This is a genomic window from Candidatus Symbiopectobacterium sp. NZEC135 (assembly GCF_025962695.1).
Genome location: NZ_JAGFPF010000009.1, coordinates 1 through 57671, shown reverse-complemented (window position 1 = coordinate 57671; position 57671 = coordinate 1). Strand labels below are relative to the sequence as shown.

The 57671-nt window shown below is 52.8% G+C and carries 49 protein-coding genes, 3 pseudogenes and 1 other annotated feature (1 of these 53 running past the window's edge); of the genes and pseudogenes, 22 read left to right on the top strand and 30 right to left on the bottom strand.

Annotation, left to right across the window (positions count from 1 at the left end; translation table 11 throughout):
* On the top strand, positions 1-881 hold the 3' portion of the coding sequence (gene rssB, locus J5224_RS07515) for a two-component system response regulator RssB (RefSeq protein ID WP_264624769.1). 136 nt of this gene lie to the left of the window's left edge; only the last 881 of its 1017 coding nucleotides appear in the window; its start codon lies off the left edge, out of view; its stop codon occupies positions 879-881.
* Between the two features lie 237 nt (positions 882-1118).
* Positions 1119-2033: a UTP--glucose-1-phosphate uridylyltransferase GalU gene (galU, locus tag J5224_RS07510; RefSeq protein WP_264624833.1), complete on the top strand. Its 915-nt coding sequence runs from the start codon at positions 1119-1121 to the stop codon at positions 2031-2033.
* Between the two features lie 115 nt (positions 2034-2148).
* Here the strand turns inward: galU and hns are convergent, their stop codons facing one another.
* On the bottom strand, positions 2149-2556 hold the full coding sequence (gene hns, locus J5224_RS07505) for a histone-like nucleoid-structuring protein H-NS (protein WP_222160708.1): 408 nt from the start codon (positions 2554-2556) through the stop codon (positions 2149-2151).
* A 613-nt stretch (positions 2557-3169) separates the two neighbouring features.
* On the opposite strand from hns, the gene J5224_RS07500 reads away from it, so the two are divergent.
* Complete coding sequence (locus J5224_RS07500) at positions 3170-3778, top strand: thymidine kinase (protein ID WP_264624768.1); 609 nt, start codon at positions 3170-3172, stop codon at positions 3776-3778.
* A 104-nt stretch (positions 3779-3882) separates the two neighbouring features.
* Here J5224_RS07500 and adhE read toward each other — a convergent pair whose 3' ends face one another.
* Positions 3883-6549 carry a bifunctional acetaldehyde-CoA/alcohol dehydrogenase gene (gene adhE / locus J5224_RS07495; RefSeq protein WP_264624767.1) on the bottom strand — a complete coding sequence of 889 codons (2667 nt, stop codon included), beginning with the start codon at positions 6547-6549 and terminating at the stop codon, positions 3883-3885.
* A gap of 710 nt (positions 6550-7259) precedes the next feature.
* On the opposite strand from adhE, the pseudogene oppA reads away from it, so the two are divergent.
* From oppA to oppF, 5 genes and pseudogenes are all read left to right on the top strand, one after another.
* Positions 7260-8855: pseudogene (gene oppA, locus J5224_RS07490) on the top strand (oligopeptide ABC transporter substrate-binding protein OppA).
* Positions 8856-8955: 100 nt separating this feature from the next.
* The gene (oppB, locus tag J5224_RS07485) at positions 8956-9876 is read left to right on the top strand and encodes an oligopeptide ABC transporter permease OppB (protein ID WP_264624766.1); all 921 of its coding nucleotides are present in this window, start codon (positions 8956-8958) and stop codon (positions 9874-9876) included.
* An 11-nt stretch (positions 9877-9887) separates the two neighbouring features.
* Positions 9888-10793 carry an oligopeptide ABC transporter permease OppC gene (gene oppC / locus J5224_RS07480; RefSeq protein ID WP_264624765.1) on the top strand — a complete coding sequence of 302 codons (906 nt, stop codon included), beginning with the start codon at positions 9888-9890 and terminating at the stop codon, positions 10791-10793.
* Between the two features lie 9 nt (positions 10794-10802).
* Entirely contained in the window at positions 10803-11816 is a 1014-nt protein-coding gene (oppD, locus tag J5224_RS07475; RefSeq protein WP_264624764.1) for an oligopeptide ABC transporter ATP-binding protein OppD, read from the top strand.
* A complete protein-coding gene (gene oppF / locus J5224_RS07470; protein ID WP_264624763.1) occupies positions 11813-12820 on the top strand; it encodes a murein tripeptide/oligopeptide ABC transporter ATP binding protein OppF in 1008 nt (335 codons plus the stop codon). Before oppD ends, oppF begins: the two co-directional genes overlap by 4 nt.
* A gap of 44 nt (positions 12821-12864) precedes the next feature.
* Here oppF and J5224_RS07465 read toward each other — a convergent pair whose 3' ends face one another.
* Both J5224_RS07465 and cls read right to left on the bottom strand, forming a co-directional pair.
* On the bottom strand, positions 12865-13188 hold the full coding sequence (locus J5224_RS07465; RefSeq protein WP_264624762.1) for an HI1450 family dsDNA-mimic protein: 324 nt from the start codon (positions 13186-13188) through the stop codon (positions 12865-12867).
* 94 nt (positions 13189-13282) lie between these two features.
* Positions 13283-14743: a cardiolipin synthase gene (gene cls / locus J5224_RS07460; RefSeq protein WP_264624761.1), complete on the bottom strand. Its 1461-nt coding sequence runs from the start codon at positions 14741-14743 to the stop codon at positions 13283-13285.
* A 204-nt stretch (positions 14744-14947) separates the two neighbouring features.
* Between cls and J5224_RS07455 the strand changes: the two genes are divergently transcribed.
* Positions 14948-15124 (top strand): YciY family protein, encoded by a 177-nt coding sequence (locus J5224_RS07455; protein WP_196907077.1) that lies wholly within the window; start codon positions 14948-14950, stop codon positions 15122-15124.
* 76 nt (positions 15125-15200) lie between these two features.
* On the opposite strand, the gene J5224_RS07450 is transcribed toward J5224_RS07455, so the two are convergent.
* Together J5224_RS07450 and J5224_RS07445 are read right to left on the bottom strand one after the other, a co-directional pair.
* Positions 15201-16856 (bottom strand): methyl-accepting chemotaxis protein, encoded by a 1656-nt coding sequence (locus tag J5224_RS07450; RefSeq protein ID WP_264624760.1) that lies wholly within the window; start codon positions 16854-16856, stop codon positions 15201-15203.
* A gap of 217 nt (positions 16857-17073) precedes the next feature.
* Entirely contained in the window at positions 17074-17370 is a 297-nt protein-coding gene (locus J5224_RS07445; protein WP_264624759.1) for a YciI family protein, read from the bottom strand.
* Positions 17371-17508: 138 nt separating this feature from the next.
* Between J5224_RS07445 and tonB the strand changes: the two genes are divergently transcribed.
* On the top strand, positions 17509-18273 hold the full coding sequence (gene tonB / locus J5224_RS07440) for a TonB system transport protein TonB (RefSeq protein ID WP_264624758.1): 765 nt from the start codon (positions 17509-17511) through the stop codon (positions 18271-18273).
* 79 nt (positions 18274-18352) lie between these two features.
* Here tonB and yciA read toward each other — a convergent pair whose 3' ends face one another.
* From yciA to J5224_RS07420, 4 genes are all read right to left on the bottom strand, one after another.
* Positions 18353-18793: an acyl-CoA thioester hydrolase YciA gene (gene yciA / locus J5224_RS07435; protein WP_264624757.1), complete on the bottom strand. Its 441-nt coding sequence runs from the start codon at positions 18791-18793 to the stop codon at positions 18353-18355.
* A 27-nt stretch (positions 18794-18820) separates the two neighbouring features.
* On the bottom strand, positions 18821-19375 hold the full coding sequence (locus J5224_RS07430) for a septation protein A (protein ID WP_264624756.1): 555 nt from the start codon (positions 19373-19375) through the stop codon (positions 18821-18823).
* Positions 19376-19557: 182 nt separating this feature from the next.
* A complete protein-coding gene (locus J5224_RS07425; RefSeq protein ID WP_264624755.1) occupies positions 19558-20310 on the bottom strand; it encodes a YciC family protein in 753 nt (250 codons plus the stop codon).
* 136 nt (positions 20311-20446) lie between these two features.
* The gene (locus J5224_RS07420; RefSeq protein WP_264624754.1) at positions 20447-20809 is read right to left on the bottom strand and encodes a YkgJ family cysteine cluster protein; all 363 of its coding nucleotides are present in this window, start codon (positions 20807-20809) and stop codon (positions 20447-20449) included.
* Positions 20810-21092: 283 nt separating this feature from the next.
* Here J5224_RS07420 and ompW point away from each other — a divergent pair, with 283 nt between their 5' ends.
* Positions 21093-21725, top strand: coding sequence for an outer membrane protein OmpW (gene ompW, locus J5224_RS07415; protein WP_264624753.1), 633 nt, complete (start codon positions 21093-21095; stop codon positions 21723-21725).
* A 187-nt stretch (positions 21726-21912) separates the two neighbouring features.
* On the opposite strand, the gene J5224_RS07410 is transcribed toward ompW, so the two are convergent.
* The 6 genes and pseudogenes from J5224_RS07410 to J5224_RS07385 all read right to left on the bottom strand — a co-directional run bounded on the left by J5224_RS07410 (position 21913) and on the right by J5224_RS07385 (position 29845).
* Positions 21913-22629 carry an oligogalacturonate-specific porin KdgM family protein gene (locus J5224_RS07410; protein WP_264624752.1) on the bottom strand — a complete coding sequence of 239 codons (717 nt, stop codon included), beginning with the start codon at positions 22627-22629 and terminating at the stop codon, positions 21913-21915.
* Positions 22630-23128: 499 nt separating this feature from the next.
* A complete protein-coding gene (trpA, locus tag J5224_RS07405; RefSeq protein ID WP_264624751.1) occupies positions 23129-23935 on the bottom strand; it encodes a tryptophan synthase subunit alpha in 807 nt (268 codons plus the stop codon).
* Positions 23935-25128 (bottom strand): tryptophan synthase subunit beta, encoded by a 1194-nt coding sequence (gene trpB, locus J5224_RS07400; RefSeq protein WP_264624832.1) that lies wholly within the window; start codon positions 25126-25128, stop codon positions 23935-23937. Before trpB ends, trpA begins: the two co-directional genes overlap by 1 nt.
* Positions 25129-25193: 65 nt before the next feature.
* Entirely contained in the window at positions 25194-26555 is a 1362-nt protein-coding gene (gene trpCF, locus J5224_RS07395; RefSeq protein WP_264624831.1) for a bifunctional indole-3-glycerol-phosphate synthase TrpC/phosphoribosylanthranilate isomerase TrpF, read from the bottom strand.
* 22 nt (positions 26556-26577) lie between these two features.
* Positions 26578-28259: pseudogene (gene trpD / locus J5224_RS07390) on the bottom strand (anthranilate phosphoribosyltransferase).
* Complete coding sequence (locus J5224_RS07385) at positions 28259-29845, bottom strand: anthranilate synthase component 1 (protein WP_264624750.1); 1587 nt, start codon at positions 29843-29845, stop codon at positions 28259-28261. Before J5224_RS07385 ends, trpD begins: the two are co-directional and overlap by 1 nt.
* 66 nt (positions 29846-29911) lie before the next feature.
* Positions 29912-30015 (bottom strand) — a sequence feature (Trp leader region).
* 249 nt (positions 30016-30264) lie between these two features.
* Between J5224_RS07385 and rnm the strand changes: the two genes are divergently transcribed.
* Positions 30265-31188: an RNase RNM gene (rnm, locus tag J5224_RS07380; RefSeq protein ID WP_264624749.1), complete on the top strand. Its 924-nt coding sequence runs from the start codon at positions 30265-30267 to the stop codon at positions 31186-31188.
* Between the two features lie 22 nt (positions 31189-31210).
* Entirely contained in the window at positions 31211-31831 is a 621-nt protein-coding gene (locus J5224_RS07375) for an L-threonylcarbamoyladenylate synthase (RefSeq protein WP_222160687.1), read from the top strand.
* Between the two features lie 25 nt (positions 31832-31856).
* Here the strand turns inward: J5224_RS07375 and J5224_RS07370 are convergent, their stop codons facing one another.
* Positions 31857-32702: a GNAT family N-acetyltransferase gene (locus tag J5224_RS07370; protein WP_264624748.1), complete on the bottom strand. Its 846-nt coding sequence runs from the start codon at positions 32700-32702 to the stop codon at positions 31857-31859.
* 279 nt (positions 32703-32981) lie between these two features.
* Between J5224_RS07370 and rluB the strand changes: the two genes are divergently transcribed.
* Positions 32982-33854 carry a 23S rRNA pseudouridine(2605) synthase RluB gene (gene rluB / locus J5224_RS07365; protein WP_264624747.1) on the top strand — a complete coding sequence of 291 codons (873 nt, stop codon included), beginning with the start codon at positions 32982-32984 and terminating at the stop codon, positions 33852-33854.
* Positions 33855-33927: 73 nt separating this feature from the next.
* Here the strand turns inward: rluB and cobO are convergent, their stop codons facing one another.
* Complete coding sequence (cobO, locus tag J5224_RS07360; RefSeq protein ID WP_264624746.1) at positions 33928-34518, bottom strand: cob(I)yrinic acid a,c-diamide adenosyltransferase; 591 nt, start codon at positions 34516-34518, stop codon at positions 33928-33930.
* A gap of 13 nt (positions 34519-34531) precedes the next feature.
* Positions 34532-35293 (bottom strand): YciK family oxidoreductase, encoded by a 762-nt coding sequence (locus tag J5224_RS07355; protein ID WP_264624745.1) that lies wholly within the window; start codon positions 35291-35293, stop codon positions 34532-34534.
* Between the two features lie 315 nt (positions 35294-35608).
* Here J5224_RS07355 and sohB point away from each other — a divergent pair, with 315 nt between their 5' ends.
* A complete protein-coding gene (gene sohB, locus J5224_RS07350; RefSeq protein WP_264624744.1) occupies positions 35609-36655 on the top strand; it encodes a protease SohB in 1047 nt (348 codons plus the stop codon).
* A gap of 41 nt (positions 36656-36696) precedes the next feature.
* Here sohB and J5224_RS07345 read toward each other — a convergent pair whose 3' ends face one another.
* Positions 36697-36981 carry a YciN family protein gene (locus tag J5224_RS07345; protein WP_264624743.1) on the bottom strand — a complete coding sequence of 95 codons (285 nt, stop codon included), beginning with the start codon at positions 36979-36981 and terminating at the stop codon, positions 36697-36699.
* Between the two features lie 513 nt (positions 36982-37494).
* Between J5224_RS07345 and topA the strand changes: the two genes are divergently transcribed.
* From topA to J5224_RS07330, 3 genes are all read left to right on the top strand, one after another.
* Positions 37495-40086, top strand: a complete 2592-nt coding sequence (topA, locus tag J5224_RS07340) for a type I DNA topoisomerase (protein ID WP_264624742.1) — start codon at positions 37495-37497, stop codon at positions 40084-40086.
* A gap of 321 nt (positions 40087-40407) precedes the next feature.
* Positions 40408-41382 (top strand): HTH-type transcriptional regulator CysB, encoded by a 975-nt coding sequence (gene cysB / locus J5224_RS07335; protein ID WP_195313416.1) that lies wholly within the window; start codon positions 40408-40410, stop codon positions 41380-41382.
* A gap of 30 nt (positions 41383-41412) precedes the next feature.
* Entirely contained in the window at positions 41413-42420 is a 1008-nt protein-coding gene (locus J5224_RS07330; RefSeq protein WP_264624741.1) for an alpha/beta hydrolase family protein, read from the top strand.
* Positions 42421-42435: 15 nt separating this feature from the next.
* On the opposite strand, the gene nth is transcribed toward J5224_RS07330, so the two are convergent.
* The 10 genes and pseudogenes from nth to J5224_RS07280 form a co-directional block, all read right to left on the bottom strand.
* Entirely contained in the window at positions 42436-43071 is a 636-nt protein-coding gene (nth, locus tag J5224_RS07325) for an endonuclease III (RefSeq protein ID WP_264624740.1), read from the bottom strand.
* A gap of 16 nt (positions 43072-43087) precedes the next feature.
* Entirely contained in the window at positions 43088-43792 is a 705-nt protein-coding gene (locus J5224_RS07320; RefSeq protein ID WP_264624739.1) for an electron transport complex subunit E, read from the bottom strand.
* Position 43793: 1 nt separating this feature from the next.
* Positions 43794-44420 (bottom strand): electron transport complex subunit RsxG, encoded by a 627-nt coding sequence (rsxG, locus tag J5224_RS07315; RefSeq protein WP_264624738.1) that lies wholly within the window; start codon positions 44418-44420, stop codon positions 43794-43796.
* Positions 44421-44429: 9 nt separating this feature from the next.
* Entirely contained in the window at positions 44430-45485 is a 1056-nt protein-coding gene (gene rsxD / locus J5224_RS07310; RefSeq protein WP_264624737.1) for an electron transport complex subunit RsxD, read from the bottom strand.
* The gene (gene rsxC, locus J5224_RS07305) at positions 45486-47666 is read right to left on the bottom strand and encodes an electron transport complex subunit RsxC (protein WP_264624736.1); all 2181 of its coding nucleotides are present in this window, start codon (positions 47664-47666) and stop codon (positions 45486-45488) included.
* Complete coding sequence (gene rsxB, locus J5224_RS07300; RefSeq protein WP_264624735.1) at positions 47659-48237, bottom strand: electron transport complex subunit RsxB; 579 nt, start codon at positions 48235-48237, stop codon at positions 47659-47661. Before rsxB ends, rsxC begins: the two co-directional genes overlap by 8 nt.
* A complete protein-coding gene (gene rsxA / locus J5224_RS07295; RefSeq protein WP_264624734.1) occupies positions 48237-48818 on the bottom strand; it encodes an electron transport complex subunit RsxA in 582 nt (193 codons plus the stop codon). Before rsxA ends, rsxB begins: the two co-directional genes overlap by 1 nt.
* 199 nt (positions 48819-49017) lie before the next feature.
* Positions 49018-49233, bottom strand: coding sequence for a transcription modulator YdgT (gene ydgT / locus J5224_RS07290; protein WP_264624733.1), 216 nt, complete (start codon positions 49231-49233; stop codon positions 49018-49020).
* Positions 49234-49362: 129 nt separating this feature from the next.
* Positions 49363-50950: pseudogene (locus J5224_RS07285) on the bottom strand (L-arabinose isomerase).
* A 48-nt stretch (positions 50951-50998) separates the two neighbouring features.
* Entirely contained in the window at positions 50999-52684 is a 1686-nt protein-coding gene (locus tag J5224_RS07280) for a ribulokinase (protein ID WP_264624732.1), read from the bottom strand.
* Positions 52685-53127: 443 nt separating this feature from the next.
* On the opposite strand from J5224_RS07280, the gene J5224_RS07275 reads away from it, so the two are divergent.
* From J5224_RS07275 to araC, 4 genes are all read left to right on the top strand, one after another.
* Positions 53128-54111, top strand: coding sequence for an arabinose ABC transporter substrate-binding protein (locus tag J5224_RS07275; RefSeq protein WP_264624731.1), 984 nt, complete (start codon positions 53128-53130; stop codon positions 54109-54111).
* Between the two features lie 121 nt (positions 54112-54232).
* Complete coding sequence (gene araG, locus J5224_RS07270; RefSeq protein ID WP_264624830.1) at positions 54233-55756, top strand: L-arabinose ABC transporter ATP-binding protein AraG; 1524 nt, start codon at positions 54233-54235, stop codon at positions 55754-55756.
* Positions 55757-55776: 20 nt separating this feature from the next.
* Positions 55777-56763 (top strand): L-arabinose ABC transporter permease AraH, encoded by a 987-nt coding sequence (gene araH, locus J5224_RS07265; RefSeq protein ID WP_413544651.1) that lies wholly within the window; start codon positions 55777-55779, stop codon positions 56761-56763.
* Positions 56764-56883: 120 nt separating this feature from the next.
* A partial coding sequence (gene araC / locus J5224_RS07260; protein WP_264624730.1) for an arabinose operon transcriptional regulator AraC occupies positions 56884-57671 on the top strand: 788 nt, incomplete at its 3' end.

The window sequence follows — 57671 nt, the reverse complement described above, 5'->3', positions numbered from 1 at the left end:
TAATGCAAGGCTATCACCCTGATTTGATCGTGTGCGATTTGGAAATGCCGCAGATGGGAGGCATTGAGTTCGTTGAAACGCTCAGGTTGCAAGATAATCGCACGCCTATTCTGGTGGTGTCTGCCACCAGTCAGATGGGGGATGTTGCCAAAGTGCTGCGCTTGGGCGTTCAGGACGTGATGCTCAAACCTATCCGTGATTATGCGCGCTTGCGCGAAGCCGTGATGACCTGTATGTATCCCGATATGTTTACTTCTCAACTGAGTGAAGTTGAGCAGTTGATGGAGGATATGGATTCACTCAACCAATCGCCCGATGCGGTCAATAAACTGCTGGCGCAACTACAGCCGCCGGTGCAACAAAAAATGGCGGGTTGCAGCGTGCGTTACCGCCAATTGACGTCATTGGAGCAACCAGGTTTGGTGCTGGATATTGCCGCATTGTCTGATGATGATTTGGCGTTCTATTGCCTTGATGTGACGCAAGCCGTGAACAATAACGGTACGCTGGCAGCCCTGCTGCTGCGTACGCTGTTTAACGGGCTGTTACAAGAGCATCTGGCTAATCAGCAACATCGTCTACCAGAATTGCCCGTCTTGTTGCGACAGGTCAACCAACTGCTACGTCAGGCCAATCTTAATGGACGCTTCCCGCTGTTAGTGGGCTACTATCACCGAGGACTGCAACGACTTATCCTTATTTCAGCGGGTTTGCATGCCATGCTGAACGCAGGCGAGGAGCAGTTGGTGTTAAACAATGGTATTCCGCTCGGCACCCTCGATGGCGCCTATCTTAACCAATTAAACTATGAGTGCGCCGCTTTTGAATGTCAGGTATGGGGGCGCGGCGGACGCTTACGACTGATGTTATCCGCAGATTGAACGCTTACGCAGTGTGATGAGGCCTACGGAATAGTCTGATAGGCGTTCATCATGCAATTTGTTGCATACTCTTCGCTTTCGAAATTAATTTTTATTTCCTACTATATAAAGCGTTGTTTTATTTTTATCATAGCCATCGCGTTTACCGGGTGTCGTCTCTGGCCGAGCAGGCTGGTGTATCCCGAATTAAACCCGGCAAAAAAAGTTCATTATTTGAACGGTATATCAGAGGTTGTTATGTCAACGGTGAATAAAAAAGTTAAAAAAGCGGTCATCCCCGTCGCAGGGCTAGGGACTCGGATGCTGCCGGCAACAAAAGCGATTCCAAAAGAAATGTTGCCGCTGGTTGATAAGCCGCTCATTCAATACGTCGTCAATGAGTGTATCGCCGCAGGCTTGAACGAAATTATTTTAGTTACACACTCATCCAAGAATTCCATTGAAAACCACTTCGATACCAGTTTTGAGCTGGAAGCGATGCTGGAGAAGCGCGTTAAGCGTCAATTGTTGGAAGAAGTTCAGTCTATTTGCCCGAAACATGTCACCATCATGCAAGTGCGTCAGGGGCTGGCAAAAGGATTGGGGCACGCCGTGATGTGCGCACATCCTTTAGTGGGAGATGAACCCGTCGCCGTTATTTTGCCCGACGTTATCATTGATGAATTTGAATCCAATTTGAAGAAAGACAACCTGAGTGAAATGCTGGCGCGTTTTTCTGAAACGGGTCACAGCCAAATTATGGTTGAACCGGTTGAAGACGTCAGTAGCTATGGCGTTGTTGATTGTAAAGGGCAGGCATTACAGCCTGGCGACAGTGCACCGATGGTGGGTGTAGTAGAAAAGCCCAAGGCGTCAGAGGCTCCTTCCAATTTGGCTATTGTCGGTCGCTATGTGCTGTCGGCTGATATTTGGTCTCTGCTGGAAAAAACACCGCCAGGAGCGGGTAATGAAATCCAGTTAACCGATGCCATTGCCATGTTGATGGAAAAAGAAACTGTGGAAGCTTACCACCTTAAAGGGGTAAGTCATGACTGCGGAAACAAATTGGGTTACATGCGTGCATTTGTAGAATACGGCCTGCGTCACAATACGCTGGGCAATGATTTTGCCACATGGCTTAATGAAACCGTTAATGAAAATGATGTGAAGTAATCTAATTCGATGGCGCTTTGCTTTGTGGTTCGCGGGGCGTCACGAAAATTGGATATAAAAAAACCCCGGTTAACGGGGTTTTTTCTTAAATAAGTACAACGATTCCGATTGGGAATTACAGCAGGAAGTCGTCGAGAGATTTACCTTGCTCTTCAATGGCTTTCTTAATCACGGCAGGCGTACGGCCTTGGCCAGTCCAGGTTCTTGCTTCGCCGTTTTCATCGGTATATTGATATTTCGCCGGGCGCGCAGCACGTTTGCTTTTGCCCGGAGTTTTGGCAGCGCCCAAAGACTGCAACAGTTCGTTCGGGTCGATGCCATCAGCAATCAACATATCGCGATATTGCTGTAATTTACGGGTACGTTCTTCGATTTCTGCTTGCGCCTGATTATCTTCGTCACGACGCTCATTGACAACGACTTCCAGTTTTTCCAGCATTTCTTCCAAAGTATCCAGGCTGCATTCTCTCGCCTGGGCGCGCAGAGTACGGATGTTGTTTAGAACCTTTAGTGCTTCGCTCATTGTGATAATCTCAAATAATATTATTGGTGGCGTATGTAGGGTGATAATAGATGGCTATTTTATTTTCTGCAATAGTCAAATTTGTAAGATTGTTAAAAAATGGCGTTTTTAAAACCGATATCACGTTGCCGCGCAGGTAAATAAAACCGCGTTGTTAACAAATGAAATACGTGTTACTTGAGTATTACTCCGCACACTGCGTTAAAACGATCAGCGGTGATGCTGCCAGTGCGCTATATAAGCATTTTTTATACCCGGAAACGTTTACCTGTTGTCCGCGTTGATAAACACCAATCAAGTTACCCGTTCCCTTACTCAAAAGAGGGCGATTGTACGTTGTTCTGGCCGATATCATACAATGCTAATTATTTACGCTAAATATCGCTTATGCTGTTAATGTTTTCCCCAGTATAGGAATTCTCGCAATTGTTGATTGCCTTATATATGCCGATTACCGGCGCCATTGTGGCGGTAATGGCGTCGTTATCCCGACGTTTTGTCTCTCTTGACCCTCAGGACAGCACCGGCAAGCAGGCACGCCGGTTATTTCAAAATATGATACAATGCGCCGCCGCGCGTTGCGCGGGTTAAGCGCTCTTTTGGGGTTATAAACATGGCTCAACTTTATTTTTATTACTCGGCAATGAACGCGGGAAAGTCTACCGCATTATTACAGTCCTCTTATAACTATCAGGAACGGGGGATGAGGACGCTGATTCTAACGGCTGAAATAGACCACCGTGATGGTATCGGGCGAGTCAGCTCGCGTATTGGACTTTCCGCCCCAGCGTTGGTGTTTAATTTACAAACTGATTTGTTTACCTTGTTGCTTAATGTGCAACGTGAGCAGCCTGTGCACTGTATATTAATCGATGAGTGTCAGTTTCTAACCCGCGAGCAGGTGAATCAACTATCGGACATTGTCGACGAATTGGATATTCCGGTGCTGTGCTACGGACTACGTACTGATTTTCAGGGCGAATTATTCTCCGGTAGCCAGTATTTGCTCGCCTGGGCGGATAAGCTGATCGAGTTGAAAACGGTCTGTCATTGCGGGCGCAAAGCGAATCGGGTGCTGCGGCTTGACGCGCAGGGCAATCCGCTGCGTGAGGGGGAGCAGGTGGTGATCGGCGGTAATGAGCGCTATGTATCAGTCTGCCGCAAACACTACAAAAACGCACTGGGATTAACCCACGCGTCACTATCGACAGAGAGACAATAGGCGGCATAGCGGGTAACAAATAGCCAGATAAAAAACCCCAGCGATGTACGCTTCGCTGGGGGCAAGAAACCCTCACCTTAACGGCAAGGGCGTGTTATCGCTTCTCAGTTAGCCTTTTTACCTTTTTTCTCGGTTTTGGCCGGGGCCTTCTCTTCTTCAACAACTTCCGTATACGGACGACCGTAGTAAGTGTCCAGCATGATCTGCTTCAGCTCAGCGATCAACGGGTAGCGCGGGTTGGCACCAGTACACTGATCGTCAAAGGCATCTTCAGACAGCTTGTCCACTTTCGCCAGGAAATCGGCTTCCTGCACGCCTGCTTCGCGAATCGAGGTTGGGATGCCCAGTTCAGTTTTAATTTCATCTAACCAAGTCAGCAGCTTCTCAATCTTCGCTGCGGTGCGATCGCCGGGTGCGCTCAGCCCCAGATGATCCGCCACTTCGGCATAACGACGACGCGCTTGTGGGCGATCGTATTGGCTGAATGCGGTTTGCTTGGTCGGGTTGTCGTTCGCGTTATAACGAATGACGTTCGCAATCAACAGAGCATTGGCCAACCCGTGCGGAATATGGAACTCAGAGCCCAGCTTGTGCGCCATGGAGTGGCAAACCCCCAGGAAGGCGTTGGCAAAGGCGATACCGGCGATGGTGGCGGCGTTGTGAACGCGTTCACGCGCTACCGGGTTTTTCGCGCCGTCGCGGTAGCTGGCTGGCAGGTTCTCTTTAAGCAGTTTCAATGCCTGTAGCGCTTGTCCGTCGGAATATTCGTTGGCAAGCACCGATACGTAGGCTTCCAGTGAGTGGGTAACCGCATCCAGGCCGCCAAAGGCGCACAGGGATTTTGGCATGTTCATCACCAGATTCGCATCCACGATCGCCATGTCCGGGGTGAGCGCATAGTCAGCCAGCGGGTATTTTTGCCCTGTGGCATCATCCGTTACTACGGCGAACGGCGTGACTTCAGAACCGGTGCCGGAGGTGGTGGTGACGGCAATCATCTTCGCTTTCACCCCCATTTTCGGGAATTTGTAGATACGCTTGCGGATATCCATAAAGCGCAGGGCCAACTCTTCAAAATGGGTATCCGGGTGCTCATACATGACCCACATGATTTTGGCTGCGTCCATCGGCGAGCCGCCACCCAGTGCGATGATCACATCAGGTTTGAACGCTTGCATCTGTTCCGCGCCTTTACGCACGATGCTCAACGTAGGATCGGCTTCTACTTCAAAGAAAACATCGGTTTCCAGACCGTGTTGTTTCAGCACCGAGGAGATTTGATCCACGTAGCCGTTATTAAACAGGAAACGGTCAGTGACGATAAAGGCGCGTTTGTGGCCATCCTCAGCCACTTCTTCCAGTGCGATGGGTAAGGAACCACGACGGAAATAGATGGATTTAGGAAGTTTGTGCCACAACATATTTTCAGCTCGCTTGGCTACCGTTTTCTTGTTAATCAAGTGTTTGGGTCCGACGTTTTCTGAAATAGAGTTACCGCCCCAAGAGCCGCAGCCCAGGGTCAGTGACGGTGCCAGCTTAAAGTTGTACAGATCGCCGATACCGCCTTGAGAGGCTGGCGTATTGATTAAAATACGCGCGGTTTTCATCATCGCCCCGAAGTGGTTGACGCGCGCTAACTGATTATCCTGATCGGTATACAAACACGAGGTATGGCCGATACCGCCCATGGCGACCAATTTTTCGGCTTTGACGACGGCGTCGTCAAAATCTTTGGCGCGATACATGGCAAGCGTGGGTGACAGTTTCTCGTGGGCAAAGGGTTCTGACTCATCCACGTTAACCACTTCACCAATCAGGACTTTAGTGCCTGCGGGCACGGTAAAACCGGCCATTTCCGCAATTTTGGGCGCGGCCTGACCGACAATCGCCGCATTGAGCGAGCCATTTTTCAAAATAATCGATTGAATAGCTTCGAGTTCTTTACCTTGCAGCAAATAGCCGCCATGGGTTGAAAAACGTTCCCGCACTGCGTCGTAAACGCTGTCTACCACAATCACCGACTGTTCAGAGGCGCAGATAACACCGTTATCGAACGTTTTCGACATCAGAATCGAGGCAACGGCGCGTTTGATATCTGCTGTCTCATCGATCACTACCGGTGTATTGCCAGCACCCACGCCGATGGCCGGTTTGCCGGAACTGTAGGCGGCTTTTACCATGCCCGGACCGCCGGTAGCGAGGATCATATTGATGTCAGGGTGGTGCATTAACTGGTTGGACAATTCTACGGAAGGCTCATCAATCCAGCCAATAATGTCTTTTGGCGCGCCAGCAGCAATGGCGGCCTGAAGCACGATGTCTGCGGCTTTATTAGTGGCATTTTTGGCACGCGGGTGTGGCGAGAAGATAATGCCATTACGGGTTTTCAAACTGATAAGCGCTTTGAAAATGGCGGTGGAGGTTGGGTTAGTGGTCGGGACAATCCCACACAACAATCCGATCGGTTCGGCGATGGTGATAGTACCGAAGGTGTCATCCTCTGACAAAATACCGCAGGTTTTGTCATCCTTATAGGCGTTGTAGATATATTCTGAAGCGAAGTGGTTTTTAATCACTTTATCTTCCACTATACCCATACCCGATTCCGCTACCGCCATTTTAGCCAGCGGAATGCGGGCGTCAGCGGCGGCGAGGGCGGCGGCACGAAAGATGTGATCGACTTGCTCTTGAGTAAAATTGGCGAAGACCTGCTGTGCCTTCTTAACGCGTTCAACCAATGCGTTCAGTTCAGCAACGTTTGTTACGGCCATAATGCTCTCCTGATAATGTTAAACTCTTTCAGGCAATGATCTGACAAACCATTTGTAGCCAAATCATTATTGCAAAACACTAAGTATAGATAACGGCATCGCATTCGTGGCTGAACGCATGGTTAACCTACTCATTGCCTGAAAGGGCTGTGGCCAGCGGTGGCGTAATCTCCTCTCTTCTCCGTGGGTGATGGTGGTTCATTCCACATCTTCTGTTTAACACTGTGAAGGCAGCATACCCATTAGTGGGTGCCTTTTGTGTGATCTTCATCCCGATTCAAAAATGCTGACTCCATTCAGCAAGCAAAATGGTTAATTTAAGTGGTTATTTGTATCGTTATTGTTGCATTTGTTGGTATTTATAACCTGCCATCTGCCGGAAAATATTTGGATTATTCTCTGAATATTTCGATTACCATAAAATTATTCACCTGTTGTTTGCGTGAGAATAGCCCGTCGTGTATTTGCGTCATCACAGAACGGGTAGCCGTAGACCAGAATTACGTTAGAAACGCTTCCAGGATACGTCTTGCATTTCCATCATGGCATTAGCTTTGATGGAACCCATGTTATATCAATACGATAACATAGAGAGGACAGGATATATGGACAACGGATTATCAGGTTACGCTGTTTCACAAAAAGCAAATTCGGCGCAAATACGACGTCAATGGCATACGAGAGCAGCACGGCTTGCCGCCACCGTGGCATTGTTGCTTGGCAGTTGGGGTAGCGGTGCGCTTGTCGCGTATTCGGCACCGCCGCCCGGCACCGCGTTAGCCAAAGATCAGGTGCTGGTGCGCAACAACGGTGCGGAAGTGGCCTCCCTCGATCCGCATAAAATAGAAGGTGTGCCAGAGTCCAACGCCTCACGCGATCTGCTGGAAGGGCTGGTGATTACCGATCCGAATGGAAAAATGGTGCCCGGTGTGGCCGAGCGCTGGGAAAATCAAGGTTTCCGCGTTTGGACCTTCCATTTGCGTAAAGACGCACGCTGGTCAAACGGCGATCCCGTCACCGCGCAGGATTTTGTTTACAGTTGGCAACGACTAGCCGATCCGGCAACGGCCTCGCCTTACGCCAGCTACCTGCAATACGGGCATATTGTTAACATTGACGACATTATTGCCGGAAAGAAAACGCCGGACACGCTGGGCGTCAAAGCCGTCGATGACCATACGCTGGAGGTGACGCTGAGCGAAGCGGTGCCTTATTTTGATAAACTTCCTGTTTATCCTGCCATGTAACCCATCAATCGCACGGTGGTAGAAAAGTTTGGTGAGAAATGGACCCAACCACAGCATTGGGTGGGAAACGGTGCCTATATGTTGAAAAGCTGGGTCGTTAATGAGCGCCTGGTGTTAGTGCGTAATCCGCACTACTGGGATAATGCGCATACTACCATTGAGCAGGTGACGTATTTACCCATATCCTCAGAAGTGACGGACGTAAACCGCTATCGCAGCGGCGAAATTGACATCACCTATACCAATTTACCGATTGAACTGTTTCAAAAAATGAAGCAGGAAATACCCAATGAGGTGAAGGTGACACCGTATTTGTGCTCTTACTATTACGAAATTAATAACCAGCGTGCACCCTTTACCGATGTGCGGGTTCGTCAGGCGCTGCGTTTAGGGCTCGATCAGACAATTTTAACCAACAAGGTCAAAAATCAAGGTGATATGCCTGCCTATGGTTTTGTACCACCGTATATTGATGGTTTAAAGGCCAGCGTGCCTGAGTGGTTTACCTGGCCGCAGGAAAAACGCAATGCTGAAGCAAAACGCTTGTTAACCGAAGCGGGGTATACACCGGAAAAACCGTTGACGTTGACGCTGCTTTATAATACTTCCGACCTGCATAAGAAAATGGCGATTGCGGCCGCCTCGCTCTGGAAGCAAAATATTGGCGTGAACGTAAAATTGGAAAATCAAGAATGGAAGACGTTTCTCAGTACACGCCATCAGGGCAATTATGACCTGGCTCGCGCCGGGTGGTGTGCGGATTATAATGAGCCATCATCATTTTTAAACAGCATGTTATCGGACAGTAGCTCAAATACGTCACATTACAAAAGCGCTGCGTTTGATGCGCTTATAGCGAAATCATTGCAAGTCGCCAATGAAGAAGAACGTGCGACAGTTTATCAACAGGCTGAAACACAATTGGACCGCGATGCGGTGACGATTCCGGTATTTTATTACGCGAATACCCGGTTGGTAAAACCCTATGTCGGTGGTCTGACGGGAAAGGATCCGCTCGACAATATTCATGTGAAAGATCTTTATATTTTACAACATTAACGCCGTCCCTTAATGTGCATCGCTTCTCTCTTGCCGAAAAAATGATCGGTAGAGAGAGGGCGAGCACAGAAACAGGTGCAATGCCTTTATAGGTAGGACCATGCTGAAATTTATTCTGCGCCGCTGTCTGGAAGCGATACCGACGCTGTTTATATTGATTACGATTTCGTTCTTTATGATGCGGTTAGCGCCGGGGAGTCCTTTTACCGGTGAACGTAATTTGCCCCCGGAAGTCATGGCGAATATTGAGGCCAAATACCATCTCAACGATCCGATATTGAAACAATACGGCAGTTATCTGTTTCAATTGGCGCAGGGGGATTTTGGCCCGTCATTTAAATATAAGGACTACTCGGTTAACGATTTGGTGGCTAGCGCGTTTCCCGTTTCCGCCAAGCTTGGTGCGGTCGCCTTTCTGTTTGCTGTGATCCTGGGCGTGACAGCAGGCACCGTAGCGGCGTTGTACCAAAATAGCCGCTGGGACTACACCATTATGGGGTTTGCCATGACCGGTGTGGTGATCCCCAGTTTTGTGGTCGCGCCACTCTTGGTACTGGTGTTCTCGATCACGCTGCGCTGGTTGCCCGCCGGGGGATGGAACGGGGGGGCGGGCAAGTATGTGTTATTGCCGATGGTGGCGCTTTCACTCTCTTACATTGCCAGTATTGCGCGTATTACGCGCGGCGCGATGATCGAAGTGCTGCATGCCAATTTTATCCGCACTGCGCGCGCGAAAGGGTTGCCGATGCGCCACATCATTTTGCGCCATGCACTGAAGCCGGCCTTGTTGCCGGTGCTCTCCTACATGGGGCCGGCGTTTGTTGGCATTATCACCGGTTCAATGGTGATCGAGACCATTTTTGGTTTGCCAGGCATCGGACAACTGTTTGTTAACGGTGCATTGAACCGGGACTATTCTCTGGTGCTTAGCCTGACCATATTGGTGGGCGGTTTGACGATCCTGTTTAACGCCATTATCGATGTGCTCTATGCCGTCATCGATCCCAAAATTCGTTATTGAGTGAGGTGAGGATGTTTAGAAAGCAAAATCATCACACGCTGATGAAGATGGGAGAATCATTGGAGGTCAAGGGGCGCAGCTTATGGCAGGATGCCGGGCGTCGGTTTATGCATCACCGCGCCGCCGTCGCGAGCCTTATGATGCTGGGGATCATTACGCTATTTGTTACGCTGGCGCCGTTGCTGTCTCCTTTCAATTTTGCCGATACCGATTTTGCCATGATGTCGCAGGCACCGGATTTGGCGTCAATGCACTATTTTGGTACCGACTCTAACGGCCGCGATCTGCTGGTGCGCGTTGCCATCGGCGGGCGAATTTCATTACTGGTGGGCATTGCCGCTGCGCTCATTGCCGTGCTGGTGGGCACCTTGTACGGGGCCATTTCTGGCTACGCGGGTGGCAAAGTGGATTCCGTCATGATGCGCTGGCTGGAGATCCTGAACTCTTTTCCGTTTATGTTTTTCGTCATCCTACTGGTGACCTTTTTTGGGCAGCAACTCCTGTTGATCTTCATCGCGATTGGCATGGTGTCATGGCTTGATATGGCGAGGATTGTGCGCGGGCAGACGCTTAGCCTTAAACGTAAAGAGTTTATTGAAGCGGCGGTGGTGTGCGGCGTGTCTACCTCGGGCATTGTGTTGCGCCATATCGTGCCGAATGTGCTGGGCGTCGTCGTGGTGTACGCGTCACTGCTGGTGCCCAGTATGATCTTGTTCGAGTCGTTTTTAAGTTTTCTTGGGCTGGGCGTGCAAGAACCGCTCAGCAGTTGGGGCTCGCTGCTTAATGACGGGGCGAACTCAATGGAAGTGTCGCCTTGGCTGCTGCTGTTCCCGGCTGCGTTTTTGGTTGTCACCCTGTTTTGTTTTAATTTTATCGGCGATGGCTTACGGGATGCCCTGGACCCGAAGGATCGTTGAGGAGCCGCTATGATTGCGAAACACGCAGAACAGCAAGGGAATAACCTGCGCGCGCTGCACCCGTTACTCAGCGTCACGGATCTCAGCGTGCGATTTGCTACCGAGGAAGGGGATGTTACGGCGGTGAACGCACTGACGTTTACTGTCGAACAGGGTGAAACGTTGGGCATTGTGGGCGAGTCAGGCTCGGGAAAATCGCAGACCGCGTTTGCGCTGATGGGGTTGCTGGCAGCAAATGGCCAAGCCAGCGGTTCGGCGCGCTTTATGGGGAATGACATTCTCAATCTGCCAGAAAAAGCGCTGAACAAACTACGGGCGAAAGAGATCGCCATGATTTTTCAGGATCCGATGACCTCGCTTAACCCTTATATGCGCGTCGGGGAACAGTTGATGGAAGTCCTGATGTTTCATCAAGGGTGCAGTCGCAGCGAGGCGTTTGACGGCGCGGTGAAGATGCTGGATGCGGTGCGAATGCCAGAGGCACGTCAGCGTATGAAAATGTATCCCCATGAGTTTTCGGGGGGGATGCGTCAGCGTGTCATGATTGCCATGGCGCTGCTGTGTCAGCCCAAGCTGCTGATCGCCGATGAGCCGACCACGGCGCTGGATGTCACCGTTCAGGCGCAAATGATGCTGCTGCTTGCGGATTTAAAACGGGAATTTAGCACCTCCATCATCATGATTACCCACGATTTAGGCGTGGTGGCTGGCATTTGTGACAAGGTGTTGGTGATGTATGCGGGCCGCACCATGGAGTATGGCAGTGCGCGCGATGTATTTTATCGCCCATCGCACCCTTATTCGGTAGGGTTGCTTAACGCGGTGCCCCGTCTGGATGTCAGTGACGAAACGTTGGCCACGATCCCCGGTAACCCCCCCAATCTGTTGCATTTACCGCAGGGATGCCCATTTCTCCCCCGATGTCCCTACGCGATGGAACGCTGCCAGGACGTGCCCGCATTGACCACGTTTGCTGCGGGGCGGATGCGGGCCTGTTTTCGCGCGGTGGAGGAGGTGCTATGACGACTCAACAGGAAAAACGCGTTATCCTGGACGTGCGCGACCTCTGTGTACACTTCGCTATCAATGCGCGTAAAAAATGGTTTTGGCAACCCGCGCAGTCGCTTAGAGCAGTAGATGGCGTCACGTTTCGCCTCTATGAAGGTGAAACGCTGGGTATTGTCGGTGAATCGGGTTGCGGTAAATCGACCCTGGCGCGTGCCATTATTGGGCTGGTGAAAGCCACCAGTGGGCAGATTTGCTGGTTGGGGCAGGATTTGTGCCACATCCATCAGGAGGGATGGCGTCACGTTCGTAACGATATTCAGATGATTTTTCAAGATCCACTGGCTTCGCTCAACCCGCGTATGACCGTGGGTGAGATCATCGCCGAGCCACTGCGCACTTATCGTAACGACCTGTCCCGGCAAGTGATCAACGATCGCGTCAAAAATATGATGCAGAAGGTGGGGTTACTGCCAAACCAGATTAACCGCTATCCTCATGAGTTTTCTGGTGGCCAGTGTCAGCGTATCGGTATTGCCCGGGCGTTGATTTTACGCCCCAAACTGATTATTTGTGATGAGCCCGTATCGGCGCTTGATGTGTCTATTCAAGCACAGGTGGTAAATTTGCTGCGGCAATTGCAGAAGGAAATGCAACTGTCGTTGATTTTTATCGCGCACGATCTTTCTGTGGTTCGACACATCTCCGATCGCGTACTGGTGATGTATCTCGGCCATGCGGTGGAACTGGCAACCGATGACGCCTTGTTTGGCAATCCATTACACCCTTACACCCAGGCGCTGATGTCGGCGGTGCCGATCCCGGATCCTGATAAAGAGCGCGGCAAACGGATACAGCTGTTGGAGGGGGAGTTGCCTTCACCGATTAACCCGCCTGCTGGCTGCGTATTTTGCACCCGCTGCCCGATAGCCAGTGAAACCTGCGTCAAGACACGCCCGTTGCTGGAAGGCAATTTTACCCACGCGGTTTCGTGCCTGAAAGTCGATCCGCTACAAAGTTGACCATAAAAAAGGCCTGCATATCAGCAGGCCATCAGTCAGACGTGTTACTCACGCCACAAGATATGGCACAGCTTGTTGTCTTTTTCACGGCAAATCAAAATGCGCGCAAACACGTCGTTGATCGGGTCACCATCTTTTTCCGCCAAACCAATCACCACTTCTGCAAAAAAGTCAGGATTTAAATCGACATCAACATGCTCTTGCCAGTCCTCGGCGGGATCAAACAATTCTGCACCGCCACGCTCCTCAAATTGGAGATTGAACAGGATGATATCCGCCGGGTCGAGGTTGTCTGACGCCAATTCAAGAAAGATATCGTAAGCTTGCTCAAGCGTTTCATCTTCCGTAAGACGGTTGTTCAGGTCCATAAGACATTTCCATAGATTCAGTAATGGCACTATTAAAACATGACGGCTCGGCTATTGACAGCGCAACGCACGGCGATTATCGGGAACCTGAGCATTACAAAAACGGGCTGAAAAAGTAAAACAGGCGCTCGACAATACGCTGCCAGTAAGGACGCTGTTGCCATTTGCTTTCATCCATCAGGCGTGAGCGAGCGATGTAATCTTCCTGTACGCAGGCCAGATCGCTGCCGAAGCCGTCATCGTCGATCACCAACGTGATTTCAAAATTGAGCCACAGGCTGCGCATGTCCAGATTGACGGTGCCCACAAGGCTGAGCTGTCCGTCGACCAACACGCTTTTGGTGTGCAGTAATCCATCTTGAAACTGATAGATTTTTACCCCAGCAGCGAACAATTCATTGAAAAACGCACGGCTGGCCCAGCCGACCAACACTGAGTCGTTTTTGTGCGGCAGGATAATGCTGACATCGACGCCGCGCTGTGCCGCGGTGCAGATGGCGTGCAGCAGATCGTCACTGGGCACAAAGTAGGGCGTGGTCATGATCAACTGGTGCCGAGCTGAGTAGACGGCCGTCAGCAGTGCCTGGTGGATCATGTCTTCGGGATAGCCTGGACCGGATGCAATCACCTGCACGGTGTGCCCGCGTTCCTGCTCAAACGGCATCAGGCCGACATCCGGCGGTGGTGGTAACAGGCGTTGACCCGTTTCCATTTCCCAGTCGCAGCAATAGATAATGCCCATGGTGGTGGTGATCGGCCCTTCGATGCGCGCCATCAAATCGACCCACTGGCCGACGCCGGCATCCTGTTTGAAAAAGCGCGGATCGACCATGTTCATGCTGCCGGTATAGGCAATGCGATTATCAATCAGGATCACTTTGCGGTGCTGGCGCAAATCCATGCGGCGCAGAAATGCACGGAACAGGTTTACCTTGAGAGCTTCCACGACCTCAATCCCGGCCTCGCGCATCTGTGAGGGGTAGGTGCTGTGAAAGAAATCGACGCTGCCCGCAGAATCGAGCAAAATTCGGCAAGATACGCCACGTTGAGCCGCTTTCTTCAAGGCGGCGGTGACCTGTTCTACCAGCCCGCCGGGCTGCCAGATGTAAAACACCATCTCGATATCGCTGCGTGCCAAGTCAATATCACGCACCAGCCCCTTGATGGTGTCTTCGAAAGTGGTCAGCAGCTGCAACTGGTTGCCCTTGATGCCGCCTATCCCCTGACGACGTTCACACAGTTGGAACAGTGAACGGGCCACTTCACTGTTCTCCGTGGCGAAGATTTGCCGGTACTCGGTTAACTCACGCAGCCATTTTGCCGTTGATGGCCACATGCGACTGGCACGTTCAGCACGCCGCTTACCCAGATGTAACTCACCAAACGAGAGATAAGCGATGATACCGACCAGCGGCAGAATATAGATGACCAGTAACCAGGCCATTGCAGAAGGAACCGCACGGCGCTTCATCAAGACACGAAGCGTGACGCCAGCAATCAGCAGCCAATAACCCAGAACCAGTAGCCAACTCAACAGCGTGTAAAAAGTGGTCATAGCAGCGTACAGATCCCTTCGGCACACGATTGACATAAAGTGTACGCATAGTTTGTCAAAAGAGGAAATTCCTTTCGTCTGAATAGAATAGGAAGAAATTGCCAGTGCAGACCTAGCAAAAAGAGCACAGTGCTTGGATTGACCTGAGAACGCGCTATACTACCACGCCGCACCCCCCTCCCGTTTTCGATAAAGAGTGTTGTCATGAGACGCAGCAGGAATGAAGTGATCCGGTGGCGCATGTTACGCCAGGTTCAGCGGCGCAGAGGCCGTTGGTTGGAAGCCCAGTCACGCACTTATCGGCATATTCACTATGCCCGTTATCTGCAGCAGAAACATCAGCGTCGTGCTCTGCTGTATGCGGTGGCCTACGAGTGGTAGTCGTTCAAACGGACGTGTAAGCAGTCTGAACGGCCACGCAGTGTGGCCGTTATTGTTTAGCGTTGTCAGTGTGTTGCTAGCGCGCGATACCCAATAGGGCGGATGCTGCGGGTTTCTCCGTATCCAGCGCGCTTGACGTTGGCAGGGTGAAGAGGGTGACGGATGAGCGCAACTGCTCGGTCTGTGCCAGTAATGCGTTAAACGTATCGGCGCTGGCTTCTACCTGACTGACATTCTGTTTAACTGTGTCGTTCAGGGTTTGAATACGCCCGGTTACCGCCTGAATATGCTGGGTTTGCTGCGCGGAAATGTCGGCGATCTCATTGAGAAATGTGCCTGTGCCCTGTGCAGAGTTGATGATGTTTTGCAGGCTGTCACTCAATTTCTTGACCAATTTGGCACCGGTCGCAACGCTGCTGTCTGAGTCGCGAATCAGCACATTAATGTGCTGTGCCGACTGGCTACTCTGCGCTGCCAGGGTGCCGACCTCGCGGGCAACCACCGCAAAACCACGCCCCAGTTCGCCCGCGCGCGCCGCCTCAATGGCGGCATTCAATGAAAGTATGTGCGTTTGAAACGCCACGTTTTCGATCATCCCGATGGCATCCGTCATCTCTTTGGTGCGTCCGGTGATGTCGGACATGGCGGTATGCACGTCATTCATCATCAACTCGCCGTGAGCGGCCATGGTGCTGGTGTTCAGCGCATGCTGACTGGCCTGCTCGGTATGCTGAGTGTGTTGCGCCAGTTGTTCATTCAATTGAAGAATGTTGTCCGTGGTCGCTTTTAGCGCACTAGCTTGCAGGCGGGCCTGCGAAAACAGCGCCTGATTGTCTACCGCAACGCGGTCAACGTGCTGCGTCATGGCATCAATGCCGTAGCGTACCTGGCTAACAAGACGGGTCAACCCAGTTTGCATTTGTGCCATGCTACGGTTTAACACGGCGATCTCGCGGGTACATCCACTGTTCTCATCAAGTTGCTGTGACAGATCGCCGGATGCAATGCGCCCAAGATGGTGAATAATGCGATTGAGGGGGCGAATGATGATCCGGTTCACGGTCACCCACACGCTAAGCGAAACGGCCAGCAGCAGGCCGAGTACGATCATGAAGATGGTGTGGGTACGGTCGAGGGAAACCAGAAATTGTTCCCCGTGCTGCTTTTGACGTGCGGTATTACTCGCCAGATAGTGTCCGTATTTCTGTGTGAAATCATTCTGGTAAGCCTGAATAGGCACCATAAAAAAGATATCGATCTGATTGCTCTGTTTGATACCGTCCGCCAACTCAACCAACCCTTGATACAGTTGTTGGTAGCTCCGCAGTAACGCCTGACTGTCGCTGTCAGTGTCGTCAGGTTTTTCGATCTGTTGATAATAGTCTTGAGCCTGTTTGAGAGAGACTTGTGCCTCTTCCATCAGGCTATTCCAACTGCCTACGGAACCGGTCTCTTTATCTACCATGAGATAGATACCCGCCCGGTTTAACTTATCGCTGGCGTTCATTGCCGCCATACGCGCCTGATCCAAAAGCGCTTGTTGTTCACGTAAACGATTGTTGGCCGTGGTATCACGCTGTACTTGGCTCATGGTGTTGGAAATAATCGCGATCGACATCAGTTGCAGCAATGAAAACAAGCCGATAATCAGCAATAATCCCAAAAGAATGCTGGGTCGGAATCTGCGGAACAACGTCCCTTTTCCTTTCAGAAACGCGAATCGTGGTAGCATAAGTCCTGGCTCTCCATCAACAAGAGTCAGTACCATAGCATTGTTAAATGACTATATTATTTCAGCTTTTTCTCTTAATTACTCAAGTCTTTCAAATTAACTGAAATAAAAACAACGTTGAATTACAGCCTGTAATACAGCAAAAACGCGTTAAACCGGGCGTTTTTGCTGCATCAGAAATGCTGTCTTAAACAAAATAACCGTTGGTAATGCAGGGTTAAAACACCTTTTTGAAGGGTTTTACTACTACGCTGTGGTATACACCTGCGGCCACGTAAGGGTCGGCATCGGCCCAGCGCTGTGCGTCGGTCAGAGAGGGAAATTCGGCAATAACGGCGGAACCGGTAAACCCGGCATCACCGGGGTTTTCACCGTCAACAGCGGGGAGCGGACCGGCCGTAAGCAGCCGACCTTCATCGCGCAAGGTTTGCAACCGTGCTAAATGGGCAGGGCGTGCAGCCATACGCTTTGACAATGAATCAGAAACGTCCTGAGCAAAAATGATGTACAACATCTTGATAATCCTCAAGGGAATAGCGGGAAAACACCATCATACTCTGCCCGTGGTTTTTTTAACAAACTATCGGGTTCTTATTGAATATGATTGCTATTTGCATTTAAACTTGGGCGGCTAAGAGGACAACGAAAAATTATGCCGCAAACAACTTTATTAGGAATCCGCCGCCAATCATGGTCTTTTTTACTTTCTGTTGGCGCTCATGGCGGACTAATCGCCGTATTGTTATACGCATCGTTTAATGACGCACTTGAACTTCCTCAGGCGACGAAACCGATCAGCGTCGTGATGGTCGCGCCTGCAGCGACGGAAGCCGCCCCCGCTCCGCAAGCCGCACAGCCAGAGTCGGAGCCCGAACCACAGGTCGAGGCGGTGAAACAACCTGAGCCAGAGCCGGAACCCATACCGCAGCCTGTCGCGATCCCGTTGCCGGAGCCCAAGCCAGAACCGAAACCTAAGCCAAAACCGAAAACGGAACCGGTGAAGAAAAAGGTCGAGCAACCCAAGAAAACGCAAGAGAAAGCTGACGAGAAACAGCCTCCTTCGCCGTTTACTTCAGAGGATGCCAGCAGAACCCGTGACAATGCGCCCGTGCGCCAAGCCCCGGCACCCGCTGCCTCAGCGCAGTCGTCAGGACCGCGACCGTTGAGCCGTGCGCAACCGCAGTATCCGGCACGTGCGTTTGCGCTGCGCGTGGAAGGTCGGGCAACGCTTCAGTTTGATGTGGATAGCGAAGGGCGAGTTGACAATATTCGCGTGCTCAACGCACAGCCGCGCAATATGTTTGAACGGGATATTCGCCAGGCAATGCGTAAATGGCGCTATGAAGCGGGAAAACCGGGAAAAGATTTGCAAGTCACCATCATCTTTAAAATTGATGGCGGTGCCGTGGTTGAATAACACACCGCAGTATACCAATGAAAAAGAACCGCAGATGCGGTTCTTTTTTTGTCCAAGACCCGATGACAGTAATGGGTGGTCAGGGTTGATCCTGGGCCGGATCGGGGGCGGTAAAGTGGCTTTTTCCGGCCGGTAATTCGCAGGGGTGGCCCACTTCATCCACGGCAACGTAGGTGAAAAGTGCCTGGGTTGCGCGGTAACGCTGCCCGATGGGGGCGGTAGAGACCTTCTTCACCCACACTTCCACATTGATATCCAACGAACTGCGCCCGGTGCGCAGACAGCGTGCATAGCAGCACACCACATCACCGACGGCGACGGGTTTGAGGAAACTCATGCCGTCAACGCGTACCGTGACAACGCGTCCTTCGGCAATCTCTTTCGCCATGATGGCGCCGCCAATGTCCATTTGCGACATCAGCCAGCCACCAAAGATATCGCCATTCGCATTGGTATCAGCGGGCATGGCCAGTGTGCGCAGAACCAGCTCACCGTGAGGTGCAGTTTGAGTAGTGCTCATCGTCGTCTCAGGTTAACGTTTAAAGAATTACTGTTTGCTTTCGTTATTATTCTGCTCAGGCGGCAGATGGCGGTAGATATAAACGCCACAGGCCAGTGTAAACAACAAGGTGAGCCCTGTCAGCCCGAATACTTTGAAGTTCATCCACAGACCTTCTGACAACCAGAACGCCACATAGATATTGAGCAGTCCGCAGGCGATGAAGAACAGCGCCCAGGCGCTATTCAGCTTACGCCAAACCGGTTGCGGCAGCGTAATTTCTTTGCCCAGCATGCTTTGAATCAGTGACTTGTTGAAAAACCACTGACCGATCAGTAACGCACCGGCGAACAACGCATAAATGATCGTCACTTTCCATTTGATGAATTCGGGGTTATGGAAATAGATAGTCAGCCCGCCGAACACCGCCACCAACACCACGGTGACCAGCATGGTTTTTTCCACTTTGCGGAATTTGTACCAACTGTAGAGGAACGCAGCGAGTGTGGCAGCGATCAATGCACCGGTTGCCCAAAAGATATCGTGCAGTTTGTATACGACGAAAAAAATCACTAAAGGTAAGAAATCAAGAAGTTGCTTCATTATATCGACCTATTACAACGCGAGGTGCCAAAGATTAACCACATTCACCCGTAGGCGATCGTCTGCTGCTGGTTGTCATTATCCTTGATTGCGCCATCCGCTTCCTGTTTTATCGTAAGAATTTGCAGAACATTACTTTTCTGTTAGTCAAACCCGCCGCCCGCAGACGGCAGGTTCGCGCATTATTGACGTAGCAACATATACAGACGGAAAAGATAGATCAAAAAGATAGCAGAAATCAGGTTACTTATACCGTTCATCAGAATTGCCATGGTGGTAGGTGATGCCAACGGCAGACGTGCAACCAGCATCAGCAGGGCAATTTTTGCCAATAACCAAAAAAGCACGGCAGGGGCAACCAGCTTCAGATTACCATAGGCGAGCTTTGCACTGAGGCGGATGGAAGCAAAAACGCCTTTACTTTCAACTGCGGCAATCACCGGTGATAAACTCACCGCTATAGCCAGTAACACGCCTGGCACGATTAACAGCAACATGCCCAGTTGTACCAAAATGGTCCCCACCAGGATCAAAAAGAACAGTCGCGGCAGCAGTGGCGCGGAACCACCAATCGCGCGTAGCGCGCTGGTAGGTTGTCCGGCAGAAACCTGTCTTACCAACGTCAGCACGCCGCCAGTCAGCAACGCATTACCAACCAGTGCCGCAAAGGTGCTGGCGGCAGAAACTTTGAGCAGCACCATCTGCTGCTCAGGCGTCATTTGTTGAATCAGGTCGTGTAACCCTAACTGACCGGTGCTGGAGAGATCGCCGCTGACATTACTCAACAGTTGTAACTGTTCCGGTGCCGGTATCAATACCTGATTTAACATGACAGTAATTACCGCCGTGAGTAATGACAGCAATAACAGGCCGATAAGTTGGTTACGCGTAAAATTCATTGTGTCACGGTAGAGGGTACCGGCCGTGATAGACATGAAGGCTCCTTGGCTATTCAACTGTGAAAACGACGCGTCACCGCGCCTAATGATCCACATTGTAACCTGTTACCTCAAAAGGTTGCACCTTGCTGCACGTCTGAAAAGGGTATTCGCTGCAATTTTATTCGGCAGGTTAAAGCGGGGGCAGGCCATAGCGGGCTCTGGCTCGATTACAGGCGTCATTTTCCTCACCGTTTTCACCGGATCGTAAAAACTCACGGCACGGCGAGGGACGCAGTGTATAGATGTTGCAACTGACAGCCTGACCGATCTCACCTTCCAACGCAGTACAACGACAATGCGCCTTACTGTTGGTGCCCTGCATACAGCGAATAAATGGTGTAATGGGTTCTGTCAGGCTTGCTGGCGTCAGTCCGCCTCCGTCATCCGCTTCGGCCCAGTAAAATGAGACGCGAAAAAAACCGCAACAGGCTCCGCATTGCAGGCAACTGTTGAGGTTATCACCGCTATTTGGTTCCTGGTACGACGTCTCCATGGTTTACCTCTTCCACAACGTCATCCTACGGTGCCGGGTAGACACTCACTATAGCGCCACTGATTCATCGCCGTGAAGGTGCAGAATCAACCTGCGCACTAAATGTGCTTTCGGTTGAAAATTGACATAGATCAATTTTAGGTTTTTTAATGAGTTAGCGTATTTTGATGCGTTTAAAATTTCGCTTTTTTAGCACAAAAGTTGTGATCTGGCTTAAAACAAGAATACCTACTTAGAGGTATTCTGCGCTCGACTTTAAACCATATAAAGGGAGTGGGTAATAATGAAAAAAACGTCTTTGGCTCTACTCGTCGCAACGTTGCTGCCTGTCTTCGCTCAGGCGCATCAAGCAGGTGATTTTATTGTGCGTGCAGGAACGGCTACCGTGCGCCCGAATGCGGGTGGTGATACGGTGCTTAACGTCAGCTCTTTCAAGGTCGATAACGATACGCAGTTGGGGCTGACGTTCAGCTACATGGTCACCGACAATATTGGCGTGGAGTTGCTGGCTGCAACCCCGTTTACGCATAATGTGGGGTTGCAAACCGTTGGTAATCTTGCACAGGTCAGCCATCTGCCGCCTTCATTGATGGCGCAATACTATTTCCGTGACGCAAAAGACAAACTACGGCCGTATCTGGGCGTCGGGATTAACTACACCATGTTCTTCGATGAAAAATTCAACGATCACGGCAAGTCGATGGGGTTAAGCGATTTGAGTGCGAAAAATTCATGGGGCGTGGCTGCTCAGGCTGGGTTGGATTATAACCTGGATAACAACTGGCTGATTAATGCCTCCATCTGGTGGATGGATATTGATACCGATGTGCGTTTTAATTCTCCGGCAGGTCCACAATCGATCAGTACCCGCCTCGATCCAGTCACCTTTATGTTTGGTGTTGGCTATCGTTTTTAATATAGACATAACCTGACATTAACAATTCTATCTGCGGCGCTTTCGGGCGCCGTATTTATTCCCAGATAAACTATCACGCACTGAATTATATTTTCTACTGGCACAAAAAAACGGCGGGTATTAATCCGCCGTTTTTCAACACAGGGTAAAACTAACCAATAAGGCTAACGTAATAAACGTTTAGCGATTAGAAGTTGTATTGTACGCCGACACGGAAGCGAGTTTGACGTTCATCAGTGGTCTTGCTGCCTTCAATATTTGCAACTTGAACGTACGGAGTCCAGTTTTTGTCATATTTGTAAGACAATTTCACATCATGAGTCATGTTGTCATTTTCTTTGTCGGCGATATAACCCGCAGAGCCCGCTTTGGTGTTTTTGTTGTACTCAAATTCGTACTCAACGGTGAAGTTAGCAGGCAGTTTGTAACCCAAGGTGCTGGTGATAGTATAACCGCTCATATCAGTGTTAGCAGCGCCGATGTTACCACTGTTACGTTGGTAGAACGGACGATAGCGCAGGCCGTAGTACAGGGAATCAGTGATGTTCGCGGTGCCCTTGATGTAAGGACGATATTTAGAGCTGACAGAGTCAGAAACAAAGTTCAGGCCAGCTTCAAGGCCGAATGTTTTGTCAAACTTGTACAGATAGCTTGCTGTCACTTCGGTGCCGTTGCTTACAGGTTCGCTGAACGGTCTGTTAGGCGTGGTATCTTTACCACTTTGAGCCCATTTACCTTCCATAGACAAACCAAAGCCGTTATCAAAACGGTTAGAGATCAGCAAACGGTCTGCGTGGTTGGCAGATTTGGTGTCTTTCATTTCATGACGGTAGTCGATGGTCACAGCCATGGTGCTCATGCTGACTAACGAAGTTACCAACACCGCGAGTAATTTAGCTTTCATTATATTATCCCATGTCAAGAGAATTATTATTTAAAGAGAAGACGCTACTTTTTTTATAGCAAGTCCATTGTATGTATTCTTTCTTACAGTAATGTGAACAAGATCTTCAAAATCAGATATTAGTTCAGCTATTTCATTTTTGTGATTTCGTTCAATTAATCAAGCGAAATTTTATGTATTTAAATTTGAAATATCGTTTTGAATTTTATATATTTCCGTTTTGAAGTTTATCTTTCAATTTGAAATTAATTTTTACAAATTAACGTAATTTGAAATATATTTTTTATTGAATAATTAAATCTATTAAAAAATAACATTTATTATGACGAATCACTTCAAAAAATAACCATAAACAGGGGCTTGTCAGGGAGAAAAGATATTTTTCCCACTGCCATGCCCGGACATGGTTTCTATAAACGGCGAGATTCACGAGGTAAAACAGTGAAACATGCTGTTCCCGCCAGTGAGATACCTGGCGGGGAGGGGAAAACAGGCAGGATCAGACGCGCGTGGCGGCCTTCATGCGGCTGACAAAATCATGCAGTTTGGCCAGCATCACTTCTGGCTGGTGACGATGCTGCTCGATGATACGCACGATGGCTGAGCCTGAAATAGCACCTGCCGCACCTGACGCGATAGCCTCTTTTACCTGTGACGGTTCGGAAATACCAAAGCCTTGCAGAGCCGGAGCCGCATGATATTCCTTCAGCGTGGCTATCAGATGGTGCAATGGTAGCTCAGCACGCTTCTCAGCGCCCGTCACGCCCGCACGTGACAAAAGATAAGTATAACCACGGCCATGAGAGGCAATCTCTCTGAGCAAGGCGTCATTGGCGTTAGGCGGGCAGATAAAGATAGGGGCAACGTTGTATCGCAACGCGGCAGCGCGGAAGGGCGCAGATTCTTCAATCGGCACGTCGGCAATCAATACGGAATCAACACCTGCTTCAGCACAGCGCTGATAAAAAGCATCGATACCGTTGCTGAAGACCAGATTGGCGTACATCAACAGGCCAATCGGCATGGTGGGGTGCTTCTGGCGGATGGCCGCCAGCATCTCAAAACAGTGGCCGGGCGTCACGCCTGCCTCGAAGGCGCGCAACGTTGCAGCCTGAATCGTAGGGCCGTCCGCCAGCGGATCGGAAAACGGGATACCTAATTCTAACGCATCGGCACCAGCATCAATCAGTGTGTCGATAATTTGCAATGAGAGTGCAGGTGTCGGATCGCCTAAGGTGACGAAGGGAACGAAGGCACCTTCCTGCTTTTCCGCCAACTGCGCAAACCGTTGTTGATAACGCTCCATCAGATCTCCCCCCGACCTTTCAAAATATCGTGCACTGTAAATATGTCTTTATCGCCGCGGCCAGAAAGGTTAACCACCAGCAGTTGCTCTTTTTCAGGCGCCTGACGAATCATCTTCAAGGCATGTGCCAATGCGTGAGACGATTCCAGCGCTGGAATGATCCCTTCATGGCGGGACAACTCCTGAAACGCCTCGAGTGCCTCATCATCGGTAATCGAGACGTAGTCGGCGCGCCCGATGCTGTTCAGGTGGGCGTGCTGAGGGCCCACTGACGGGAAATCCAGCCCGGCAGAAATAGAGTAGGACTCCTCAATTTGTCCGTCGGACGTCTGCATCATGGGCGATTTCATCCCAAAATAGATCCCTACGCGACCATGTTTCAGCGGTGCGCCGTGTTGCCCGCTTTCAATGCCCAATCCCGCTGGTTCAACGCCAATCAAACGCACCGGGGTTTCTTCGATGAAATCGGCAAACATACCAATGGCGTTGGAGCCGCCGCCGACGCAGGCGATAACGGCATCAGGTAGACGCCCTTCGTGCTCCAGTATCTGCGCTTTGGTTTCTTCGCCAATCATGCGCTGAAATTCACGCACAATCGTCGGGAACGGGTGCGGACCGGCTGCGGTACCTAACAGGTAGTGCGCCTTGTCATAGCTGCCGGACCAGTCGCGCAGCGCCTCATTACAGGCATCTTTTAACGTGGAAGAGCCGCTGTGCACCGGGATCACTTCGGCACCCATCAGACGCATACGGAACACGTTGGGTGACTGACGCTCTACGTCTTTAGCCCCCATATAGATGCGACATTTCAGGTTGAGCAGGGCACATGCCAGCGCGGTTGCCACACCATGTTGTCCTGCGCCGGTTTCAGCGATGATCTCGGTTTTTCCCATGCGCTTGGCTAACAACGCCTGACCCAGCACCTGGTTGGTTTTGTGCGCACCGCCGTGCAACAGATCTTCCCGCTTAAGATACAGCGTAGCGCGAGTGCCCTGAGTCAGGTTACGGCAGCGGGTGAGCGCTGTCGGGCGACCGGCATAGTTTTTCAGTAGATCGGTAAAGGCGGCCTGAAATTCAGGATCTTTTTGTGCGTCAACAAAGGCCTGTTCCAATTGTTGCAACGCGGGGATCAGTATCTGCGGCACATACTGCCCGCCGAATTCACCAAAGTAAGGATTAAGTAACGTCATAATGTTCCTGTCTGTCCTGTCAGTGCTCATCGAAAAATTGAAGCGTGTCGCGCCGTGCTGCCCTGCGATTATTGCGGGTAGAGTGGGGCAAAGGCGGCATGTATTTTCACCGCGTCTTTGATCCCGGGTTCGCTTTCGACACCTGAGTTAACGTCCAATCCGGCACAGCCAAGCTGTGCAGCTTTAGCGCTATTAAATACATTCACGCCGCCTGCCAGTAGCACGTTACTCAGATCGGCTTCATGCAATAAATTCCAGTCAAAACGCTCACCGCTGCCGCCTTGTCCATTATCAAACAGGTAGCGATTCACATTGGCAAAATCGCGTTTGGGCAGCCTTTTTTCAACGCTGAGCGCTTTCCAGATTTGGCAAGTGGTGGGCAGCAATGCGCGCAGTTCATCAATGGCGGTCTGGTTTTCGTTGCCGTGCAGTTGCACGGCAAACAACCCTAACTGTCGGGCCGTCTGTGCAATCTGCGCTGCGGGGGCGTTACGGAACACGCCGACGTAGCGCAACGGTGCACCGGACATTACCGTCGGTGCGAATTCCGGTGTCACATAGCGCGGTGAAGAGGGCACAAAAATCAAGCCACCGTACACGGCACCGGCGTTGTACGCTGCCGCGGCGTCCATGGCGCGCGTGAGCCCACACACTTTATTCTCGCCCAGGATAAGACGGCGCACTGCCAATGACAGATTGGGTTCTGACATCAGCGAGCTGCCCACCAGAAAGCCGTTGGCGTAGGCGCTGAGCTCGCGAATTTGTGCCGCGTTATGAATTCCAGACTCACTGATTACCGTAACATTTTTAGGCAAACGCGGCGCCAGCGTGCGCGTGCGATCAAGATCGATAGACAGATCGCGCAGATCGCGATTATTGATACCGACCACGCGGGCCTTGAGCGCGATTGCGCGTTCCAGCTCAGCCTCGTTACTCACCTCTGTCAACACGCCCATTTTCAGGCTGTGTGCCACCTGGGCCAGCTCTCGGTATTCATGATCGTCCAGTACGGAGAGCATCAGCAGAATGGCATCGGCCTGATAATGGCGCGCCAGATAAATCTGGTATTCCGAGATAATGAAATCTTTGCACAGCACCGGTTGTCTGACGACGGCGCTGATACGCGGTAAAAAATCAAAACTGCCCTGAAAATATTTTTCATCGGTCAGCACTGAGATAGCAGAGGCGTAATCGCTGTAGACGCGTGCAATAGCAACCGGATCAAAATCTTCGCGAATCAGCCCCTTGGAAGGCGATGCCTTTTTGCATTCCAGAATAAACGCAGGCTTTTTATGTTTGAGCGCCGCATAAAAATCGCGCTGACTAGGAACAAGATCCGCTTGAAAACCGGATAACGGTTGTGCCTGCTGGCGCGCAACAATCCAACTCACTTTATCCTTTACGATGTTACCCAATACGGTCTTGTTCAGTTCTGACTCTTGCATAGCACCTTTACCCTCTGGCGGCGAGCGCTGTCACGCGCTGATAAGCCTGCCCGCTGTGAATAACATCCAATGCCTGCTGCGCGTTCTGGCGCAAATCTTCTTGTCCAAACAGACGCAACAGTAATGCAACGTTGGCGGCTACGGCATTTTCATGCGCGCGTTCGCCTTTGCCTTGTAACAGACGCGCCAGAATATCACGGTTTTCTTCGGGCAGCCCGCCCTGGAGCGCAGAAAGCGGGGCGCTCTCGAGACCAAAATCGCGGTGGGTCAGTTCGTAGGTTTCCACCTTGCCACCGCGCAGTTCCGCCACCTGAGTAGGCGCGTGCAGCGCGACTTCATCCATACCGCCGCCGTGCACGACGGCTGCGCGTTGATAACCCAGCACGCGCAGCGTTTCGGCAATGGGCGTTACCAGATGCGGACTGTAAACCCCAATCAGCGCCAGCGGCGGACGCGCCGGGTTAATCAGTGGGCCCAGCACGTTAAACAGCGTGCGGGTTTTCAGCAACTGACGCACGGGCATCGCGTGACGAAATCCAGTGTGGTATTGCGGTGCAAATAGAAAGCAAACGCCAAGATCGTCCAGCGCCTGACGTGATTGTTCAGGTGCCATATCCAGTTTAATGCCGAAGGCAGACAGCAGATCGGAAGAGCCAGAACGGCTGGAGACACTGCGGTTACCGTGTTTGGCGACCTTCACGCCACAACTGGCGGCAACAAACGCGCTGGCCGTCGAGATATTGATGCTGTTGGTGCCATCCCCGCCAGTGCCGACGATATCGGCAAACAGGTAATCAGGGCGTGGGAAAGGCTGCGCGTCTGCCAGTAAGGCCGCAGCCGCACCCGCGATCTCTTCCGGGTGTTCACCGCGCACCTTCATGCTGATCAGGGCGGCGGCCAACTGCGCGGGCTCTAACTCGCCGCGCACAATCGCGCTGAACAGCGCCTGACTCTCAGCGCGAGAAATGGCCTGAGCGCCAAACAGTTTCTCCAGAATGGCCTGTTTTTCCAGGGTGACATCGATCGGGACGGCGGCCAGCGTATTCACAGAAGCGTACATAATATATCCTTAAATTCGGTAATGATTGTCGTGGTGGGTCGCGATAAGGCTTATGCCAGCGCCCACGCCAACGTCTGCTCCAGCAGACGGGCACCGTGAGTGGTCAGGATAGATTCGGGGTGAAACTGGAAGCCGCAGACGCGATCGGCGTCGTGACGCACGGCCATCACCATGCCATTAAAATGGGCATTGACCGTGAGTTCATCCGGCACCTGACTGCCAACCAGAGAGTGGTAACGCGCCACCGGCAAAGGGTTAGGCAATCCCTCAAACATCGCCTGACCATCGTGTTCAATGGCCGATGCTTTGCCGTGCAGAATTTCACCGGCTTGCCCCACGTGGCCGCCATAGGCTTCAACGATCGCCTGATGTCCCAGACAGACGCCAATAATCGGCAAACGGCCGCGCAGTTGGGTTAACAGCGCAGGCATGCAGCCGGCCTGTGCCGGGGTGCCGGGGCCAGGCGAGAGCATCAGAACCGGTTTTTCCAGTGTTTTCAGGCGGGCAATAATGGTGTCTACCGGCACCTGATTGCGGTAAATCACCACGTTATGACCGCTGGCGCGCAACTGGTCCACCAGGTTGTAGGTGAAAGAATCAATATTATCGAGCAACAGGATATCGGCCATCAGAAGATCTCCTTGGCATGGTGAGCCGTGGCAATGGCGCGAAGCACCGCGCGCGCTTTGTTTCGGGTTTCGTCCGCTTCCGCCTGCGGCTGCGAATCGAGCACCACACCCGCTCCAGCCTGCACGGTCGCGATACCGTCTTCAACATAGGCAGAACGGATGACGATGCAGGTGTCCAAATCACCGTGCGCGGTGAAGTAGCCCACAGCACCGCCGTAGCTGCCGCGTCGCGTTTTTTCACTGTCGGCAATCAGTTGCATGGCGCGTACCTTTGGCGCGCCGCTCAACGTGCCCATGTTCATACAAGCCCGATAGGCGTGCAGAACATCCAAATCGTTACGCAACGTGCCGACAACGCGGGAAACCAGATGCATCACGAACGAGTAGCGATCCACTTTGGTCAGATCGGCCACGTAGCGGCTGCCAGGTTCACAAATACGGGCCAGGTCGTTACGCGCCAGATCGACCAGCATCAGGTGCTCTGCCAGCTCTTTATGGTCAGTGCGCATTTCCAGCTCGATGCGGCTGTCGAGATCGCGATCCAGTGAGCCATCGGCGCGACGGCCGCGTGGGCGCGTACCGGCAATGGGATAGATTTCGATCTGGCGAGAATCCGCGTCGTATTTCAGCGAGCTTTCCGGTGACGCGCCAAACAAGGTGAAGTCCTGATCTTGCATAAAGAACATATAAGGGCTGGGATTGTTCTCTTTTAGCGTTTGGTACGCGGCCAATGGAGATGGGCACGGCAGAGAGAAACGGCGTGACGGCACTACCTGGAAGATTTCACCAATGCGGATCGCTTCCTGCATTTGACGTACCACGGCACCGTATTCTTCGTCGCTCTGATTACAACTGAGCGTCATATCCGTCAGCGTCTGACGCGGCAACGCGGGTGCTGGCTGCTGCAACTGGTGCCCTAACTGTGTCAGGCGATGCTGCAGGCGCTGGCGTTCGACGGTATCCGGCGTGAACAGGCTGGCCTGTAAATGCGTGACGCGTTGTTGGTGATCCAGAATCAACAAGGTTTCTGCCAGATAAAAGCAGTAATCCGGGCAGCGCTGTTGTTGGCTGAGTGGTGGTAATGTTTCAAACCCGGCAACCAAGTCGTAAGCGAACAAGCCACCGAAGAACATCGCTTCCCGTTCACTCTCAGGGCTGGTTACCAGCGTTTGTAGCAGACGCAGGGCGTCAAAAACGGACAGCGAACGCAGACGTGCATCTTCGTCTTGCAAGGTATCAACCGCCGGGAAGGTTAATTCACGACCGTTGGGACGTACGGCGACATCGATATCTGTCGGTAGCAGTTGGTCAAGCAGAGGCAGCAGCGTTGCACCGTTAGCGGTCAATGCCTGAATGGAGACCTGCTGCCCCAGTGCGGTGATACGCAGTGCGCTATCAATGATCAACAGGCTTTTCAGATCCTGTTTACTGTCAATTTCTGCGGATTCCAACAGCAGCGTGGCCGGTCGGGCACCGCACAGTTGATGGAAAACTGCGCTCGGATTATCGCGATAAGCGGCTTCGACGCGCAGCAGTTCAAGCTGCGGCTTATCGATGGGTGAAGATATCGTTGCTGATGTTTGCATCGTCGCTACTCTGGTTGTCTGCTGCCCGTTTTATGTCGATCTCACGTTATTGCGCAGCAGTAAGTCATAAAAAAACCCGCCAATTAAGCGGGTTTAGAGATTTTGCATGTTGTGATAACAGCTATGCGTTAATACTCCACCCGCCACAGGGAAGAGCGCCACCAACCACCGGTTTTGAAGCTGCCGCGCGGGCTGCTGTTTACCATTGCGAGAAAGTGCGTTGCCATTATCACATTTCCATTTATCTGCTGAACTTGCGTACTAGTTAACTGGTTCATGAGCGCGTTGTCAACGGGTTAACGCATTTTATTTTATCGGTACAGCACCGCCGTGGTGTAGTTCCCCTCCGGCGGTGTTTAATGGCATGATGTTCCGCGCCTCAGATCCCCTGAGCAGCATTAACAACCATAGGTGCCTGTGTGTCCGAACTTTCCGTTGCTCTGTCTCCCAGTCCGCTGTTTGATTTGCACAGCCATACTACCGCTTCGGATGGAGAACTGTCGCCCAGCGATCTGGTGCAACGCGCCGTCGAGATGCGCGTTGGTGTTCTGGCTATCACCGATCACGATACTGTGGCTGGCCTGACTGCCGCGCAGCAGGCAATAGCCGCATTGAATCTGCCGTTACGGCTGGTGCCAGGGGTTGAGATCTCCACCCTGTGGGAAAATCATGAGATTCATATTGTCGGTTTAGGCATTGATCCCGACCACGTCGCGTTGACTCACCTGCTCGAACAGCAGAAGGCGAGACGCTGGCAGCGTGCGCAGGCAATCAGTGAACGGTTGGAGAAGGCGCGTATTCCGGGCGCACTGGAAGGGGCACTGCGTTTTGCCGGAGAGGGTGAAATCACCCGTGGCCATTTTGCCCGTTTTTTGGTGGAACAGGGTAAGGCCAGCAACGTGGGGCAGGTATTCAAATCCTATCTGGCAAAAGGGAAAACCGGATATGTCCCGCCGCAGTGGTGTACAATAGCAGAAGCCGTTGATGTTATTCATCATGCGGGCGGTGTGGCGGTACTGGCACATCCTGGGCGCTATGAGTTGTCTCCCAAATGGCTCAAGCGGGTGCTGGCCAGTTTTGTAGCAGCATCAGGGGATGCGATGGAAGTTGCCCAGTGCCAACAAGCGCCGGACGAACGTACTCAACTGGCGCGTTATGCGCAGGATTTTAAGCTCTATGCTTCGCAGGGCTCTGATTTTCACCGTCCCTGCGCCTGGATAGAGTTGGGGCGCAAGCTTTGGTTGCCCGGCGGAGTAACGCCCGTGTGGCAACATCCCGTGCTCGCAGCACTGCCGTTGACCGCTGAAGCGTTGCACCGCGACGGATGCGAAACGTCGCGCTAAATTCGATGTTTAAGGACGTATCATGAGTCAGTTTTTTTATATTCATCCACAAAACCCTCAGCCCCGGTTGATCAATCAATCTGTTGATGTGCTGCGTAAAGGTGGTGTGCTGGTCTATCCCACGGATTCCGGTTACGCATTGGGATGTATGCTGGGCGAGAAAAATGCAATGGAGCGCATTTGCCAAATTCGCCATTTGGACAGCAACCATAACTTCACCATCGTGTGCCGCGATCTTTCCGAAATATCCACCTATGCCTATGTAGATAATGCGGCGTTTCGCCTGATAAAAAACAATACGCCCGGTAACTACACCTTTATTTTGAAAGCCACCAAAGAAGTGCCGCGCCGATTGATGAGTGAAAAGCGCAAAACCATCGGCCTGCGCGTGCCTTCTAACGAGATTGCGCTGGCGCTGCTGGAAGCGCTGAATGAGCCGTTGATGTCGACCACATTGATGTTGCCGGGCAATGATTTTGCGGAGTCCGATCCTGAAGAAATTCAGGATCATTTGGGCAAACGGGTAGATTTGATTATCCACGGCGGATTTCTGGGACAAAAGCCCACAACGGTGATCGATTTGACCGACTCCGCGCCGGTTGTGGTGCGTGAAGGTACCGGCGATATTTCACCATTTCAGTGATAAAGACGCCACCGGTGCCTTGCGCTCAGCGCTCAGGTTCCGCCAGCGAGTGGCACAGCGTGAATTGGGTAATCGGGTGCTGTTGCCAGCCTGCCTGTAAAAATAGCGGGGTCAACGACTGTGGCACTGCGACGGGGGTGGAAATCCCCTCGCACTGTGCCGCCAGCGCTTGAAGTAACCGTCGAGCATGACCTTGCCGGCGGGCGGCGGGCGTCACATAAAGTGCCCGCAATTGGGGTTTGGTAAATGCAGTGGCAACAATGGCGTAGGCGTCATCACCACAGCGATAACCCTGAGCTGGCAGTGAGACCGCTCCCAAAGGGTCGATCATCCAGGGAAGCGGTTTATCAGCGGCGGCGATCATGTTGCCGAGAAGCGTGACTGGATCGCAACGGGTTACTGTGGCGTTACTGTTTATTGCTCCCTCTGCCAGTGGTGCAGCAAAACCACACAGGGTGTCCTGACGCGTAAACCCCATCTTGTCATACAAGGCAATGCCAGCCGCATTGCTGCTAATCACCTCGAGCCATAGTGCGCTATCACCCCGTTGACGCGCTTCGCGCAGCAACTGTTCTAACATGACTGTTCCCAATCCGCCGCGGCGCCAGCGCGGATGAATGGCAAAGGCGGCCAAGCGGCAACGCGAGCCGCGACGCACCATAATAGCCAACGCCACTGGATTATTGTTCGCGCTCCAGATGCGGCTCTCAGTCAACGACAGGCCCTCGGCGTTAAAACGTGTGGCAAACGTCGGGCCGTCGAGGGTGAAAGGGATCACATAATCCGTGAAGCACTCGGTCAATATGGCGGCGAGCTGGTGGCTGTCGTAGTGTGTGGCATCACGACAGACCAGTGGTGAAATCGATGTCATGGACGTTTCCTGTAGTGTCAGCGCTAGCGTATACGGTTCCCTGGAAACAGGATTATCGATCGATACGCCGTTGTACTCAAACAAGATGCGCTTTTTAGCCTAAAATTCATGTAGAATGAGCGGTCACTCGCGCTACGGGTACGGCGATGTGGCAATAAACAGGGGGGCATTGCCCAAATTTCTCTGTTAAACAGATACTTATCAGTGAGTTATGCGGAAATTGACGTTAACTCATTGTTTTATCCGACGCCTGTGAAGGCGACACTCTGAGGCTGCTCAATGAGCGAAAAGTTACAAAAAGTGCTGGCGCGCGCTGGCCACGGCTCACGCCGCGAGATTGAAGGCATTATTCAGGCAGGCCGTGTGAGCGTAGACGGCAAAATTGCGACGCTGGGCGACCGCGTCGAAGTCACCAAAGCAACCCGCATTCGTATTGATGGGCACGTGGTTTCCGTTAAAGAAACGGAAGAAGCGGTCTGTCGCGTACTGATCTATTACAAACCAGAAGGTGAGCTTTGCACCCGCAGCGATCCTGATGGTCGTCCGACCGTGTTCGATCGCTTGCCGAAAATGCGCGGTTCGCGCTGGGTAGCGGTAGGTCGTCTGGATGTGAATACCTCCGGCCTGTTGCTGTTCACTACCGACGGCGAACTGGCAAACCGCTTGATGCACCCCAGCCATGAAGTGGAGCGTGAATATGCGGTGCGGGTGTTTGGTGAAGTGGATGAGGATAAGCTCAAGCTGCTGACCAAAGGTGTACAGCTTGATGACGGCCCTGCATCATTCTGCACCCTGAGTTACAGCGGCGGTGAAGGATTGAACCAGTGGTATAACGTCACGCTGACTGAAGGACGTAACCGTGAAGTGCGTCGTCTGTGGGAAGCGGTTGGCGTGCAGGTGAGCCGCCTGATTCGCGTGCGCTATGGCGACATTCCATTACCCAAAGGATTGCCGCGCGGTGGCTGGACGGAAATGCCGCTCGAGCAGCTTAACTACCTGCGCGAACTGGTGCAATTGCCTGCAGAAACCACCAGCAAACTGCCGGTTGAGCGCGAACGTCGTCGGGTGAAAGCCAATCAAATTCGTCGTGCGGTGAAACGCCACGGTCAGGCTGGTCCTGCGCGGCGCAGCACGCCAAAGCGTAACGGCTAAGCATGATTTAAGGTTGTCTGTGTTACACGGGGTGTGCTGTCGCTACACCCCGCAATATCAACCGCGTATTTTCTTACCAATCGATCCCTTGCTGGGCCTTTATGCCCGCGTCAAACGCGTGCTTTGTCGGACGCATTTCCGTTACCGTATCCGCCAATTCCAGCAATTCGCGATGACAGCCGCGCCCGGTAATAATCACGCTCTGATGGGCCGGTCGCTGTTGTAATGCCGTCACCACCTCCGTCAGCGCCAGATAGTCGTAGCTCACCATGTAGGTCAACTCATCCAGGATCACCAGATCGAGTGTAGTATCGGTCAACATGCGTTTGCCGTGCTGCCAGACGGCTTGTGCCGCCAACGTATCACTGGTGCGATCCTGCGTATCCCAGGTAAACCCGGTCGCCATCACCTGAAACTCAACGCCGTGATCGGCGAGCAGGTTACGCTCGCCGTTGGGCCATTCACCTTTGATAAATTGAATCACGCCGACGCGCAGGCCATGGCCCACCGCGCGTGTCGCGGTGCCAAACGCCGCCGTGGTTTTCCCCTTGCCGTTGCCGGTGAAAACCATCAGGATGCCGCGCACCTCGTTGGCCGCGGCAATGCGTTCGTCAACCCGTTGTTTTAGCTTTTGCTGGCGCTGCTTGTGGCGATCGTTATCCATTGTCTGGGCTCCCTTATACCGCTGGACCGGGCTTTCTTCCCGGCTGTGCATCGAAACTCATGCCGGTTTTGCGTTTGCTGTCATCGCCCATCAAATAAAGGTAGAGCGGCATAATGTCGGCAGGCGTTTTGAGGCGCTGGGGATCTTCATCTGGGAACGCGCTGGCGCGCATTGCGGTGCGCGTACCACCCGGATTAATACAGTTAACGCGCAAATGCTGGTTGCGATATTCATCGGCCAATACCTGCATTAGCCCTTCTGTGGCGAATTTGGAAACCGCATAGGCTCCCCATTCCGCGCGGCCCTCGCGACCCACGCTGGAACTGGTGAACACCAGCGAGGGGCTGGCGGCTTTTAGCAACAGGGGCAACAGCGCCTGCGTCAGCATAAAGGTGGCATTCACATTAACTTGCATCACCTGATGCCAGGTCGCCGGATCCTGTTCGGCGATCGGTGCGATATCCCCGAGCAACCCTGCGTTATGCAATACGCCGTCAAGGTGGGGTATCTGTTTTTCCAGATCAGCCGCCAGCGCAGCGCACGCCTGTTCCGTTATCGTCAATAAATCGCAGGGCATAATTAGCGAGGATGTCCCCGTTTCACGCAGGATTTCTGCTTGCACATCCTGTAATTTATGCGCGGTGCGACCCATCAGGATTAACCGGGCACCGTAGCGCGCGTAAGTGAGCGCGGCTTCGCGCCCAATACCATCGCCCGCACCGGTGACAAGAATTAAGCGGTGTTTAAGAAGGTCATTCATAGGTTGATAATGCACAGTACTTTCCTCTATACGCCGCAAGCCCTAAGACGTAACGGCAGTTATGCCTCAATGTGTCAGTGAATTCAATGCGCGTCGGGCGCATTCTTACACCACTGCGGTAAAAAACAGCAACAGGTGTAAAAAACCCATGATTAACATCGCCATATTTCACGCCATACGTTAGGCTGTCTTTTTGCTCTCGCATCGGTTTGATGAGAACCGTGGAGTGGCGTAAGACGAGCGGTATGATGGTGTGGTGTGTCGCAGGCAACTGCGCAGGTAAACATCGGCGGCGTCATGATATGACTCAGTAAACGAGGGACGGTATTTGTGGAATTGCTTTCTCAGTACGGCTTATTTCTGGCAAAAGTAGTCACGATAGTGCTGGCCATTGGCGCAGTGGTCGTGTTGACCTTTGGTGTCACGCAGCGAAAACGCCCACGCAAAGGGGAGTTGCAAGTGATGAACCTGGGCGAACAGTATCGCGAAATGCAAAATGAAATGCGCGACACCTGCATGAGTGATGCGGAGCGCAAACTGGTCGCGAAGCGGAAGAAAAAAGAGGACAAAGCTGCCGCTAAAGAAGAAAAACTGCGCGCCAAACGCGGCGATGAGAAAGTGGTGAAACCACGCCTTTACGTATTGGATTTTAACGGCAGCATGGACGCCGGTGAAGTCTCTGCGCTGCGTGAAGAAGTCTCGGCGGTGCTGGCAGTCGCGACGCCGCAGGATGAAGTGCTGTTACGTCTGGAAAGCCCCGGTGGCGTGGTGCACGGTTACGGATTGGCGGCGTCTCAGTTACAGCGCCTGCGCGATGGCGGCATTCGCTTGACCGTTGCGGTGGACAAGGTTGCTGCCAGCGGTGGATACATGATGGCCTGCGTGGCCGATCGCATTGTTGCCGCGCCGTTTGCAATCATCGGTTCTATTGGCGTCGTGGCTCAGATCCCCAACTTCAATCGGTTGCTTAAAAACAATGATATTGATGTAGAACTGCATACAGCCGGTGAATATAAGCGCACCCTGACGCTGTTTGGCGAGAATACGGAGCAGGGGCGTGAAAAATTCCGTGAAGAGTTAAATGTGACTCACGGTCTGTTTAAGCAGTTTGTCAAAGAGATGCGCCCTTCGCTGGATATCGATAAAACCGCCACAGGCGAGCATTGGTTTGGCACACAGGCGCAAACATTAGGGCTGGTTGATGCGATTGGCACCAGCGACGATTTACTGATTCAGGAAATCACCACCCATGAAGTGTTGAGCGTGCGCTATACGCGGCGCAAGCGCCTGCTGGATAAAATCATGGGGAACGCGGGTGACTCCGCTGAGCGTCTGCTGCTGCGTTGGTGGCAGCGGGGCAGCCACCCGTTCGTTTGATACATATAACCCTGTGCGCAGTGCGTACAGGGTCATCTTGCTTAGTCGATCAGTTGATATTTCTCTGACAATTCATGCGCCAAGTGCTTAAACATGTTAAATACCGCCGTGGTTTTTAATGTCGGCAGGCCGTTGTCATCCAGGAAATAATCCCCTTTAAATACCAGCACGCCGTTTTTCTGATCAACGTCAGTGGCAATCATGCCGTGCAGATAGTCATCGTGGTTCTGAATCAGGCGGTTAGCCTGTTCCAATAGTGTCTGGCGGTCGATCGGGGTTCTCTCTATGGCGCTGTTCTCTGCTGTCATAGTCACGTTGTCTGACATAGTGTTACTCCTGCTGAAACTCATGGCGCTATTCTAACGCCACCCCAACGGCATCTGCTTGTGCTTTTTTGCGCTTTTTTTAATGAACGTTTGAAAACGGGTTGATAAGACGACGTAATTTTTCTGAAGACTACGCCGCTGTCAGCCGATAACGATGAGCAGTAGAGGTTGGCGAAAACCGCGTTTCCATGCTAATTAGGTTGCGTGACAGCATTTATCAGGTAGAGTGTGGGATTTTGTATCGTTAAGCGGAAAAAATTCTTTACGGTGTTGCAGCAGCGTTAGCGGCACCGCGGGCAGTTAACCGTCATTACAGCAAAAAAACGTGGATGGTCATGTGGTTATGGAATGGTTTATTGACCGTTACGTACTCTTGAATCTCCACCTAGTGAAGCTGGAAGTACGCGAACAGGCGTAGCGGTAGAGAATAAATGACGTATATGCCCCTTGAAAAAGGGACCAGACGCCCTCAACAACACGTTAATTTGAAGCATTCGGTAGGTAACAATACATATGGGTAAAGCTCTCGTCATAGTTGAGTCCCCGGCCAAAGCCAAAACAATCAACAAATATCTGGGCAATGACTACGTGGTGAAATCGAGCGTCGGTCATGTGCGTGATTTGCCGACCAGCGGTTCTGCGGCGGCGAAGAAGAGCGCTGAGCCTGGCAAAGCGAAAAAAGCCGGCAAAAAAGATGAGCGCACCGCGCTGGTCAATCGTATGGGTGTCGATCCATATCACGGATGGCAGGCCGATTACGAAATACTGCCCGGCAAAGAGAAAGTGGTCTCTGAACTGAAAACGCTGGCGGCCAATGCCGACCACATCTATCTCGCAACCGACCTTGACCGCGAAGGGGAAGCCATTGCCTGGCACCTGCGGGAAATCATTGGGGGCGATGAAGGCCGTTTCAGCCGCGTGGTGTTTAACGAAATCACCAAGAATGCGATCACTCAGGCGTTTGAAAAGCCAGATAAATTAAATATCGACAGGGTCAATGCGCAGCAAGCGCGGCGTTTTATGGACCGTGTCGTGGGCTACATGGTTTCTCCGCTGTTGTGGAAGAAAATCGCCCGTGGCCTTTCTGCCGGTCGCGTGCAGTCCGTTGCGGTTCGTCTGGTGGTGGAGCGTGAACGCGAAATCAAAGCCTTCATCCCGGAAGAGTACTGGGAACTGCATGCGGATTTGTTGTCATCGAGTGCCGCATTGCAAATGCAGGTGACGCACTTTGATGGCAAGCCGTTTAAACCGGTCAATAAAGCGCAAACGGCGGCGGCAGTCAGCATTCTGGAAGCCGCGCGCTATGTGGTTGCGGAGCGCGAAGACAAGCCCACTAGCAGCAAACCGGGGGCACCTTTTATTACCTCCACGCTGCAACAAGCGGCAAGTACCCGTTTGGGGTTTGGCGTTAAAAAAACCATGATGATGGCGCAGCGCTTGTACGAAGCGGGCTACATCACCTACATGCGTACCGACTCCACCAACCTGAGTCAGGATGCATTGACCATGGCGCGCGATTATATTGCGTCCAGCTTTGGTAAGGCTTACCTGCCGGAGAGCGCGAATCTCTACAGCAGTAAAGAAAATTCTCAGGAAGCGCACGAAGCGATTCGTCCTTCAGACGTTGCCGTTCTGGCGGATGCGCTGAAGGATATGGAAGCTGATGCGCAGAAACTCTACCAGTTGATCTGGCGTCAATTTGTTGCCTGCCAGATGACACCGGCCAAATATGACTCCACAACGCTGTTGGTAAACGCGGAAGGCTATCAACTGCGTGCCAAAGGGCGCACCTTGCGTTTTGATGGCTGGACTAAAGTGATGCCGGCGCTGCGTAAAGGTGATGAAGACCGCACGCTGCCGACCGTTGAGGTCGGGGAAGTGATGTCCCTGGATAAACTGCTGCCGAGCCAGCACTTTACCAAACCGCCTGCCCGCTATAGCGATGCTTCGCTGGTCAAAGAGTTGGAAAAACGCGGTATCGGTCGTCCGTCTACTTATGCCTCTATCATTTCGACCATTCAGGATCGTGGCTATGTGCGCGTGGAAAACCGCCGTTTCTACGCCGAAAAAATGGGTGAAATTGTCACTGACCGTCTGGAAGAAAACTTCCGCGAGTTGATGAACTACGATTTTACGGCGCGTATGGAAAGCAGCCTCGATCAGGTCGCCAACAATCAGGCGGAGTGGAAAGGGGTGCTGGATGAGTTTTTTGCCGAATTCAGCCAGCAGTTGGAAAAAGCAGAAATGGATCCGGAAGTGGGGGGAATGCGCCCCAATGCCATGGTGCTGACCACCATCGATTGTCCTACCTGTGGACGCCAGATGGGGATTCGCACCGCCAGTACCGGCGTGTTCCTCGGCTGTTCCGGCTATGCATTGACGCCAAAAGAGCGCTGCAAAACCACCATCAATCTGATTCCTGAAGCCGAAGTGTTGAACGTGCTGGAAGGGGATGAGGCGGAAACCAATGCGCTGCGTGCACGTCGTCGTTGCGGCAAGTGCGGTACGGCGATGGACAGCTACCTGATTGATAACCAGCGCAAACTGCATGTGTGCGGCAATAACCCGGCATGTGATGGCTACGAGATCGAAAACGGTGAGTTTCGTATCAAGGGCTATGACGGTCCGGTGGTTGAGTGCGACAAATGTGGTTCCGATATGCACCTGAAAATGGGGCGTTTTGGCAAGTACATGGCCTGCACCAATGAAACCTGTACCAATACCCGCAAGATTTTGCGCAACGGTGACGTCGCGCCGCCGAAAGAAGATCCGGTTCCTTTGCCCGAATTGCCGTGCGAAAAATCCGATGCCTACTTCGTGCTGCGTGACGGTGCGGCAGGCGTGTTCCTGGCCGCCAACACCTTCCCCAAATCGCGCGAAACCCGCGCGCCGTTAGTGGAAGAGCTGGTGCGATTCCGCGATCGTCTGCCGGAAAAACTGCGCTATCTAGCCGATGCGCCGGTGGAAGATGCTGAAGGCAACAAAGCGGTGGTGCGTTTTAGTCGTAAAACCAAGCAGCAATACGTTGCTTCGGAGAAAAATGGCAAAGCGACAGGGTGGTCTGCATTTTATGTAGACGGCAAATGGACCTCTGAGAAAAAATAATTCTCTGCCATATGAATAAAAGCCAGCCTTTTGGGCTGGCTTTTTTGATCTGAGTGGGAAGATAGCGATCTAGGTGAGAGGATCACGCTGCCGTGCGCTAGAATGAGCGCCCTCACTCAGCTCACGTTGAGGGTGTTATTTTTATCGGTGCAAAGATAATAGTTATATAAAAATATTTTTTATGATTAAATGACCTTAATATGATGAAATAACCGCCTGCTTTTCATCGCATTGCGAATGTTACAGTGCCTTGAAAAAGTAAAGCAACGGTAGATAGTTTATTCGTGCCTGATGCACATGCTCAATAACATGGGATGACATATGAAATTGCAACAGCTTCGTTATATCGTTGAAGTTGTTAATCATAACCTGAACGTTTCCTCAACGGCTGAGGGCTTATACACCTCGCAGCCGGGGATCAGTAAACAGGTGAGAATGCTGGAAGATGAGCTGGGAATTCAAATCTTTGCGCGTAGTGGTAAACACCTGACTCAGGTAACGCCTGCAGGTCAGGAAGTGGTGCGTATTGCCCGTGAAGTGCTCTCCAAGGTGGATGCCATCAAGGCCGTGGCCGGAGAGCATACCTATCCTGATAAAGGTTCGCTCTATGTGGCGACCACACATACGCAGGCGCGCTACGCACTGCCGGATGTCATCAAAGGTTTTATTGAGCGTTATCCTCGCGTTTCACTGCATATGCACCAGGGATCGCCAACGCAGATTGCCGAAGCGGTTGCGAAAGGGACGGCAGATTTTGCAATTGCCACTGAGGCGCTGCATCTGTATGACGATTTAATCATGTTGCCGTGCTACCACTGGAATCGCGCGGTGGTGGTGAAACCCGATCATCCGCTGGCAACGAAAAAAGATATCACCATTGAAGAGCTGGCGGCGTATCCGATTGTTACCTACACCTTCGGTTTTACCGGCCGTTCGGAGTTGGATACCGCATTCAACCGCGCTGGGTTGACACCGCGCATCGTGTTCACCGCAACGGATGCTGACGTGATTAAAACCTACGTGCGTCTGGGATTAGGCGTTGGCGTTATAGCCAACATGGCCGTCGATCCGCGCACGGAGACGGATCTGGTGACGATTAACGCTAACAGCATTTTTAGCTACAGTACCACCAAGATTGGGTTCCGTCGCAGTACTTTCCTGCGCAGCTACATGTATGATTTCATTCAGCGCTTTGCACCGCACCTCACGCGTGATGTGGTGGATTCTGCCATTGCTCTGCGTTCCAATGAAGAAATTGAAGCGATGTTTAAGGATATAACGCTGCCAGTAAAATAGTGGCGGTTATTCATTAACGAGGGGCATGGCATGGTCAAGCTTGTGCTATCAGTGGTGGCCTGTATGCTGATAGTCATATCAGGCATCGTGCTGCATGGCCTCTCCGCTTTTGAACTGCCCGATCGCGCCCAGCAGACCTTATCGTTTTCGCTGGGCGATGCCCGCCTTGAAGGCACGCTGTTGTTGCCTGAAAACAAACACAATCCACCTGTGGTATTGCTGGTACATGGCGATGGTGCCCAAGACCGTTGGTCTGATGGCGGCTACCTTCCGCTGGTCAATGCCCTTGTCGCCCGAGGGATTGGCGTCTTTTCCTGGGATAAACCCGGCGTCGCGGCCAGCAGCGGTGATTGGCTGGCACAAACGTTACACGATCGCGCTGATGAAGCGGTTGCCGCACTGCATGCATTGCGCGCGCGGCCAGAATTGAAGGAGAGCCGTCTGGGATTTCTCGGTTTTTCTCAAGCAGGCTGGGTGGTACCTAATGCCAGTCAGCGCTCAACGGCAGATTTTATCGTGTTGATTGGTCCCGCAATAAACTGGCGTGAGCAAGGCTTCTACTACATGCAGCAGCGTTTAGCCACAGAAGGGGCAGAGCCATCGGAGATTACCGCTGCCATCGCGCGAGAACGTGCGGCTTATTCACAACGCTTCACGCCCCAAACGGTGATGCAGCCTTGCATGTCACGTTGTACGCGAGACGATTTTGAGCGACGTAATGCGTTGTCGGATGCGCGTCAGGACATTGCCGTACAGCGGGTGCCAGTGATGGTGCTGATGGGAGCACAGGATCTCAATGTGTCTTCGCAGGAGACGTTAACGGTGTGGAGCCGGTTACTGCCGGAGGAAACCTCACGCTGCTTGCGCGACGTTAAAGGGGCCACCCACGGTTTACTGCGTGCCAAATGGTTTAATTATCAGTTGAGTGAACAATGGCCGCGTTGGACGCAGTGGGGATTTTTAGCCGCGGGACAGTCTGCTTACGCGCCCGGTGCCTTGGACGCGATATCAGAATGGATTCTAACGAGACGTTGCTAAGCGCGTCGAGTGATCTCAAGCGTAAACTTTGTCGCCGAATTCGCACAAATCCTCAATCAGGCAAGAGCCGCAGCGCGGTTTACGGGCGATGCAGGTGTAACGTCCGTGCAGAATCAGCCAGTGGTGGCAGTCGATTTTGAATTCGGCGGGCACCACCTTTAAGAGCTTTTCTTCTACCGCATCCACGTTTTTTCCCGGCGCGAATCCGGTACGGTTGCACACGCGGAAAATATGGGTGTCAACGGCGATGGTGGGCCAGCCAAAAGCAGTGTTTAACACCACGTTGGCGGTTTTACGTCCGACTCCGGGCAGCGCTTCCAGCGCTTCGCGATTTTCCGGTACCTGACCCTGATGCTGGTCTAACAGAATTCGGCAGGTCTTGATGATGTTTTCAGCCTTGCTGTTAAACAGGCCGATAGTGCGGATATAGGCTTTTACACCGTCGACCCCAAGTGCCAACAAGGTTTCCGGCGTATTGGCAACCGGATAGAGTTTGGCGGTGGCTTTATTCACGCTGACGTCCGTGGCCTGTGCGGACAGCAGTACCGCAATCAACAGTTCGAACGGTGTCTCAAAGTGTAGCTCAGTGGTCGGATGCGGATTCGCATCGCGCAGACGACGCAAGATTTCGCCGCGTTTTTCCTTGTTCATCGTCTTATCCTTGTGCTTATGGTGCTGTTCCGGGCAGCGAGTCAACCGTTGTAACGCTCTGTTTTGTCGCACCGACGGCGCGGCGGCGTTTCATTTTTTCGTCAATCAGGTATTTGGCGGCAAGCAACAGCGCTAAACCGATAAACGCGCCAGGCGGTAACATCGCCAGCAAGAACGGGGTATCAACCTGGATCACTTCAATACGCAGCACTTTAGCCCAACCGCCGAGCAGTAAGTCTGCACCGTCAAACAGTGTGCCGTTGCCCAGCAATTCTCGCAGAGAACCCAACACAAACATGGTGCAGGTTGCTCCCATGCCCATGGCGAAACCATCCAGCGCCGAAAGGGCGATGGGGTTTTGCGCGGCGTAAGCTTCCGCACGACCGATCACCAAACAGTTGGTGACGATCAGTGGAATAAAAATGCCCAGCGACTGGTATAAGCCATAGGCATAGGCGTTAATCAGCATTTCTACCGAGCTGACCACGGCCGCGATAATCATCACATAAATAGGGATGCGGATTTCAGACGGCACCCAACGGCGCATGGCGGAAATTGCGGCATTAGTACAGGTCAGTACCAGCGTGGTGGCTAATCCCAGCCCCAAAGCGTTGGTGGCGGTGGAGGTGACGGCCAGCAGCGGGCACATGCCGAGTAGTTGCACCAGCGCTGAGTTGTTTTTCCACAGCCCCTGGGCCAGAAGGTGTTTCACTTCACTCATGTTACTCTGCTCCACAATTCGGCAATGTCGCCAGGCGCGCCGGTATGGTCTGCATAAAAAGGGCAGTCCGTTTGCTGGCGTTTACCACGGCGCGGGGTGTGATAGTGGCACCGGTGAACTGATCGTATTCCCCGCCATCCTTTTTGACGGCCCACTGGCGATCGTCGGCACCTTGCACTGTGCGCCCGGTAAAACGGGTTATCCAGTCGGATACCCGCAGATCAATTTTGTCACCCAATCCCGGTGTTTCATGGTGCTCAGTCACTCGAACTCCGAGTACCTTACCATGGAAATCCGCGCCTATCAGCAGATGAATAGCACCGGAATAACCGTCCGGTGCGCTGGATTCAATGGCTGCCGCCACTGGAGTATCACCTTTGCGTGCAATGTAGAGGTGTCGCGCGGATGGGGTACCCAGCGCCTCATCGGTGACAAGGTAACATTCTTGCAGAATGTTGTTGTCGTAAATATCCGGCGGAATCACCTGATCCAACAACGCCTTTTGTTGCAACTGCGCTTGGTGGGCAATGGTCGGTTTAGTCAGGCTATTGACTAACGCTGTCAAGCCGGTGGTCAAGGCGGCAAACAGTGCCAGCGTGGTCGCGTGACGTCGCATCGTACTGATCATGCTATTTCCTTATCGACGATGGCCATAGGCGCGTGGCTGGGTAAAGTAATCGATGAGCGGCACAGTAATATTTGCCAGCAATACCGCAAATGCGATGCCATCCGGGTATCCACCGTAGGTACGGATCAGCCACACCAGCAGCCCAATCAGCGCGCCAAACAGCAAACGCCCTTTGTTGGTGGTGGAGGCCGTCACGGGATCGGTGGCAATGAAGAAAGCCCCGAGCATGGTGGCACCAGAGAACAGGTGCAACAGCGGCGGCGCGGCCTTTTCCGGCATCAATAGCCAACCGAGCGTGGCACACAGCAACAAAGAGAACAGCATACTGACGGGAATATGCCAGCGAATGGAGCGGGTCAATAATAAAAGGATACCACCGGCAAGGTACGCCAGATTGACCCACTGCCAGCCGACGCCCGCAAGGCTCTCCGCAAAGATCGGGTGCTGCAACACTTGTGCGGGTGTTTCCCCGGCGCGCAGACCTGTTTTAAAGCCATCTAACGGCGTGGCCTGGGTAATGCCATCAATGTTCTGCATTAATCCCTGAATGTGCAAGCCAGCATCAGTCTGTCCGGTGAAAATTACGTGCAGTGCGTCAACGACGGTGACCGGTGCCACCTGTAACGCGACGGGCGGTAGCCAACTGGTCATCTGGACCGGGAAGGAGATTAACAGCACCACGTAGCCGACCATCGCCGGGTTAAACGGATTATTTCCCAAGCCACCATAGAGTTGCTTGGCGATCACGATAGCAAAAAAGGTGGCAAGCACCACCATCCACCAGGGGGCTAAAGGAGGCAGGCTGACACCGAGCAGAATGGCGGTTAACAGCGCCGATTGATCCGCCAGCGTAGTACGTACAGCAAATTTTCTTAGTGACAACGTCACTGCTTCCGCCGTAAGCGCGGTGACTGAGGCGAGGGCGATTTGTATCAAGGTGCCGACGCCAAAAAATAGCGTCTGGACAACAATACCGGGCACACAGGCGAGTATTACCCACAGCATGATGCGCTGTGTGCGCTGATGGTTATGGGTAAAGGGCGAACTTGCGATCTTGAAAGCCATCTATTCCTCGTGAGTATGGATTAACGCCTGTTCGGCTTTACGTGCTTTAACGCGGGCAATGGCGGCGGCAACGGCGGCTTTGCGCGGATCGCTCAAATCGGGGGCAGGTTCCTCGTCGGGTGCTGTCGTGGCGACAATCTCTGAGGAGATAGTTTCCGGCGCTTGCTGCACTGCTTTTTTGGCCTTAACCCGGGCAATGGCAGCAGCAACGGCGGCTTTGCGCGGATCGCTCAAATCGGGGGCAGGTTCCGCGTCGGGGGCTGGCGCAGCGACAATCTCTGAGGAGATAGTTTCCGGCGCTTGCTGAGCTGCTTTTTTGGCCTTAACCCGGGCAATGGCAGCGGCAACGGCGGCTTTGCGCGGATCGTTCAAATCGGGGGCAGGTTCCTCGTCGGGTGTTGTCGTGGCGACAATCTCTGAGGAGATAGTTTCCGGCGCTTGCTGAGCCGCTTTTTTGGCCTTAACCCGGGCAATAGCGGCAGCCACCGCAGCTTGTCTTGGATCCTCTGGTACAGCAGCAACCGGTTGGGCGGGTTCGGTCACAACTTGCATCTGTTGCTTCGCGCGCGCCTGGGCTTTTCGCGCTTCGCGCGCCGCGATGACCGCGCGATTATCCGGCGTTTGGGCAGGGTTTATCGCAATGGTCGCAAGCGGTTCAGTCAGCGTATTTTTGCTGCGCACGCGTTCCAGCGCAGCCTGAACAGCCTGTTTATCCGTTGTGGACACCGTGGCAGCCGCTTGCTGATGACGCCGTTCGCGCGCCGCTTTTTCTCGCTCCAGACGCAGTTGTTTCGCATCAAAACGCGCTTTTGCTTGCTGCGCCCGTGATGCTTCAAGATCGACGGCGCGAATTTCAGCCTTTTCCTGACGGTAGTATTGTACCAACGGAATGTTACTTGGGCAGACATAGGCGCAGGCGCCGCATTCAATGCAGTCAAACAAATGGTGTGCGCGCGCCTTCTCATGCTCCTGCCCACGACTGAACCAGTAAAGCTGCTGTGGCAACAGTCCTGCCGGACAGGCGTCAGCGCACTTACTGCACCGAATGCAGGATTGCTCTTGCTCTGGCGCCTGTATTTCGCTCACTGACGGCGCAAGAATACAGTTGCTGATTTTGACAATAGGAACATCAAGCGCAGGCAGGGTGAAGCCCATCAGCGGCCCGCCCATGATCACCATCGGGGTTTTGTTTTCGGCATGAAACCCGGCCTGCTTCAGCAAGTGGCGCACCGGTGTGCCGAGACGCGCCCAGACATTGCCCGGTTGGCGCAGCGCTTCCCCGGTCAGGGTGACCACCCGCTCCGTCAAGGCTTCACCGTTGATCACCGCGCGCTTGATGGCATAAGCAGTGCCGACGTTCTGCATCAATACGCCGATGGAGGCGGAGTGTTTACCAAACGGCACTTCTTTGCCGGTCAAGATCTTAGTGAGTTGCTTGGCACCGCCGGAGGGATATTTGGTGGGAATGACCCGCAATCGGATGTCTGCGCGATTGGCCAGGGCGTGGCGCAGCGCCTGAATGGCCTCCGGCTTGTTGTCTTCAATGCCAATCAAGGTACGCTCCGGTGAAAGCAAATGCATCAGGATCTCAATCCCTTGCACAATTTCACTGGCGTACTCTTGCATCAACCGGTCATCGGCGGTGATATAAGGTTCACATTCGGCGGCATTGATGATCAACGTTGCGATACCGTGCAGCCCACCCTTGAGTTTCGCCGAGGTTGGGAAGCCTGCGCCACCCAAGCCAGCGATACCCGCTTGATGTAAATGCGCGAGCAGGGTGTCTATCGAATGCTGCTGATAATCAGGTAAGCACTGGCGATCGCACCAGCGATCTTCCCCGTCAGGAATAATGATGATGCTTAACTCGGGCAAGGCCGAAGGGTGTGCCGTCATGTGTGAACGGATGGCGTTGACCGTGCCTGAAGTAGGGGCATGTACCGGCAGCATACGTCCTGTGCCACGCGTCAGGGGTTGACCGCGCAGTACCCGATCGCCGACGTTGACGCAGAGTTCGCCTTCCGGCCCGAGGTGCTGTTTCAGCGGAATAATAAACTGTTCCGGCAGCGGGATGTGACGCATCGGCACACGGCTGGACTGGGTTTTCATCTCCGGTGGATGAATGCCACCGTCAAAATCCCAAATTCTCTCTTTACGAAACAGGTTTAACAGCTTAAGCATGATGTTCTACTTGGATAAGGCGAACCGGAATGGTTTCGAGATCCCATTTCCAGTTGGACGTCGTGGTGGCTACCGGGCGCAGTTCGATGCAATCTGTCGGGCAAGGGGCGACACACAGGTCACAACCGGTACAGAGATCGCTCACCACGGTGTGCACGGCGCGGGTGGTGCCAATAATGGCATCAACCGGGCAGGCCTGAATACATTTGGTGCAGCCGATGCAGTTGCTTTCATCGATCCAAGCCACTTTGAGTGCCGGTTGCAGATCCGATGTGTCACCATCAAGCGGCTGCGGATCAACATTGAGCTTCTCGGCCAGCTTCAGCATCATCGCTTCACCGCCGGGGCCGCATTTGTTGATATGCTCACCGTGCAACGCGACGGCTTCTGCATAGGGGCGGCAGCCCGGGTAGCCGCATTGACCACATTGGCTTTGCGGCAGCATCGCTTCAACCTGTTCGACGATGGGGTCGGCATCAACGTGAAAGCGGCGCGAGGCAAAACCAAGAATCAAGCCGGAAACCAGCGCCAGCACACTCAACGCGGCAATCGCAATCCAAATGGCATTCATTAGAATTTCACCAACCCGGTAAAGCCCATAAACGCGAGCGACATCAACCCAGCGGTGACCAATGCTATCGATGAGCCCTTGAACGGCGCGGGTACATCCGACACGGCAATGCGTTCACGAATGGCGGCGAACAACACCATCACCAGTGAGAAACCGGCAGCGGCGCTGAAGCCATACACCGTTGATTGCAGGAAATTATGTGACAGGTTGACGTTGAGCAGCGCAACGCCGAGCACGGCGCAGTTGGTGGTGATCAACGGCAGGAAAATCCCCAGCAGGCGATAGAGTTCCGGGCTGGTTTTGCGCACGGCCATTTCGGTGAACTGCACCACGACCGCCAGAATCAAAATAAAGGCCATGGTACGCAGGTAGACGATCCCTAAGGGCAGCAGCACGTACTCATTGACCAGCCAGGAAAACATCGAGCCGAGCGTCATGACAAAGGTTGTTGCCAACCCCATGCCAATGGCGGTTTCCAATTTCTTGGACACGCCCATAAAGGGGCAGAGCCCGAGAAATTTCACCAGAACAAAGTTGTTCACCAGCAGCGTGCTGACGAAAAGAAGTAGATAGTCGGTCATTACCATGCCTAAAAAACAAAACCGGACCATTATCCGGCATTGTAAGGCTTTCGACAACACACCCAAAATAGGGATATTCACCAAAAGCGGACATTTACCCCGCAGTTGGCAGGGCAAACCGTTACAGTGAAAGCCTTTTGGGCTGCTAACGCAAGGCTAGAAGCAACAAGCCGTATAGAAAACGACCCGTTGTCAGGGGTTAAAGCACGAAACGCCAGACGGATTTGGGAATGCATCCGAGGTCGTACAATTTTCCGCCCGTAAACAGCTCTGCACGACGGTGGTCGGCAGCGCGCGACATATTGATAATCTCCTTATTATCTGTCAGCGAATAATTTAAATGGTCGTAGAGTTTTTCAAGGTTGTCCAGAGAGTTCACTTTGCGAAACTTGAGCAAGTATTCAGCAGTGGTCATGATTTTTTAGTTAATCATTATGTGGGTAGAGCATTTCAGTATATGCCAGAGAAAACAGGTGTCTAGCGCAATAGGAATTATCAATGAGAGGTGGAACCCGATCTTGGCAATCGGGTTCCTTGTGACCGCTTAGCGTGACGTGAGTTTGTAGTACATCTCATTCCAACGCAGGGCGTCTTTGAATGCCGGAATGCGGGTTTCGTTATCGATCACCAGCAGTTCAATGTGATTCATTTCTGCATAAAGGCGCAGGTAATCCAGATCTAACGCCTGACTGAATACCGTATGGTGCGCGCCGCCTGCCAGAATCCAGGCTTCAGCCGCCTCTTCCAGCGACGGTTGTGCCTGCCAGATTGCCCGGGCCACCGGCAGTTTAGGCAAGGGGTGCGGCTGCTCGATAGTATCCACCACGTTGACCAACATGCGGAAACGGTCGCCCATGTCGATGACGCTGGCATTGAGCGCGGGCCCGGCCGGGGTAGAGAAGATGAGCCGCGCAGGATCGGCTTTGCCACCGATGCCCAGGTGCTGCGCATCCAGTATCGGTTTCGCCTCTTTGGCGATGCTGGGACACACTTCCAGCATATGGGAACCCACCACCAGATTGTTACCCGGAACGAAATGGTAGGTGTAATCCTCCATAAATGAAGTGCCACCCGGCAAACCTTCTGCCATCACTTTCATGATGCGCAACAGTGCCGCGGTTTTCCAATCGCCTTCGCCGCCAAAGCCATAGCCTTTTTGCATCAGGCGCTGTACGGACAGGCCGGGCAACTGCTTAACCGGTTTTCCAATCGCCTTCGCCGCCAAAGCCATAGCCTTTTTGCATCAGGCGCTGTACGGACAGGCCGGGCAACTGCTTAAGGCCGTAAAGGTTTTCAAAATCGGTAGTGAAAGCGCGATAACCGCCTTTTTCCAGAAAACGGGTGAGCCCCACTTCAATTTGCGCGGCGTCCAGCAGATTCTGACGGTTAGGACCGTGGAGTTTGACGGCGTCGGTTAACTGGTAGCTGGCCTCATACTCATCGATCAGCGCGTCGATATCCCCTTTGCTGACCGCATCCACTTCGCCGGCAAGATCGCCCAATCCCCAAGCGCTAACGGAGTAACCGAATTGGATCTGTGCACCCACCTTATCCCCTTCGGTTACCGCCACTTCCCGCATGTTATCGCCAAAACGCGCGACTTTAAGCTGTTGGCTTTCCGCAATAGCGGCAGCGACGCGCATCCATTTGGCAATGCGTTGATGGGCGTTTTTATCCTTCCAGTGGCCGACGGCGACCTGATGCGATTGGCGCATACGAGCGCCGATAAACCCGAACTCACGCCCGCCGTGCGCGGTCTGGTTCAGGTTCATGAAATCCATGTCCATGGTGTCCCAGGGGATTTCTGCATTGAACTGGGTGTGGAACTGCATCAGTGGTTTGGTCAGCACGCTCAGCCCGGCAATCCACATTTTGGCGGGAGAGAAGGTGTGCAGCCACACCAGCAAACCGATACAGTTATCCTGATAGTTAGCGTCGCGGCACAGCGCCAGAATTTCATCCGGCGATTTGGCGACCGGCTTGAGCACTAGTTTTACCGGCAATCCGGCATCCTGATTCAGCCCTTGCACCACTTTTTCAGCATTCTCTTTTACCTGGCGTAAGGTTTCCGGGCCGTAGAGATGTTGGCTGCCAATGACAAACCAGACTTCACGCTGCTGTAAATTCCCCATGATAACTCCTGCTTGCACGTAGCTTCAAAAACGGAAAATAACCGGTGATCAGTTTGTCGCTTTACGCTGCACGGCATACGCAGGCTCGGCGAGACGACACCACTGTTGATAACGTTCATACAGCGCCTGATAGCGGGCCACGCGTGTGGGATCGGGCGTCAAGGTACGCTCGATGCGGCTGGCCATGTGGCGTTGGGCGGTTGGAATATCGGGATGAACCCCAGCGGCCACGGCACCAAAAATAGCGGCCCCCAAGGCGCAGCACTGATCGGAGGCCACCACTTGCAACGGCCGATTCATCACATCGGTGCACACTTGCATGATGGTCGGGGATTTGCGGGCAATACCGCCCAGCGCCAGCAGGTTTTCTACCGGCACCCCTTGCGATTCAAAGCACTCCATAATGGCGCGGGCACCAAAGGCGGTGGCGGCGATAAATCCGCCAAACAGCATCGGTGCATCCGTACCCAGGTTGAGATCGGTGATCACACCCTTCAGTCGCTGATTGGCAAAGGGTGTGCGTCGGCCGTTAAACCAGTCCAGCACCACCGGCAGATGGTCGAGTGAGGGGGTGTCCGCCCAGCGTTGGGTCAAGGCTTCCAACAATTTGGTCTGAGTTTGTGCCAACTGTGGCTGAAGTTCAGGATGCTGTTGGGCTGCGAGTTGCAATGACCACCCTAACAACCGGCCAAACCAGGCATACATATCACCAAATGCAGACTGTCCTGCTTCCAGTCCAACAAAACCGGGCACTACGCTGCCGTCGACCTGACCGCAGATCCCGGCAACTGGCGTAGTGCCCACGCGATCTTCATCGGCGATCAGAATATCGCAGGTGGAGGTACCGATAACCTTGACCAAGGTATAGGGCTGTGCGCCTGCGCCCACGGCACCCATGTGGCAGTCAAACGCGCCCCCCGCGAGTACGGTGTCGCTGGGAACCCCTAAGCGGGCGGCCCATTCAGGCGTGATGGTGCCGACCGGTAAATCGGCGGTCCAGGTGTCGGTGAACAGTGGGTACTGTAAATGGCTGGTCAGCAATGGATCGAGTGTGTGAAGAAACTCTTTTGGCGGAACGCCGCCCCAGTCGGGGTGCCACAGCGATTTATGCCCGGCGCTGCAACGTCCGCGTTTTATGTTGTTTGGCGCTTGAGTTCCCGAGAGCAGAGCCGGAACCCAGTCACACAGCTCAATCCAGGAGACCGCCGCCTGATGCACGGCGCTGTCGGCGCGCGAAACGTGCAAAATCTTGGCCCAGAACCATTCAGAGGAGTACACACCACCGATATATTTGGTGTAATCGGGGAACTGACCGCTACGACACAGCGTATTGATGGCTTCTGCTTCCTCAATCGCGGTGTGATCTTTCCACAGCACAAACATGGCGTTGGGATTGTCGGCAAATTCCGGGCGTAGCGCCAACACCTGGCCTTGATCATCGATGGGGGCCGGTGTCGAGCCGGTAGTATCGACGCCAATGGCGCGGATCTGTCCACGCTGCTCGGCGGACAGTCGCTGTACCACCACCTGCACGGCCTGCTCCAGTGCTTCTATATAGTCGAGGGGATGATGCCTAAACTGATTCTCCGCAGGCAGACAGTAGCGTCCTTCCCGCCAGCGGAGATAGTAGACCACCTCGGTTTCTAACTCCTGTCCTGATTGACAGTCAACGGCCAGTGCGCGCACTGAATCGCTGCCAAAATCCAGGCCGATTACTATTGCACCCGCGTTCATCGTTCAGCTCCTGTTGTTGCGTCACTGTAGAGGGGTGTGGATCGCGCTTAAAAGTGCGTGTTGTCATGGGACGGGATAAGCGGGAACGCACATTCCGGTTGCACATACGATAATCAGCAGAAAAGTGCGCAGTGAGGAAGGGTTAGCTGGAAGTATGCATTTTTCTGTCACCTGTCATCATTTTGTGACAGCAATCAAAAGTTAACGGCTGGTTAAATTCGCTAAATCTATGCACAAACCTGTCATTGTTCGGGGATGTGATAATGCTCTAGATTCTTGCGCAAAATACCCGCTACAAATACAACGTCTGAATGTTGCACTGTGGAGGATAAATACTAAGTCCGTGTTTTTTCTCTAACCAGATTGAATGTGTCTTACCGAGAGTGATAACGCAGGCTGTGGAGAGCAACCTGTAAAAAAGAGAACCCCTACCGGAGAACATCATGCATAAATTCACTAAGGTGCTGGCTGCCATCGGACTGGCGACAGTTATGTCACAATCAGCTATGGCTGAAAATCTAAAGCTGGGGTTTCTGGTGAAACAACCGGAAGAACCCTGGTTCCAAACTGAATGGAAATTTGCCGATCAGGCCGGGAAAGATCTTGGCTTTGACGTGATTAAAATTGCGGTGCCCGATGGCGAAAAAACGCTGAACGCGATTGATAGCCTGGCGGCCAGCGGCGCGAAGGGGTTTGTTATCTGTACGCCAGACCCTAAATTGGGGCCCGCCATTATTGCCAAGGCGCGCAGCTATGATCTGAAAGTCATCGCCGTGGACGATCAGTTCGTCAACGCCAAAGGTGAGCCGATGGATACAGTGCCATTAGTGATGATGGCGGCGACCAAAATCGGTGAGCGTCAGGGTGAAGAACTCTGGAAAGAGATGAACAAACGCGGCTGGAAAGTCGATGAAACCGGGGTGATGGCGATTACGGCTGACGAACTGGATACGGCGCGCCGTCGTACTTCAGGCTCAATGGAAGCGCTGAAAGCCGCTGGCTTCCCGGAAAAACAGATTTATAAAGTACCGACCAAATCCAACGATATCCCCGGTGCCTTTGACGCCGCCAACTCACTGCTGGTGCAGCATCCGAAAGTGAAAAACTGGCTGATCGTCGGCATGAACGATAACACCGTTCTCGGTGGCGTGCGTGCGACAGAAGGTCAGGGCTTTAAAGCGCCCAACGTGATTGGTATTGGTATCAACGGTGTGGATGCGGTGAATGAGTTGTCCAAAGGGCAAGCCACCGGCTTCTTCGGCTCGCTGCTGCCAAGCCCGGACGTTCACGGTTACAAGAGTATCCAGATGCTGAATGAGTGGGTAACGAAAGGCGTTGAACCGCAGAAATTCACGGAAGTGACCGATGTGGTGCTGATTACGCGCGAAAACTTCAAAGAAGAGTTGAAGAAAAAAGGCTTGATGTAACCACGGTGATACCGCCTCGGTGTGAGGCGGTATCGTTAATCGTGTCAACCAATCTTGACTGTGACGACCCCTTGCCCGCAAGGGTGTCCTCGTGTGGAGCACTACGATGGAGCATAACGACATGGCAACATCGTCGCCTTATTTGTCGTTTCACGGCATAGGGAAGATTTTTCCCGGTGTGAAAGCCCTCGATGATATTACTTTTTCATGCCACGCCGGGCAAATACACGCCTTGATGGGCGAAAATGGGGCCGGTAAATCGACGCTGCTGAAAATCCTCAGCGGTAACTATCTGCCTTCCTCCGGGGAAGTGCATATTCAAGGCCAGCCAGTCCATTTCGCCAATACCATGGACGCGCTCAACGCCGGGGTGGCGATCATCTACCAGGAATTGCACCTGGTACCAGAAATGACCGTGGCAGAGAACATCTACCTGGGTCAGTTGCCGCACAAGAAGGGCATCGTCAACAAAACCCTGTTACGTTACGAATCCAAGCTGCAACTGGAACACCTCGGGTTGGATATCGATCCGGATACACCGCTTAAATACCTCTCCATCGGGCAATGGCAGATGGTGGAAATCGCCAAAGCGTTGGCCCGTAACGCCAAGATCATCGCGTTTGATGAACCAACCAGTTCGCTGTCCGCGCGTGAAATTGAGCAGTTGTTTCGCGTGATCCGTGAGCTGCGCAGTGAAGGGCGGGTGATCCTGTACGTATCGCACCGTATGGAAGAGATTTTTGCGCTGAGCGATGCCATCACCGTGTTTAAGGATGGCAAATATGTGCGTACCTTCGACGATACGGCAGCGGTGAATCACGAAATGCTGGTCCAGGCGATGGTCGGCCGCAATTTAGGTGATATCTACGGTTATGCCCCGCGCGAATTAGGGCCGGAGCGTTTTACGCTGCGTGGGGTAAAAGCGCCGGGGGTGAAAAGCCCGATATCGCTCAGCGTCAGACAGGGCGAAATTGTTGGTCTGTTTGGGCTGGTGGGTGCCGGACGCAGTGAATTGATGAAAGCGTTGTTCGGCGGTACACGTATCACCGGCGGTGATGTGTTGCTGGATGGCGAGTTACAGACGATTAAAACCCCGATGGATGCAATTCGTCAGGGCATCATGCTGTGCCCAGAGGATCGTAAAGCGGATGGCATTATTCCAGTGCATTCGGTACGCGATAACATCAATATCAGCGCGCGTCGCAAGAGTCTCAAAGCCGGGTTTGTCATTAATAACCAGTGGGAAGAAGAGAACGCGGAGCGTCGGATTCAGGCGTTAAACATCAAAACCCCCTCCGCTGAACAGTTGATCATGAACCTTTCTGGTGGCAATCAGCAAAAAGCAATTCTAGGCCGTTGGCTCTCCGAAGAGATGAAAGTGATCCTGTTGGATGAACCGACGCGTGGCATTGATGTTGGGGCTAAGCATGAAATTTATAACGTGATTTATGCGCTGGCCAAGCAGGGGATCGCGGTGCTGTTTGCCTCAAGCGATTTGCCCGAAGTGCTGGGACTGGCTGACCGTATCATCGTGATGCGCGAGGGTGCCATTTCAGGCGAACTTTCACACGACGAGGCAAGCGAGCAGAAAGCGCTGAGCCTGGCGATGTTACGAACTCCCGAAATCAACGCTGTGGTCGCGTAAACGCGAAGGAGCACACAATTATGTCAACGGTTACGTCTGCTTCACCTGAGAAAAATAAGCGCGCCGGAGGAATGTCGCGCATATGGGATAATTACGGCATGCTGGTAGTGTTTGCCGTGTTGTTCCTTGCCTGCCTGCTGTTTGTGCCCAATTTTGCCTCCTTTATCAATATGAAAGGGTTAGGACTGGCGATTTCCATGTCTGGCATGGTGGCCTGCGGGATGTTGTTCTGTCTGGCATCGGGCGACTTTGACCTGTCAGTGGCCTCTGTCATTGCCTGCGCTGGGGTCGCTACGGCCGTAGTGATTAACCTCACTGAAAGCCTGTGGATTGGCGTTGGTGCTGGTTTGCTGCTGGGCGTTGCCTTCGGGTTACTTAACGGCTTTGTTATCGCACAGCTCAAAATTAACGCTTTGATCACGACGCTTGCCACCATGCAGATTGCGCGTGGCTTGGCCTATATCATTTCGGATGGTAAAGCGGTAGGTATTGTCGATGAGCGTTTCTTTGCACTGGGTTACGCCAACTGGCTGGGGCTGCCAGCACCGATTTGGATAACGGTGGTATGCATGATTCTGTTTGGTCTGCTGCTCAATAAAACCACCTTTGGCCGTAATACCCTGGCAATTGGCGGCAATGAGGAGGCGGCGCGTCTGGCTGGTGTACCGGTGGTACGCACCAAAATCATTATTTTTGCCTTGTCTGGACTGGTATCGGCAGCGGCGGGGATCATTTTGGCATCGCGCATGACCAGCGGGCAGCCCATGACGTCTATCGGTTATGAGCTGATCGTCATCTCTGCTTGTGTGCTGGGCGGCGTTTCCTTGAAAGGGGGGATTGGCAAGATTTCTTACGTGGTGGCGGGGGTTCTGATCCTCGGTACGGTAGAAAATGCCATGAACCTGCTGAATATCTCGCCGTTTGCGCAGTATGTGGTGCGCGGTTTGATTTTGCTCGCTGCGGTCATTTTCGACCGTTACAAACAAATGGCGAAGAAAACCGTATAGCGTATCAGCAGTTCGGTGTTTATGGGCTATTCGCCTGAGAGGATGTCGGGTAGCAGTGACAATGTCACTTGTTGTACTGCTACCTGGTTCTGTTTGCACCCGATGATTCCCGGAGGGCCGATGTACCAGCGTATGACGCATGAGTCGCAGTCAAACCCATTGCTGCCAGGCTATTCTTTTAACGCTTATCTGGTGGCTGGTTTAACGCCCATTCTGGCTGACGGGCCGCTTGATTTCTTTATCGACCGCCCGGATGGGATGAAAGGCTACATTATTAACCTGACCATCAAAGGCCAAGGTAGGGTATCAGACGGGGAAACCGATTTTTTTTGTAACCCGGGGGATTTGCTGCTTTTCCCACCGAAATCCAAACATTTTTACGGTCGCTCGCCGCACAGTGATTGTTGGTATCACCGCTGGGTCTATTTTCGTCCTCGAGCTTACTGGGCCGATTGGCTGGAATGGCACAGTAAACAGTGCGACATTGGCCGCCTGACGTTACCTAACAACCATCTGCTGCTGGAGTTTGATCGTCTGTTTGCCAATATAGAGCAGACCCATCGCTCGGGGCGGCGTTTTTCTGAAGAGTTAGGCATGAATCTGCTGGAACGGTTGTTGATTCGGGCCATGGAAGAGGATCCACAAAGCCCGCAGCGTATTATGGATCCACGTGTGATTGAGGCGTGCCAGTTCATCACCAGCAATCTCTCCGGTGAACTGCGTATTGATGAGGTAGCGCGTCACGTTTGCTTATCGCCTTCACGTCTCGCCCATCTGTTCCGTGAGCAGGTGGGAGTCAACATTTTGCGCTGGCGTGAAGATCAGCGGGTTATTCGGGCCAAGCTGTTACTGCAAACCACGCAGGAATCGATTGCCAATATCGGGCGGGTGGTGGGCTATGACGACCA

Bases quoted from the DNA above. Each gene is read 5' to 3' on its own strand.
- J5224_RS07430 (WP_264624756.1), bottom strand. From the start codon at position 19,375: ATGAAGCAACTTCTTGATTTCTTACCTTTAGTGATTTTTTTCGTCGTA.
- J5224_RS07425 (WP_264624755.1), bottom strand. From the start codon at position 20,310: ATGTCTATCACGGCCGGTACCCTCTACCGTGACACAATGAATTTTACG.
- J5224_RS07375 (WP_222160687.1), top strand. From the start codon at position 31,211: ATGAGTCAGTTTTTTTATATTCATCCACAAAACCCTCAGCCCCGGTTG.
- galU (WP_264624833.1), top strand. From the start codon at position 1,119: ATGTCAACGGTGAATAAAAAAGTTAAAAAAGCGGTCATCCCCGTCGCA.
- cls (WP_264624761.1), bottom strand. From the start codon at position 14,743: ATGACCACTTTTTACACGCTGTTGAGTTGGCTACTGGTTCTGGGTTAT.
- ydgT (WP_264624733.1), bottom strand. From the start codon at position 49,233: ATGACCACTGCTGAATACTTGCTCAAGTTTCGCAAAGTGAACTCTCTG.
- cysB (WP_195313416.1), top strand. From the start codon at position 40,408: ATGAAATTGCAACAGCTTCGTTATATCGTTGAAGTTGTTAATCATAAC.
- trpA (WP_264624751.1), bottom strand. From the start codon at position 23,935: ATGGAGCGTTATCAACAACGGTTTGCGCAGTTGGCGGAAAAGCAGGAA.
- rsxD (WP_264624737.1), bottom strand. From the start codon at position 45,485: ATGGCTTTCAAGATCGCAAGTTCGCCCTTTACCCATAACCATCAGCGC.
- J5224_RS07280 (WP_264624732.1), bottom strand. From the start codon at position 52,684: ATGAACGCGGGTGCAATAGTAATCGGCCTGGATTTTGGCAGCGATTCA.
- cobO (WP_264624746.1), bottom strand. From the start codon at position 34,518: ATGGATAACGATCGCCACAAGCAGCGCCAGCAAAAGCTAAAACAACGG.
- J5224_RS07410 (WP_264624752.1), bottom strand. From the start codon at position 22,629: ATGAAAGCTAAATTACTCGCGGTGTTGGTAACTTCGTTAGTCAGCATG.
- J5224_RS07345 (WP_264624743.1), bottom strand. From the start codon at position 36,981: ATGTCAGACAACGTGACTATGACAGCAGAGAACAGCGCCATAGAGAGA.
- nth (WP_264624740.1), bottom strand. From the start codon at position 43,071: ATGAACAAGGAAAAACGCGGCGAAATCTTGCGTCGTCTGCGCGATGCG.
- J5224_RS07445 (WP_264624759.1), bottom strand. From the start codon at position 17,370: ATGTTGTACATCATTTTTGCTCAGGACGTTTCTGATTCATTGTCAAAG.
- J5224_RS07275 (WP_264624731.1), top strand. From the start codon at position 53,128: ATGCATAAATTCACTAAGGTGCTGGCTGCCATCGGACTGGCGACAGTT.
- oppC (WP_264624765.1), top strand. From the start codon at position 9,888: ATGTTTAGAAAGCAAAATCATCACACGCTGATGAAGATGGGAGAATCA.
- rsxB (WP_264624735.1), bottom strand. From the start codon at position 48,237: ATGAATGCCATTTGGATTGCGATTGCCGCGTTGAGTGTGCTGGCGCTG.
- yciA (WP_264624757.1), bottom strand. From the start codon at position 18,793: ATGAGCACTACTCAAACTGCACCTCACGGTGAGCTGGTTCTGCGCACA.
- oppD (WP_264624764.1), top strand. From the start codon at position 10,803: ATGATTGCGAAACACGCAGAACAGCAAGGGAATAACCTGCGCGCGCTG.
- J5224_RS07370 (WP_264624748.1), bottom strand. From the start codon at position 32,702: ATGACATCGATTTCACCACTGGTCTGTCGTGATGCCACACACTACGAC.
- araG (WP_264624830.1), top strand. From the start codon at position 54,233: ATGGCAACATCGTCGCCTTATTTGTCGTTTCACGGCATAGGGAAGATT.
- tonB (WP_264624758.1), top strand. From the start codon at position 17,509: ATGCCGCAAACAACTTTATTAGGAATCCGCCGCCAATCATGGTCTTTT.
- oppF (WP_264624763.1), top strand. From the start codon at position 11,813: ATGACGACTCAACAGGAAAAACGCGTTATCCTGGACGTGCGCGACCTC.
- J5224_RS07420 (WP_264624754.1), bottom strand. From the start codon at position 20,809: ATGGAGACGTCGTACCAGGAACCAAATAGCGGTGATAACCTCAACAGT.
- hns (WP_222160708.1), bottom strand. From the start codon at position 2,556: ATGAGCGAAGCACTAAAGGTTCTAAACAACATCCGTACTCTGCGCGCC.
- araH (WP_413544651.1), top strand. From the start codon at position 55,777: ATGTCAACGGTTACGTCTGCTTCACCTGAGAAAAATAAGCGCGCCGGA.
- adhE (WP_264624767.1), bottom strand. From the start codon at position 6,549: ATGGCCGTAACAAACGTTGCTGAACTGAACGCATTGGTTGAACGCGTT.
- topA (WP_264624742.1), top strand. From the start codon at position 37,495: ATGGGTAAAGCTCTCGTCATAGTTGAGTCCCCGGCCAAAGCCAAAACA.
- J5224_RS07465 (WP_264624762.1), bottom strand. From the start codon at position 13,188: ATGGACCTGAACAACCGTCTTACGGAAGATGAAACGCTTGAGCAAGCT.
- oppB (WP_264624766.1), top strand. From the start codon at position 8,956: ATGCTGAAATTTATTCTGCGCCGCTGTCTGGAAGCGATACCGACGCTG.
- ompW (WP_264624753.1), top strand. From the start codon at position 21,093: ATGAAAAAAACGTCTTTGGCTCTACTCGTCGCAACGTTGCTGCCTGTC.
- rluB (WP_264624747.1), top strand. From the start codon at position 32,982: ATGAGCGAAAAGTTACAAAAAGTGCTGGCGCGCGCTGGCCACGGCTCA.
- J5224_RS07450 (WP_264624760.1), bottom strand. From the start codon at position 16,856: ATGCTACCACGATTCGCGTTTCTGAAAGGAAAAGGGACGTTGTTCCGC.
- J5224_RS07500 (WP_264624768.1), top strand. From the start codon at position 3,170: ATGGCTCAACTTTATTTTTATTACTCGGCAATGAACGCGGGAAAGTCT.
- J5224_RS07320 (WP_264624739.1), bottom strand. From the start codon at position 43,792: ATGAGTGAAGTGAAACACCTTCTGGCCCAGGGGCTGTGGAAAAACAAC.
- J5224_RS07385 (WP_264624750.1), bottom strand. From the start codon at position 29,845: ATGCAAACATCAGCAACGATATCTTCACCCATCGATAAGCCGCAGCTT.
- J5224_RS07455 (WP_196907077.1), top strand. From the start codon at position 14,948: ATGAGACGCAGCAGGAATGAAGTGATCCGGTGGCGCATGTTACGCCAG.
- J5224_RS07330 (WP_264624741.1), top strand. From the start codon at position 41,413: ATGGTCAAGCTTGTGCTATCAGTGGTGGCCTGTATGCTGATAGTCATA.
- rsxA (WP_264624734.1), bottom strand. From the start codon at position 48,818: ATGACCGACTATCTACTTCTTTTCGTCAGCACGCTGCTGGTGAACAAC.
- rsxG (WP_264624738.1), bottom strand. From the start codon at position 44,420: ATGATCAGTACGATGCGACGTCACGCGACCACGCTGGCACTGTTTGCC.
- rsxC (WP_264624736.1), bottom strand. From the start codon at position 47,666: ATGCTTAAGCTGTTAAACCTGTTTCGTAAAGAGAGAATTTGGGATTTT.